This window comes from Chloroflexota bacterium (genome assembly GCA_018829775.1).
GTDB lineage: Bacteria > Chloroflexota > Dehalococcoidia > Dehalococcoidales > RBG-16-60-22 > E44-bin89.
In genome coordinates, this window is sequence record JAHJTL010000005.1 from 1 (window position 1) to 57671 (window position 57671).

Sequence of the window (57671 nt, forward strand, 5' to 3'; positions counted from 1 at the left end):
ATAACTTCATTGGATATACCATACTGGTCAAAAAGGCGCTTGAGGTACATGGCTACCTCGGTCTCTCCACCCGGGGGATTCACCGATTGTATTCGTACCAAATCCGCCAAGATTTGCTCAACTTGCAAGTCTCCGCTCCTTTCCAGTGTCTAAATCAAGATTAACGCCCATATCCAACCAGTTTACCGTAAATCATATCGTGCACCTGTCGCAGACAGTTCCTAACCCTGGGCACTAACTTCATATATTTCCCGAACAGGTGACGCTGTCAGGCAATCGTTGAATTTGGCCAATTGCTCTTGAAAGAAACCGCTCTCTTCGGTGGCAATTATATCCTCTTCATTATCCCACAAGGTAATGGCAATGCCTTTACCTGTTTTCCGGTCAGTCAGGAAATAGCCTGTACGCGAACCCTTCTTGGCTTGGCGAGCTGGTGTGACATTCTCTTTGTAAATCCTGACTGCTTCATCTATCATATTGCTCTTCCATTGGAATGTTACTATTCGTGCAAACACAGTATGTACCTCCCATTTCTTATGTTGTCATTCCATACGCTTGACATCGAATTATACACTTAATTCTTCATAAGTCAATAAGAATGGCATTAAACTATTATTACGAAACGGCTCAACAATACGTCAGATTTCTACTGCGAAGGAAGTATCACACTGTTGATGGTGCTGTCTTATGCGGTGGGGGCTTGAACTCATTTGACAAAAAGACCCCCTTCAGTGTAAAATCTATTGTTTAGTTTAAGTTTAGGTTATTACAGCATTTTAAAGCACATTCAACCACTTTAGTGATGGATGACCGGAACTCTAACTAAAAGTATAAAGAGAGGAGGTCATCCAATGGCTTTTCAAGAAAAGTCTCTCCAGTGTTCCGATTGTGGCACCACGTTCACCTTCAGCGCTGAAGAACAGGAGTTCTTCCAATCCAGGGGCTATACTAATGAGCCCAAGCGCTGCCCTTCGTGCCGCCAGGCCAGGAAACAAGAGCGCTATGGAAGTGGCGGGTCCGGTTATGACCAGCGGCGCCAGATGTTCCCTGCGGTATGTGCCGAGTGCGGTAAAGACACTGAAGTTCCCTTTGAACCGCGAGGGGATAAGCCGGTTTATTGCAGTGATTGCTACCGGAAAGTCAGACAAAGCGGGTAAGAAAGGTTTAACATCGAGTCACGTCCGGGTTGGGAAACTGACCCGGATGTGATACTAGAAAGCAGGAGCTCTATCATTGAAAGTATCAATACGTGAAGGTGAATCACAGGAAGCATTATTACGTCGCTTTCAGAGAATGATCCAGATGAGTGGTGTCCTGCGAGAAGCGAAGGCTCATCGTCATTTTGTATCCAAGCGTGACGCTATCCGTATTAAGGCTAAAAATAGCGCCAGAAGAAGGCATCGTCAGAGTTATTAGGTGGAGCAGGCAATAAAAATCAGTAAAAGAAGGGGGTAGACTATGAAAATCTATGTAGGCAATTTATCCTTTGACGTGACCGAAGAGGAGCTGCGGGGGGAATTCGCTGCTTTTGGAGAAGTGGAGTCTGTAGCCATTCCAACCGACAGATATAGCGGCAGACCCAGAGGATTCGCGTTTATTGAAATGCCTACAGTATCGGAAGGCCAGGCCGCAATTAATGGGCTCAACGGAAAAACACTAAAAGAACGGACACTTAATGTTAGCGCGGCTCGCCCTCGTACTGAGGATAGGGGCGGTGGTGGCTCGTACGGAGGCAGAAGGGGAGGTGGCTTTGGCGGAGGCGGAGGCGGAGGCGGAGGCGGAGGAAGATTTAGAAGGTATTGACCTGAAGTAACTCCTGTGCAGAATGAGGGGTGACAATGGTAGGCGTAACGAAAGCAGATTTGGCTGAGCTCAAAAGGATTTTGGATGAGCACACCGATAATGCTCAGGCAGGACTGCGTTTGACTACGGACCAATCTGGTACACTTGGTCTGACAATTGATGTGGAGACTGCTGAGGATCAGGTTTTAGAGCACGAAGGCTCCAAGCTATTGATTATTGAGCAAAATTTAACGGCGAGTCTTGAAGGAATCACAATAGACGTTGATGAGACTCCGGAAGGCAATAAACTGGTGATAACAAGCGAGCCTTCGAAGTAAATTTGTATTAGCGAGTCGCCCTCTTTTAACCCCAACCTTTAGCGGAATCAGCGAGGGGAGCAGAAATGCTCCCCTTATATTTTTCCCTTCCGCATTGGGAGCCATTACTGAATCGGAATTATAGCTTTGTGGTAAAATGTAGCTTGTGCCATAATAGAATACAATCACCGGAATGAGTGGGAAACAACAGTATCATGAATAATTCGGAAAAGCCGATTCTCGAAATAAGAGACGTGGTAAAAGCTTTCGGTGGAATCCGTGCCGTTAACCGCTGCTCCTTCAAGGTGCAGAAGGGAACTATCACCGGCCTCATAGGTCCCAACGGAGCGGGGAAAACGACCCTTTTTAATTTAATCACCGGTTTTCTGAAGTGCAACAGCGGCCAGATCTTATCCGGTGATAGGCGTATCGATGGTCTTCCTCCTCACGAAATATTTCGCCAGGGCATTGTCAGGACCTTCCAGATTCCCCGGGAACTGAAGCGCATGACGGTGCTGGAAAATCTAATGCTGGTACCTGCTGACCAGCTGGGGGAGCAATTGTGGAGTTCCTGGTTGCTGCCTTGGCGCGTTAAACGTCAGGAAAAAAGTATCGAGGAACGGGCCATGGAAGTCCTGCGATTTGTCAATCTTGTACACCTGAAAAATGAGTATGCTGGAAACCTGTCTTCCGGTCAGAAAAAGCTCCTCGAACTGGCGCGAACCCTGATGGCTGAACCTCAGTTGGTGTTGCTGGATGAGCCCGGGGCTGGAGTGAACCCTACCCTGATGAAGCAGTTGGCCGATGATATCCGTCGGTCGTGTTATGAACGAGGGCTGACATTTTTGCTCATAGAGCATGATATGGACCTGGTGATGAGCCTCTGTGACCCAATTATTGTGATGTGCAACGGGGAAAACATCATGGAAGGCCAGCCTCATGAAGTACAGAGGGACCAGCGCGTAATAGAAGCCTATCTGGGAGGTTCCGGTAATGAGCCTGCTGACGGTATCTAATATCGTAGCTGGATACGGCGAAACGGAGATACTTCACGGCGTATCCATTGCGATTGAAGAGGGCCATATTGTTACCATTATCGGCCCGAACGGTTCCGGAAAATCGACGCTGCTAAAGGCTATCTTCGGTCTGGTAAAACCCAAGGAGGGACAGGTCCTCTTTCAGGGGAAAGACATTACCGGACACGCACCGGAAACGGTCGTGCGCAGAGGCCTCTGCTATGTTCCCCAGTCCAGCAATATCTTCCCGTCTCTTTCAATCAACGAAAATCTGGAGATTGGTGCTTTCGTTCGAACCGATGACTTCCGCCCGCGTCTGGAAGAGATATACCTGCTCTTCCCTGACCTGGCAGGGAGGCGAAAAGACAGGGCAGGAACTCTATCCGGAGGCCAGAGGCAGATGCTGGCCCTGGCCAGAGCGCTCATGCTGGACCCTGCTTTACTGCTGCTGGATGAGCCGTCTGCCGGGCTTGCCCCGAACTTGGTCGGCTCTGTATTTGAAAAGATACTGGGCATCAATCGTGCCGGTGTGGCTATCCTGCTCGTGGAACAGAACGCTAGAGAGGCGCTGCAGCTATCAAGCTGGGGATACGTTCTGGCATCGGGGCAGAACCAGCTTGAGGACCGGGGCGAAAACCTTCTCAGTAATCCCGATGTTACACGTCTTTATCTCGGGGGCTAGACGTATGACGACTTCAAGTCCACAGACACAGCGATTAATACCGAAGTGGAGCGCTGGTTACTCCGTAATAGCGGGCTTTCTTATCCTGCTCGTCCTCGGTCTCTTTTCCATAGTAAAGATGGAATTGATGGTCAACGGGTTGTTTCTCGGCGCGATAATCGCCCTTGGCGCAATTGGTCTGTCACTCATATACGGGATTCTCAATTTCGCCCATCTGGCACAGGGAGACTTCATGACGCTGGGGGCTTATATTGCACTATTCCTGCTGGGGACACTTCTGCCCCGCCTGGGGCTGGAAGGTGCCGGACTGGGGCCATTCACTTTCGGCTACCCCGTTTTCATCGCTCTACCCCTCACCATTCTGGCCATGGCGGCTATCGCAGTTGGTCTGGACGTCACGATATACCGCCGTCTCAGGCGCCGGGGAGTTGGCATGGTGGTCCTGGCCATGACGTCCCTGGGCCTGGCCATCGGCCTGCGAGGCATAGTGCAGGTGATTTGGGGTGGAGATACTTACCAGTACCCTCGCCTGTCAAAGGACTTCTATCAACTGCCCATGGGAATTCGCATCCCGCCGGATAATATCTTTATCGGCGTACTGGCCATCGTTTTGGTAGTTGTTCTCTACTTATTCCTGACACGTACTAAAATCGGGAAAGCGATGAGAGCTACGTCAGATAACATGGACCTTGCCAGGGTAAGCGGCATAAATACCGAGAACATTATCAAGTGGACATGGGCATTGAGTGCCGGGCTGGCGGCTACTGCGGGCGTCCTCCTGGCTATATTTCAGGCACAGCTACTTCCCATTATGGGGTGGCGCATTCTTATTCTGCTATTTGCGTCCGTTATCCTGGGGGGTATTGGCAATCTTTACGGGGCGCTTGTCGGCGCTCTAATCATCGGGGTTGCCGCCGAAGTCTCAACGCAATGGCTTAGTCCCGCTTACAAGGTCGTAATAGTGTTTATCATCATGATAGCCACTCTCCTGATACGTCCCAAGGGAATTTTTGGGGTGAGAGACTGATGGATTTATCAGGCATAATAGGCTACATCACCGGGTTCGCCATAATGGCGGTAATCTATGCTATTTTCAGCCTGGGCCTCAATGTGCACTGGGGATATACCGGCTTATTCAACATCGGTATTGCCGGTTTCTTTGCCCTCGGGGCCTATACCTCCGCATTGCTCACAACAGCCTCACCGGACCCGCTGATGTTTGAAGATTACATTTTCGGGGGCGATTTGCCCGCGCGCCTGGGTTTCTGGAACCTCGGAATAGACCTCTGGTTTTTCGTAGCCTTAATGGGCGCAGCTTTAATATGCGGTATTGTGGCTCTGTTCATTGGATTTCTTACTCTGCGGCTCAGGGAAGATTATCTGGCCATAGCTACCCTCGGCATTGCTGAGAGCGTCCGGATTATCTTCTTAAATGAAAAGTGGCTTGCCAATGGCTCTAAAGGATTATATCGTATCCCCAAATTTCTGGGTGAGCTGGTTTCTCCTCAATATTACGATTACCTGTATCTGGGGGTGGTCGTAGCCATACTGATTGTTCTGTATATCGCGGTCAACAGGACTATTAAATCACCGTGGGGCAGGGTACTGAAGGCGATAAGAGAGGATGAATTGACCACCGAAGCAAGCGGAAAGAATGTCTTTAATTTCAAACTGCAGTCGTTTATCTTCGGTGCTGCCATAATGGGCATTGGCGGCGCTTTGTATGCCCATAACGTGAGGTTTGTAGACCCCGTTACCTTTGACCCGCTGCTGGCTACTTTCATCATATGGGCGATGCTCATGGTAGGAGGCAGCGGCAATAACAAGGGGGCCATACTTGGAGCTTTCGTCGTCTGGGGCATCTGGACAGGAACGCAGTTTTTACCAGGTTTCCTATCAGACCCCAACTTCCGCTATGTTATGATTGGCCTGTTAATCCTGGTCGTTATTCTATTAAGACCGGGAGGCATACTGGGTGAGGAGCGCGTAGTATCGCGACTCTCGGAAACGCAGCCAGGGGATGCCTCCCCGGAAATATAGCCGGGAAAAACACCCCCTGGACTGATTAGGGCTGCCTATGCGAAATTATGGGAGTTCGTATCTTCCGGTGGAAACGATTTTCCCGCCTGTGATCTTCCATATATCGATAGTGGAGATTACGTCTCCGTTATCGTCAAAGTCTTGCGAGCCACCTGCGCCCTCGTAGTTGATGTCCTTGCCGTCTCTGATAAGTTGCAGTGCTCTCGCGATTCCGTCAACACCAGGTCCCACGATTTCACCTGGCGGGTTCGCCACATCGCGAAGGGCGTCACGGATTGCCGCACTGTTGGTGGTGGTACCGGCTTTTTCAGCGGCCAGCGCAATCAGCACCACGGCATCGTAGGTTGTGTCCATATAGGGTAGTGGCGGCACAACAGCGAAGGCTGATTCAAAGTTGGCTTCGAAAACTCGGCGGGAGTCGGTCATGGCTGAGCCAGGGGCAGTACCATGCGTACCTTCCAGTTTGTCCACGCCCACGGCTTCGTTCATATCGGGGGATTTGGTGCCATCGCATAATATGAAAGTGTCTATATAGCCACCTTCAAGCGCTTCGCGCAGGTAGATCTGGGCGCTTTCCGGATAGCTGATGGCTGCCAAAACATCGGGATTACCATCTGTTGCTTTACTCAGTTCCGATGCGTAAGTGGGTTGTACCATCTCATGTGGTACCAGTTCAAGAATCTTTCCACCCGCTGCCTCAAATGCTGCCTTGAATGCTTCAGCGAGCCCCTGGCCGTAGGCATTATTGACGTACAGCGCAGAGGCTGTGCCATAGCCCAGCTCTTTGGCGAGGCGTCCCATGATGACACCCTGGATTGCATCGGAAACGGTGGTGCGGAAGAGAAAGTCGCCGTCCGCCAGTACCGTAATGGCTGGTGAAGTGGATGCGGCCGAAATCTGCAATATTTGACTTGGGCCGGTTACCGATTCCGCAACGGCTATGCTCACTCCGCTGGAAAGGGCGCCGACAACAGCCGCAACCCTATCTATATCAACCAGCGCTCTCGCCGAATCGACTCCCTGCACCGGATTGGTAGCGGTGTCTCTGGCGACAAGGGTAATAGGAGCACCCTGTATACCACCTGCCAGGTTAATGTGGTCCGCTGCTAACTGCCCTGCGTTGCGGTGTGCTGCGCCAAAATCGGAGAGGTCACCGGTGAAGCTGTTAAGCTGACCTATTTTCAGCGGTGTAATTTGCGCAGCTTCGGGGGCACATCCGCCCACTATTAGTGCGCTGATGATTGCTATTGATATAACCATTGGCAAAATCACTTTTAGTCTATGCATATTTTCACCTCCTCTATTTGAGAGTTTTCTGGATTAAACATGGTCGTCTTGAAATATTTTATCTCTAAAGGCGTCACCTCCATTTTATTAAATGTAATTATGTATAAAGGAACAATATAGCATTATCCCTAAGCTGTGTCAAGGCTAACGCACAAAAACGGCTCTATTTATCCTGTTTGTGTGCGTAATAAACCATGCTTGAACATTTTCCCGTAGGTAATAGAGGGGAAAATTATAATAAGCCGTTTTTGGGTTTGATATTTGATGTGATAGAATTTAACCACCAATTTTCGTTTCAAGCCTTTCTAAATGTTGTGAAAGTTACGCGTAACATCAATTATCGGCGGCGTGTCTTATCCAAAGCCATCTGCGCTCCCAGCATAAGAAAGGTATCATCATCATCCACAGATACAAATTTGAAACCTTTATCCAGTGCCCATTCAACGTTGTCTATTGTGGCGAACATACCGGCCGCTTTGCCGTATCGTTTGGCGGCATCCAGGACCTTATCAAAAGCTGCTGAATACTCCGGCTCATCCCATTTCGGAGGAACACCGAATCCCATTGATACGGAAAGGTCCCATGGGCCGATATAACAGGCGTCTATGCCGGCTACCGAGAAGATGTCGTCCAGGTTCTTTAATGCGGCAACGGTTTCTATCTGAACCGCAATGAGAAGTTCATCGTTGGCCGTCTTGAAATAGTCATCGTCGAACATGCCGGCACGCCTTGGCCCCCACCCCCGGATACCTTCCGGCGGGTATTTGCAGAATTTTACGGCATTCTCGGCCTCTTCCTTCGAATTGACCCAGGGAATAAGAACCCCATAAGCACCAAGGTCAAGTACACGCTTTATCACCACAGGCTCATTCCATTGGGGTCGGACAATAGGTACGCAGTCCGTTCCATTCATGCTCTGCATCATTCGTTGCAGAGATTCAAAATCTGCGGGGGAATGTTCAGCGTCAAGTAACAGCCAGTCAAACCCCAATTTTGCCAGCCATTCCGTAATATCAGGATGACCTATTTGCGCGAAAGTACCTATTACGGCTTCTCCCCGCGTTAATTTCTCTTTTAGTGGGTTTTTCATTTCTCAGAACCTCCTATCAATAAACAATGTTGAAATGTAGAATCGTGTGACAGAATTATAGAACAATTAGAGTGATTATTAAACTGATAAACAGGCGGGCTGGGGCAGGGAGATCAGAGTTGCTCAATAGTTGAACTACCAGAGAATTTTTATCTATTTTTGCTCATTCTTTTCTCTGTTCTGCGTATCATATACCAGATAAACAGTATAAGCAGGCCACCAATTACGGCTAATGTATACATCAGCCAGTCGGGCATCTCGGATACGGGAGCTATTTTAATTTCACCAGTCTCGGTCCATTCTCCAGCATTTGAAGCGCTATCCACCGCGCGTAATCTCCAGTAATATGACCTTCTTGGGTGCAACAACTGGGTTGTACTTGAATCCACCAGGTATTCGGAATCGGTCAATCCTGTCTTCTCAAGAAAGATGCCCTCTGCTGAGAAACCGACATCGTTGGCTAATTGGAAGGTGTAAGTTACCGGCATGCTCTCGTCAGTGACATCTTCCCAATCAATAAAGATTTCAGCTCCTTCTTTTACCACCAGCGAGGTACCCAACAATAGATTCGGTTTTTCTGGAGCTTCCGTTTCAACTGCAAAGGCTAATTCTTTGATATTGAGGCCATCGCTTATGGTTATGATATGTTCGCCGTGCTCGCTGATTGGGATATTGAAAGAGGTCAGGAATATTCCTCTCGTATTAATGGCAGTTGACGTTACCGACTTATTGTCATATTTAATGGTTAAAGTTCCACTCTCAACAAACCCTGTACCGCTGACAACCACTTCTACCCCAACATGACCGCTTAACCGGTTAATCTCGATAATAGCGGGTTGCTTGGGCGGTTCAGGAGACGAGGGCTTGGGAGTAGTAATTATTGTAAATTTGGCTATTTGTATATTTTCACCGTCATCGATTTCTATTTCATATAATCCCGCGTCCAGATCCGGTATGGAAAATGTAGCTACAAAGTCTCCCACGCTATCGGTCTGTTTAGTGGCTACCTCGGCTTTATCAAAATATATGGCAACGTTTTTCCTTCTGCCAAAGCCGGTGCCCAGAACTGTAACCGATGTCTCTGCCGCTCCCGACGTTGGATTGACGGTGACATCGGGTTCCACGGTGAATTCTGCAATTACTGCGTTTTCCGCCTGGATAACGGTAATACTGTGTATTCCAGCGGTGCTTTTCGGAATAGTAAGATAAGCGGTAAAATTACCCGAGCTATCGGTCTCTGTATCGCCACTGTCAATACCTAAATCGATTCCATCATAGTGGATGGATATATCTTCATCGGGAAAAAAGTCAGTTCCTATGATTTCGACAGAAGTACCTACCGTGCCTTCATCCGGCTCAATGGCAATATCGCCGAGGCCGACTTCGAATTCCGCGACTGCCCTGATTCTCGGTGCCAGGACATTGCCCATATAGTGGCAAACGTATATGTAATAAATGCCGGCATGTATCTTTTCTTCATCGGCGCCGTCATTTAATTCCTCGGGCACAACAAATTCTGTGTCAAATTCGCCATCGTAATTTAACCAGACCCCTTCCGCAACAAGCTCGTACCTGGTAACATCGCTGTCTATGTCATCATCTGTGGTCGCTTCTTCACTGGAAAAGAAGACAGCCGCAAATTTATCGGAGTCGGCCGTGCTTTTGTTAAAGCCCTCACCGGCGACTCTGATTTTATCTCCTATCCCTCCTTCAGAAGGGTATACATATATTGCCCTTTCTTCTTGAGCGAGTGCGGAAAGCTCAGGTTGTGTAAAAAGGCAGAGAAAAGATGCCAGCCATGTCAGGAAAATTATTTTGAGGATGTTCACGATTTGGCTCCTTACTGAAAATTAATTTACCCTGTGGACTTAAATTATAGCTTTATCTGGTGAGATGTCAATACCTGTAACGAACTGGAATGGAGTAGAGGATAGGTTGAAAATCATGGGTAACCGCCGGAGAAATGTTCACACAAATCTAACTGGAATTCGATAAATTGCAGATATTACTAAAGAAGCGGTGGTGACAGTACTAAAAGGTTAGGTTAAGGTGCTTGTATATGATTACAGGAGGCTTATAATAGCAGTACGCGAATAAACAGGGGGTGTTGGAGATGGTGCTCATGGGGGATGTCTTCAGATTCGCGGAAGATTCCATTGATTCTGCCCCGGAACGAGAGGGCGTTTATGCTCTATATCGAGGTAATGAGTTGATTTATATCGGAAAGGCAGAGCAGGGAGATACTATCAGAGCGAGATTGCAGAGCCATTTATCAGGTGAAAACCCGTGCACTAAAGAAGCTACTGCTTATCGTTATGAAATCTGTGATTATCCAAGACACAGGGAAGAGTTGTATCTAAAGGTGTACAAAGTGTCTTATTTGAAATTGCCTCGCTGTAACAATCAGGGCAGTTAGCGTTTAAGTAGTTGCAAACGTACATGCAAATGGACGTGCTGGTGGTTTAATAAAATATCGCTTGCTCCGATATCAGGAGCATACCCCATTTATTTACCGGTTTAAATCAAGGCAACGGATTCCCTTCCCACATTATTATCTGGTATGTGATATAAGTCATATGCTTGGTGAAATATCTATTTTATAATTAATTAATTATGTAGCTGGATTACTACGTGGAGGGCGATGTGAATGGATAGAAACTTGAAGAAAGGCTTGATAATCGGGGGGATAATATTGGCCATACTTGTTATTTCTCCGCTTATTGTAGGAACGATTACAGGATGGGAGGTTTGTAGAACAGAAATGTTTGAACATGGAATGATGGGACCTTGGATGATGGGTGGATTTGGTATAGGATGGTTGATGCCCATTTTATGGATTGTGATTATTGGGCTTATAATATGGGCAGTGATATACCTGGTCCGGGGTGTGGGTGGAACAGGAAGCCAGGACACCATAAAGCAGAGTTCTGCGTTAGAAATCCTCAAGGATAGATACGCACGAGGTGAAATAGGCAAAGAGGAATTTGAGGAAAAGCGGAAAGACTTAATATAGATAGACCAATCATCCGCAAGGAGCGCAGGATGAGTCTCAAAAAGGCTGTGTTCCTGGCAATGATACTGCTGCTCATGGGTTCACTTCTTATGCTATCGCTTGGCTGCAGCCGGGAGCCTGAGAACAAAACATTTTCAAATCACGGTTTTTCTTTTAAATATCCCGCAAAGTTCTCCGTTACCGAAAGAGGGCTGTATGACTATGTAGCCAACGATATCTCAGGCGTGGTTGAAGCCTTTCGGGAAGATGACGAAATCGAGATGTTTCAGACGATTTGGGTTCACACCAGACCGGGTGAGCTTGAATCTACCGATGATTTGCAAATAATGCTGGAAGATGCTTTTGCCGGCATAGAGAGTGTTGAAAACATTGCCGGCTTTGACACAAGCGAGTTAGTGGAAACAACCAAGTCAGGTCAGGAACTGCTTTATCAATACTATACTTTCAACTTTGTTGGTGGTGACAGGGTGAACGGAATTGTCGGCGTCTTTTATTGTGAAGGCGGTCAGAAGCTGTTTCGGTTGTCGACTATGAACTCTACCATCAGTGACAGGCAAGATGTCCTTGAGGACTTTCAGAGATATCTGGACTCTTTCGTTTGCCATCAGTCATAACCGGTCCGGTGAATTATCATAATAATACTGACTTCGGCTTTGCTTTCCGGTAAAGAACTCCCCCGGTAAGAGGGCAGATAAGTCCCGGTGGACTGGGCAAACAGCGCACTGTCCTCAAACCTCACCGGCCTATTATACCTTTGCACTGTACCCAGGCTTTCTCATCTCTTTAAATCCTGAGAACAAACCCTGTCCCGGTTGAAATATCTGGTGGTATTCCCAGATAATACTCTAGGTTATGACATTTAACTGGGTAAGTGCATCGCTGGTAAGTGCGGCCATTCTGGCTATAGTCCATGTCGTGGATAGTCATCTCATCTCAAAACGGCTGCCCAGTGTCCAGTCCTATCTGCTCGTTTTAGGTTTCATTATACTTATCGTCAGTACCGTGATAATAATATTGTTCCCCCTTCCCAGTCATCTTGATAATACGACACTGGTGGTGGCAATACTCTCCGGCGTGCTTCGTGCGACATCGGTATATCTTATGTTCTATACCCTGAAACGAGAAGAAGTATCGATGGTGATTCCCATAGTTAATTCTTATCCCATATTAGTGGCACTATTCGCCATGCCCATTGTGGGCGAATTCCTGGATACATCACAGTGGATAGCGATGATTATTGTGGTACTTGGGGTAATACTGGCTACATTCAGGGGCGCTTCGGGCGGTAAAATAACCTGGTCCGGTAGAGTCCTGTGTCTGTTACTTGCCGCCAGCGCATTCTGGGCGCTGTCAGAGGTTATGGCGAAATATGCTCTGGCAGCAATCTCGCCCTGGCAAATGTATGCGCTCTCGCATTTTTCTATGGCCTTTATTTTTCTGGTTATCTCACTACGACCGCGTATTCTCAGCGAATGGGCACGTCACAAAAAAAGAAGTTCAGCGATAATCATAATTATATTTAATGAAACAATCGCCGTTATATCGGTAGTATTATTGTACTGGGCCATGGAAAGGGGGCCGGTATCGCTGGTCTCCGCTGTTTCCAGCACACGTCCCGTTTTTGTGTTTATCTATGCACTGATTATCAGTCGCTTTTCAGAATTGTTGTTAGAGCGCCGGGCAAACAAAGGCATATTGTTATTGAGGTTTATAGCGGTTACCATGATTGCCGGTGGTGTAGCTTTAATCTATCTGACTTGAGAACGGACTTAAAATCTGTGATATATTGTAAATTCATTCCTGGACAGGGAAACCAGGACCGTAGATACGATACCTAACGGTGGTATCGACAGTATCGCAACGACTGAACCGGTAAGGGCTAAGCTCCACGCCTTTCTCTGTATTGCGTAAACTCCACCTATTAAGGGCAACGAGCTCAGAACTGCCAACAATATAGCCATAATTATCAGGACCCCGTGCACCATCCCCGACAACCATATGGGCATCATGTCGGCAATACGAATTATAGACAGAATACCACCGCCAAACGCGGTTAGAAGTCCGATTACAACAAACATCCCGAACAGGTTGATAATCCCGGTAATAATGTTGAGGATTCCGGCTACAATGGGCTTCCAGGTTGCTTCCATTGCTGTTCAGCTTCCGACGATGATAAGAAGCGGGGTGGGGCGGGGATAGATAAAATCTTTCCTATAGCAGCTCACTTATACTTGGTTTCCAGTATTGAATCCTGCAAATTTTTAAATAACTCGCAAACCTTGGCTAACATTGGAACTAAACGTGTTCGATTTAAATCAGGATTTATCAATTGTCTCCTGAACTCCTCGAGGTTTCGCATGATTTCCTCAATGAGCGATGATACCTTTGTGCCTTTTATATTTTTAGAAATCGGAATTATAGCACGGGCTTTATACGCTATATTTGTCAGGTCAAACTTGACTTCACTGATATGTTCTAAAATTAAATCCAGGTTATGACTTTCTTCTATATTGTATTTGATTAAAAGATCATGTATGCTCGTTGACCAATCTACGACATCGCGTAGTGCCTGGTTATGACGCTTGGCTCTTCCTGTCAAAGAATCGAATATATCCGAAAAGGCCTTTAGTCTTTCCATGTTGTTATTATAGCAGATTAAAATAGAAAACTTATCTGTGGAAGCGGATTATGCTAAAGCTTCTGATGTGGCAGCGATTCTGATTGCTCGCCTATTTTAGTACTAAGGTAATAGTGGGAATAGTACTATTGTAATAACCAAAAGTGGCTACTTTCGATTGATTCACCAGAGATTAAAGATTAGAATCAAGTGTATTTAAAAAGTATCAATAGGAGTTGCGCTATGCCAATAGTAATCGACGGAAAAACCTATTATAGAACGGCTGAAGTCTGCCGTATAGCAGGCGTAAGCAAAAGCACTTTTTTCCGATGGCTTCGGCAGGGGTCCTTTATAGACGTCGCCAACTTCGACCGCAGGGGATGGAGACTGTTTACTAAGGAGGATATAAAAAGACTGAAATCTGAAGTTGGTCAGATAAAACCAGTTAAAGAAAAACAGCAAGAGAAAAATAGATGACGATAAAAGCTAAGACTAGAGTATATCGTTTCCTGTATTCATAATGTGTGGCAGGTAGACAGTTAATATGTTTCGAGCTTTGAGAAAAAAACATGTCACGGTAGGTTTATTTATTTCGCTCATCATTGGAGTCGCATTTTGCATGGGTTTCTCCTTCAATTTACTTCACACCCTACAGCAGCGAAGCAGTGACTTCCTCTTTCAGGCGGCAAACCTGCATCAAGGAGCAGAAACGGATGACAAGGTTGTAATTATCAGTGTCGATGATAAAAGCCTGGGACAATTGGGACATTTGTTATCTTGGTCACGGGCTTACCATGCTCGCCTGGTAGATACGCTGGTCAAAGCACAAGCCAGAGTAATCGTTTTTGACCTTCTTTTTGCAGAATCGGCAGTCGGTGATAATGAACTGGCGACTTCTCTCAGAAACGCAACCAATGTTATTCTCCCTGTCATATCCACGCCAACAATGACCATTCCAACCGCGACGCGCCAGATACAACAGTCGGGCAGTTTTGTCAGACCATTGCCAATCTTTGAACAGGGAGCTATTGCCATCGGACACGCTAATGTGGTGCCTGATGCTGATGGGGTGGTAAGAAAATTTCCCATTGCGATCCATGACGGTAGTGATTATGAGCCAGCATTGGCACTGGCAGCGGTGGCCAAATATCTGCGGCGTCCTGAGGTGATGGAATCACCTATTAAGGACAACAGGTTACCTCTGGCTGGTCGGTTTATCCCGGTCACTGATGATGACGAAATGCTTATTAACTACTTGGCCAGTCCACAGAGTGATGGCGGTATAGTGAACTTTCACAGCGTTTCGTTTGTGGATGTACTGAATGAGGAGATTGACCTCGCCTGTTTTCAGGATAAAATTGTCATCATTGGCGCCACCGCCAGCGGTCTTGGGGACAATTTCTGGACACCGATGGGGATAGAAATGAATGGCGTTACCATACATGCCCATGCCATTCACACCATTCTGGCTGGCAATTTTCTCAGGCCCGTTTCGCCAGCAATTACGGTTACCTTAATAATAATATTAGCGCTTCTTTGTGGACTGGCGGTGTTGCACCTGCGGGTAATTACAGCGAGCTTATCAATGTTGTTCCTATGCGTAGCCTATTTTCTAATCGCCTTCTTCTTTTTTGACAATGGCATCGTGCTCAACATGCTGTATCCACCGCTGGCCATTGCTGGCACATTTGTAGGGCTAAATCTTTATAACATCATCTACGAACGTTCTGAAAAACGGGAATTAACGGAAACTTTCGGTCGTTACATATCCCCCCAAGTGGTAGATAAGATACTGACCACTATGAGAGAAGGTGAACTGGAGTTAGGTGGCAAGGAATATGAGGTGACCGTCGCTTTTGCCGATGTTCGTGGTTTCACCAGCATTGCCGAGAATATCCCACCGGAGGAGTTAGTTACGATATTGAATGTGTATCTGTCCGCCGTGATAGAAGCCGTTCTCAACTGCGGGGGCATTATCAATAAATTTGGTGGCGATAGCGTCATGGCCATTTGGAACGCACCGGTAGAGTGTGAGGGACACGCGTTGCTCGCCGTCAAGGCAGCAGTAAACGCCCAATCTGCGATTAGTGGGTTGAAGGAGAAGGAAAAAACTATTGCCAAGATGGAATTTGGCATTGGCATCAATACGGGCACGGCAGTGGCCGGCATTATGGGGTCTGAGGACCGCTTAGAATACTCGGTTGTTGGCGACACGGTGAACACCGCGGCCAGGCTGGCCAGTAGCGCGCCTGGAGGCAAGGTATGGATAGGCAACGGTACATTTGCTGAGGTTGAAGGCCAGATATTGGCAAAGCCATTGAAACCGCTTGTCGTGAGAGGAAAACGCGAACCAATTCAGGCATATGAGGTGCTAGATATAGATAGCAACAAATCCGAGGAGTGAGCGAATCGAACCAGGAATAAATCATGGAAAAAGTGTAACAAAGCATGAAGAATAAACGTAATAATAGTGTTGGGGAAAAGGCTCACGCAACCGGTAAGCCGCTTCCACCCGAGCAAGACAAAGCTATCAGGTTGGTGAAAAGAGCGATAGGAGGTGATTTCGCAGCCTTTGGTGACCTTTACGGCATTTATCTTGACCGGATTTACCGATACGTATTCTATCAGGTCAAAGATAAAATGACCGCTGAGGATATCACGGAGGAAGTGTTTCTCAAGGCGTGGAAGGCGATAAACTCCTGCAAAGGGAAAGAGCAGACCTTCTCCTCATGGCTGTACCGCATCGCCCACAACCGTGTAATCGATATCTTCCGCAGCCAGCGCAAAGCGCAGACAATTGATATGGAAACCGTAGCTGAGTTACATCACCCCACAGCGAAAATAGAAACGGAGTTAGACCATCAAGAAATACTGGATGGCGTAGCCGACTTGCCGCCAAACCAAAGGCAGGTTATTATCCTGAAATTTATTGAAGACTTGGATAACCGCGAAATCGAACGGATTATTGGAAAAAGCCAGGGAGCGATACGGGTACTGCAGACGCGAGCTTTGGCTAAGCTGCGCGAGAAATTGAGCAACGGGCGCGAAAAATGAATGGTAAGCTGTTCGGAATATTAGACGAATGTATTGAGCAGATACATAGAGGGGAGAACATAGAATCCTGTCTGTCACAATACCCGCAGCTTCGGGAGCAGCTGGAGCCATTGCTAAAGACAGCGCAGGCAGTCTCGGCTCTTCCCACGGTGTTGCCGTCAGATGAATTCAGGAAAGCAGCAAAGGCGCGTTTGATGGCGAGAATTCGTCATGAGTCTTTTAAGGGAAAAACAGCAAAGTCACGACCGAGAACAACTTTACCCAGCGAACTGGCTCTTTCTTGGCAGCGAATATGGCAGGCTTTTATTGGAGCGAAGAAGGTCGCCATTCCAGTGACACTGACTTTACTCCTCTTACTTACCGCAGGTATTTTCAGTGCGCTGAACGCTTTGTCACCAACACCCGCACTTGCTTCCCAGTGTACTCTGAGCATACTATCCGGCAGCGCTGAGGTTCAAGAACCGGGGTCAGGACACAGCCAGTCAGGCGCTGACGGTATGACCCTGGCGGCAGGTGCGCGGGTAAAGACGGCACCTGACTCCTTTGCTCTGCTCACCTTCTTTGAGGGCAGCACCTTCAAACTCGAACCTAATAGCGATGTGGAAATTCAAAAAATTGAAATTACTGAGGGACAGCCCACGGAAATCGTGTTAAAACAGTGGCTGGGTAGAACTTGGAGCCGTGTAGTACAGATGGCTGATCCCGGCTCGCATTACCGGATTGATACACCATCGGCCACCGCTATAGTACGAGGTACGTTATTCACGACTGAGGTCGATGAATCCGGTTTTACCAGGGTAATAACTACAGAAGGGTTGGTGAGTGTGCTTGCTCAAGGGGAAGAGGTGTATCTGCCAGCCAACCAGCAGACCCAGGTGGAAACCGGTTCAATGCCTGCTCAACCGGTCAGCGTACCCAGCCCCCCAGCCGAGATTGTTATTAGCGTTACTATGCCGGCGGTGGGTTCGGTAATTGACCCAACTGGCTCCAGTACGGGGATTTTACCAAGTGGTCTGTCATTTAACCAGATTCTAGGTTCTCAATCCTCCTCAATTTCAGAGGACATCCAGCTCATCACCATTACAGAACCGGTGACCGGAGAATATACTATTGCCCTGCGATATCTCACCGAGGGACAGGCCCGTTTCAATATTCAGGGTGCATCTGAGGGAAAGACGGTCTTCAATTACATTGGTAATTGGGGGGGTAAAGAGGAAGGCGGGTGGCTCATACACCTTAATATACAGGTTGAGGATGACCAGATTGTAAGCAGTGAGATAACCTCCGTGGAATCGCTTGGCGAAAAGGCACCGGAGGAAATAGTAGAAGTACCGTCAGCCATCGGGGAAGGTGAAACTATAACAACACAGGACAGCGATGCCGAAGATACCCCGGATGTTGACGAAGGCGAACCTGAAGACAAGGGCAAACCTGAGGACGAGGGTGAGCCTGGGGACAAGGGCAAGCCAGATACGCCGGATGAACCTGGGGACAAGGGCACTCCGGATAAGCCTGGGGACAAGGGGAAGCCTGAGGATAAGGGCAAACATGAGGACGAGGGTGAGCCTGGGTACGAGGGTGAGCCTAGGTACGAGGGTGAGCCTGGGTACGAGGGTGAACCTGAAGACAAGGGCAAACCTGAAGACAAGGGCAAACCTGATGACAAGGGCAAACCTGATGACAAGGGCAAGACCAAAGACAAGGGCAAGGGAAATACGGATTCTGAAGATTAAGAGAGTCGGGCAGAAATGCAGGTGGGACGGAGGAGATAACAAAGGTATTAGTATGGGAAAAGATAAAAACATGGTGGTCAACACTCAATCTGTTGCCTCATATAATGAAGCTGACCGAAACAACGGTTCCAACAACCATGCAATTCAAGAAGCCAGTACGATGCTGGACCTTCTCTATGAGGTTGGCAAGAAAGTTGGGTCAGTACCCAAACTGAATCAGCTGATGAAACAAGTTATCCGCATGACTCAACAAACATTGAATGCCGGAGCCTCTTCCATTTTGCTCTTTGACAATGATGAACGACAACTACGCTTTGAAATTGCGGAGGGCGAATCAGAAAGAATACTGAAACAGCTGAAATTGAATCCCCAATCCGGGATTGCTGGCTGGGTTGCCAAGCATAAAAAGCCATTAATTATTAACGACGTTACGACAGACCAGCGCTTTGATAAAAGCGTGGATGAAATGACTGGCTTCATCACTAAGTCTGTCATTTGTGCCCCTTTACTGGTGCGTCGCAAATTAATCGGTGTGATCGAAGTGCTCAACAAAGCAGACGGGAGCGACTTCAATGAGCAGGATTTGGGAACCTTAACTTCAGTGGCATCGACGGCGGCTATGGCGATCGAAAATACTCAATTGCATCAATCGGTACTGGATGCCTATAAGAGTACCATCAAAGCACTGGCGGCGGCTATTGATGCCAAAGACCATTATACCAGGGGGCATTCGCAGCGCGTGATGGAATATACGCTCATGGGAGCTGCGTTCCTCTCGTTTCCCAGAGAGGAGTTGGAAATTCTAGAGTATGCTGGCATTCTCCACGACATTGGTAAAATAGGCATCGATGACAGAATACTAGGTAAACCGGCACGGCTGACTGATGAAGAATGGGAAATCATGCACCAACATCCTAAAATAGGGGCTGAAATATTGAACGAAATCTCTTTTCTGAAAAAAGCGAGAGCGCTTATCCTCCACCACCACGAACGATTTGATGGCAATGGCTACCCGTATGGTCTAAAGCAGGAAGACATTCCGATGGGTGCTCGATTGTTGGCCATCGCTGATGCTTTTGATACCATGACCACAGATCGCGCCTATCGTGCTAGATTAGGCGTGGACAGAGCCATGAAAGAGCTGTATGACTGCTCGGGCACTCAGTTCTGTCCGGTAGCCGTAGACGCCTTTTTCTTCGGGTATCAGGAACATGTTAATAATCAGTGCCCGTCGACGGTGTGAGCAGATAGCTAAATCGAGATGCAGTGACGCAGTAGATTTATGAACATTCGAATTTTAGGGGCACATAATGTTGAATCAAGAACGACCAGGTGTATCTCTCTCCTCATTGACAACGCAGTGGCGATAGATGCTGGTGGACTTACTTCAGGTTTGTCCATTTCGGCCCAGCAAAGACTGAAGGCGCTTCTCCTTACACACCAGCATTATGACCATATCCGTGACATCCCCGATTTGGCTTTAAACCACTCTCTCAACGGTAATCGTGTGCAGATATATGCCACACCTGATGTGCGCAGCGCCATTGAAACTCATCTGCTGAACGGAAAACTGTATCCGAAATTCCAGGAAACACCAGCAGCCAGACCAGCTATTGATTTCAAATTGATTGAGCCCTATGTACCTCAGGTGATTGAACGATACGAGGTTTTAGCTATACCGGTAAACCATCCTGATATCACGGTTGGCTATCAAATCAGGGACAATAAAGGAAGTGCAATGTTCTATACCGCAGATACCGGCCCTGGTTTGTCACACTGCTGGCAGCAAGTGTCCCCTCATGTATTAATCGTTGATGTGACCGTATCGAACAGATACGATGAATTTGCCAAAAAGACGGGACATCTCACTCCAGCTCTTCTCTATGAGGAATTAGTTAAGTTTCGAGAGCTCAAGGGATATTTGCCCAGGATAATCGCGGTGCACATGAATCCGTCGCTGGAAAAAGAAATCAAAGAGGAAGCGGCGGCTGTCGCCGAGGTTCTAAATGCTTCTATCACCCTGGCTAGCGAAGATATGCGGCTTGCCATTTAGAGGGAGTCAAAAATCAGGAAAAAAGCGTGACGTAATATCACTAGTTAGCCTAAAAGTGAGTAATTTAGTTCCCCAGTAATGGAATCCACCCCCGCTGCCCATTATTGAACCTTATCACCCGGTTCCGTTGGACTCCTCACCGGGGTAATCGTGGAAACTGCGATTATGGCAACAACCGCAAGGCCAGCCAGCAATAACCAGATTGTTTGATAACTGCCCCATCTATCATAGGCCAACCCGGCTATGGCTGGCCCAATCATCATTCCTATTGTGCCAATGCCTTCCATTATGCCGTAGATGCTTCCGAAGTTGGTTCTACCAAAGTACTCTCTCGCCAGTGATGGCAGGAGTGCATTGCTACCTCCGTAACCGATACCCATCAGGATAATGAAAGGAACGAGTAACCAGAGACTATTACTGGAAGCATATGCGAAACAGAGTACGCCGAGACCTGTCATAATGAAGCTCGCTGTGGCCACCAGTCTCCTACTGAATTTATCCCCAAGCCAGCCAAATCCGAGGCGACCGGAAACACTCATCAGCGGGATTGCAGTGGCCACCAGGCTGGATTGCGCCCTGCTAACGCCGATGGTGCTGAGGTAGGGCATTACATGCGTGATTACCGCAGCCACCACCATCATATGATACATTCGTGAAACGGCTAAACGCCAGAAGGATCCACTCTTAAGTGCCTGCTTTACCCTCACCTCAGTTTCGACAACCGGCCGGGGACCTGCTTCGCCGGTGTGTGCTACTTCGCCCTGTTTCTGGCCATCCGGAAAGTAACCGTAATGCTCAGGCCGGTGTCGAAACAGGAGCGACAGGGGCAAAATCGTAACCACCATACCCACGGCAAGGATGTTTAACGCGGTGCGCCAATCATACACTGCAATGAGTCTCACTATAACCGGAATCAGCAGACCACTGAAGCCAAAACCGCAGATTGCTATACCGGTCGCCAGTCCTATCTTCCTGCGAAACCAGTTGGCGAGCGTCGTCAGCAATACGGTTACCGTGCAGGCACTCACCCCTATTGCAAGCAGAGCAAAGGCCCCGTAAAACATGATTAGAGACCTTGTATAACTGAGGAGAAGTAAACCGCTTACCGTGAAGAACACACCGCCGAATATAAGCCTCCTGGGGCCCCAGCGGTCGGCGAGTATACCTACGACTGGTGACAGAAGGCCTATCTCCAAACCACGTAAAGAGGCAGCCAGTGAGATTTGCGTGTAACTCCAGCCCATATCGTTTGCTATAGGCTCAAAGAAGGCGGTGAACCCGTAGAATACCGTTCCACCTACGTATAGGGCGATAAAGAAAGAGGCACCAACAATCCACCAACCGTAGAATATCTTAAATTGATTTCTGTTCCGTATCATCAGTTAATAAATTATCCACACTGTTCAGGAACGAATTCATTTCAGGAGGTTGTTGCTCCAGGGCACTCCGTATTCCGATGACAGTTTCTGTAAATCGCTTACGGTAGCTGGAGGAAGGGGGATGCCTTCCTTCTCCCTTCGCTGCTGGTTGTGTATTTCTATCTCTCCGGGGAGAAACACTTCATTCACCCCTTTGGCGGTGGGCAATGCCTTTATTTCGCGAACCATCGTGTCCATTCGATTTTTGAATTCATTGACATCGGTAAATCGCCCGATATCAATTGCTCCCATCATTTGCCCCACGTTCTGCGGGCGGTCCATGTTTTTGTACAGGTCCCCCACATAGGGTCCGTAACTGGCACCGGTCAATATGCCCACAAACACATCGATTATCAAAGAAATGCCGGACCCCTTTGGCCCGCCGAAGGGCATAAGCGCACCATGTAAAGCCTTGGCAGCGTCGGTGGTCACCTCTCCGTCTGCATCGATAGCCCAGCCCGCCGGAATGGGCTCTCCCTTCTGCGCTGCCAGGATGATTTTACCCCAGGCGGCGACGCTGGTGGCCATGTCAAGTATGACCGGCAACTCCTGCCCGGTGGGGACAGCAACGGAAAGAGGGTTGGTTCCAAAATAGGGAGTTCTGGCACCCCATGGGGCTACAGTCGCATACGAATTGGCCAGAGCAATCCCGATCATATCCTTTTCCAGAGCCATCACCGTGAAAAAGGCCGTGGCGCCGAAATGATTGGAATTGCGAATCCCTATCAGGCTGAGGCCACTTTCTCTGGCTTTGCGCATAGCTAATTCCATTGCCATTTTGGCTACTACCTGTCCGCTGCCATTATCTCCGTCCACCAGAGCCATAGCCGACGTTTCTTGCAGAACAGTGATTTCAGGTTTTGGGTTAACCAATTTTTTCTGCAGCCTCTGCATATAGACCGCCATTCTGGCAACGCCGTGCGAATCTACACCGCGTAGATTGGCCGTCACTAATGACTCGGCAATTAAGTCTGCATCCTCAGGTGGGAACTTCATTTTCTGTAATAAGGCACTGCAGAATTCCTTGAGCCCTTCCGGATTAAAAAATTGAGTGGATTTAACGTTCATTGGAATCAGAAACCTCCTTTCTGTGGTAGGCCTGTCGCCTGCTTTGTTCCATTAAAACTTTTAATTAGAAACAAGGTTCTTAATAGTAGCATCCAATCATCAAGCAATCAAGGGAGCTTTTAGATGTACCATAGTAGCCATAGGTAGTTGACAAAGCAATTAAGAAAATTTCTCTGAAACAAAAAAGCGCCGGCAACCGTCGTTATTTCGGACAGTCACCGGCGCCCCTTTTAATCGCCACATCCCTAATCTAATTTATTGAGAAGTAGGGTGGGGCGCATGTTGCGATTGTTGCACGCAACACTCGTGCTACTAATAAACTCATTAAATGCTATGAATTACCGTATACTAAATGCACTATTTATCTTTATAAAAGGGTCAAAGCTATTAGTCAATAAATAGCTTCCCTCCTTTAGCCGCGTTGTGCTTCGGTATGTCGAAGTAGGTTATAGATACGCTATCTGCACCGACCTCGTAGATTTTAACAATCGAGTCCGTAATCTCCTTGGCCAATTTTCGCTTCTGCTCAATTGTTCGGCCTTCAAATTGATTGATAGTGATAACTGGCATGTTTCTTTCACCTCCATGTACTTGATTCGTATATTCTAGCACGTTCAAACTAATAAGGTACGGGCGCTAATTTATTATGACGTGCTCCTCCACAACGTATCTTGTTATCCTGTCTCTAACCATGAATTTATCCTCGTCATCTAAAAGCGGCTTCGCTTCATCAGACTGACGCCAGGCGCGTGAGCTCTTATACGCATCAAGGTCGTCAAACCATAATTCTACGAGACCATCTGCTTCGTATTTAAGACCGGGGATTTTGACCGGATGATTTTGTACATATCTCCTCAACCCGGGGATGATTTTAGCAGCCAGAGGCCCATGTTTTTCCTTCCAATACTTGTAAAACTCTTCATCACTGAGACCGGGTTTTTTATATATCAGCGCAATCAGCTTTATCATATTATCTCCTTCTTGAATTTAGAATAACTCCAGCTATGCTCTTAACATCTGCCAGCACTCAGGTCATAAGGGATGAATCCCCGGGCGAGCGAAATATGGTTAAAGGAATTGAGGTTTAGCTAATCTATATTGTTCAATATCAGGCCCCCGCTCTCACCATCAAAACGGGTACCTTGCCCCCTCGCAGCACCTTATCGGTGACACTGCCGAAAGCCCAGCGACTAATGCCAGCCCGTCCGTGTGTTGACATGGCTACCAAGTCAGCATTGACTTCTTCCTCAATTTTAATAATCTCGTCAGCCGGGTTTTGACCTATGGCCACTTTAGATAACACGGTAGCCCCTTTGTTTCTGAGGTTTTCTCCAACCTCATTGAGATATTTCATGGCATCGGCTTTCATTTGCTCCAGTTCGCTTTCGCTGTACGGCACTGTAATAGTACCCGCCGCACCTCCACTGATTTGAACATCGTGTTTTAGTGCGGTAACCACATGGAAAAGAGTAACTTCAACCTTTTGCCCCGGTGAAATTCTGGAGACCAAATCTTCAACATAGTGCAGGGCAGCTTCACCCAATTTAGAACCATCCAACGGAATAAGTATTCTCTCAGACATTTTTTATACCTCCTATTCATGTTTTTGAATCGAATGAATTGAATTATAGTCCTATTTGGTGGGATGTCAATACTAGAAAGGGGATTTGAGCTTATAAGCGTGCGGGATTCGAACGTGGAGAACGATTAATATTGCCTTGAGGCTTTCGGCGGGCAGGTAGCCTTGCTAGCAGAGTTCGAGATTTCCCTGCCCCTTTAACTTGCCTGATACATGCTTCCTTTTGTTGCTTATTTATTCAGGAATCAAGCTGAAGGCAGGTCCTCGGTCTCGCTGACAATCGCCTTATATAGGTGGGGGCGCCTGTCTCTTAAGAAAGGCGTTGTCTGTCTGGCACTTATCAGTAACTGTCGATCCAGCTCGGCGGTGATTACCTTTTCCTCTTCTCCTGCATCGACAATGATTTCTCCTTTGGGACTGACTATCCTGCTGCCTCCATAGAAGATGGCGTCGCCTTCTTGTCCCGTGTGATTGCATGGTGCCAGGAAAACGATGTTCTCTATAGCGCGACAGGTCATCCGGGCATCCCATCTGCGCAACCACCCCGCTTTGTCTATCGAGTCTGGCCCGGCACTGCTGGGTAGACTGCTTGACTCTGGGGAGAGATAGCCGACCGGGGAAGCAAAAGGCACTATTACCAGTTCTGCTCCATTCAGCGTAACGCAGCGCGCCGACTCCGGGAAATGAAGGTCGTAACAAATGACAATACCAACCTTCCAGTCATGGATTTCAAATACCGGATACTTGGACCCGTACCGGTAATAAATTAACTCCAAAGCCCGGAAGCCGGCAGGATGTGTTTTCCGGTATTTACCGATTATCTGGCCTTGCTGGTCAATCACCATTGCCGTATCAAAATATATACCGGGCTGTTCTTGTTCATAGATTGTGGCGATGATATAAACGCCGTGTTGCTTTGCCTTTTCCTTTATGCGTGTGATAGTGAAGCCATCATCCTTCTCAGCCCATTGCACGTACTTGTAGTCACGGTATTGTGCGAAGTACAGGTTGTTGAAGAATTCGGGCAGTACTATTAAATCCGGTTTCTCCCTCGCTGCCTGGTCGATGAAATCACATGCTCGAGCAACATTGGAATCTCTATCCTTACCGCAATTCATTTGAATCAGACTCAGCTTCATTTTTATGCCTCCTTTCACTTAGAGACGGTAACGGAGAATTAAACAGTAATAGTGAGTATATTTTAAATACCTGACGGGGAAAATGCAATGAATTGAGAGGGCAGGCTAACCCGATTGGCATTTACCTGTTTCGAAGAGCTATACTGGTTGCTAGCATGAAGAGGCCGAAGTACTTCTACGGATATAATATCGTCGCCTCCGGCTTCGGCATACAGGCAGTAGGTATCGGCATCTTTGTCGCTTTCGGCGTCTTTTTCAAGCCACTGCTTGCCGACTTTGGCTGGTCAAGGGCCACCTTGTCAGGCGCTCAGTCCCTGGCACTGCTCATTGCGGGATTCCTCGGTATTCTGGTTGGCAGGTTGAATGACAGGTTTGGCCCGCGGATTGTGATGACGGTGGCCGGCTTCTTCTTCGGGCTGGGGCTCCTGCTCATGTCAGGCCTCAATAACGTCTGGCAACTGTACCTATTCTATGGCGTCGTGGTCGGCATCGGGTTGAGTTCGATTGATATTATCCCCCTCAGCACGATAGCACGGTGGTTTGTTCGGCGGAGGGGGATGATGACCGGCGTGGCGAAGGTGGGCACTGGTACCGGGCAATTCGTTATACCCCTGGTGGCCAGCATACTCATCGCAGCTTATGGCTGGCGGAATTCTTACGTTATTATCGGCGCGGTAGCGATGGTCCTGCTCATTTCCATCGGGCAGCTGTTGCGGCGTGACCCTGCTGGCAAGGGTCTCTTGCCAGATGGAGATAGGGAAAGCCAGACAGAGAGTTCGAAACCTGCCGAAACCGGGTTTTATCTACATGAGGCGCTCCGCACCCGGCAGTTCTGGACGATTTGCCTTGCCTATCTCGCCACCATGTTCTGCCTTCTCATTATCATGGTGCATATCGTCCCGCACGCCACGGACATCGGTATATCCTCGACGACCGCGGCCGGCATCCTGTCGGCTATCGGTGGCATAAGTATGGCGGGGCGGTTTGTCACCGGCATTGCTATCGACCGTATCGGCAACAGGCGCTCTATGATTATCTGTTTTGTCCTGCTAATCTTGGCTCTCCTGTGGTTGCAGCTGGCAAAAGAGCTCTGGATGCTCTCCCTGTTTGCCGTAGTCTATGGTTTTGCCCACGGTGGATTATTCACTGTGATTTCACCTATCGTTGCCGAGTACTTCGGGCTGCGTATGCACGGCGCTCTCTTTGGTATCGTTTTCTTCAGTAGCATGGTTGGGGGTGCTGCCGGACCGGTTATCGCCGGGCACATCTTTGACACCACCCAAAGTTACAGCCTAGCATTCTGGATCTGTACCGCAGTCGCGGCTATCGCACTGGGACTCATATTATTTCTGAGACAGATAAAGAATACCTGATTCTAACTCAGATTTATTTATAATAAGACCTCATCTTGACCTTTCGTTGTACACTTTGTCGAATTATTAGATAACAAAATACTACACTATTGGGTAGGCAGCAGAATCGATAAATATCCAGTCGATGCTACTACAAATGAAGCTAAGTAGATATCAGTGGAGTAGCGGTTTCCTGAACCGCGTGTCGCGCGTTCGAGTCGCCCCAGGAGTACGATTTCTAAAGCTAAAATCAGCTAAATGCCCCAGTGCCTTTCGATCTCTTGTGCGATATTGCAAACCAACCGTGTATGAATCATTGACACCTAAGCCACCAGTAGATACAATCTAGGCACATACTCCAGACGTAAATACACTTATGTGGAGGTCTATAGATGAGCGGTGAAAGAAGAGCGCGCCCGGTTAAAATTTCTCTCATACAACGTGGACCTGCAGAAGAGGATAAAGAGCTTACGTTACGTAATTTACTTGCCCAGTTCGACTACGTACTTGAAAAAGAGAGGCCTGATTTCATCATGCCCATTGAATTATGTACCACGCCTTATTTCCCGGCTGTTAGTGACGAACGTTACTTTGATTGGGCTGAACCCATACCCGGTCCGACCACAGATTTATTTGCCGAGAAAGCACGTAAGTATGAAGCGTGCATTATTTTACCGATTTTTGAAAAGGGCCCTTTAGAAGGAATTTACTACAATAGTGCGGTGGTCCTGGGTCCAGACGGGAACATAATACAAGGTAACATGTTTGATGGTACTCGAGCGTATCGTTATGTGAAGACTCATATTCCAAAATTGATGGGCTCGAAAGGATATATTGTTGATGAGACTTTCTACTTTACACCCGGTACCGGTTTCCCTGTTTTCGATACCCCAAAGGCAAGAATCGGTATCTTAATCTGCCATGATAGGCGTTTTCCCGAGGCCTGGAGAGAGGTTGTACTCCAGGGTGCTGAAATAGTGTTTGTCCCCGTGGACTCTCCTGTCTTAGGGGTAAAAAAGGGGGCAACTTTTGCGGATATGTTTGTAGCAGAGCTGCGCACTCGTGCTTTGGAAAATTGTGTCTGGGTTTGCGCTACGAATCAAGGTGGTATAGAAAAAGTTCAGGATAAGAAAAATGAATTCTTCGGCAGAAGCTGCATTATAAATCCAACAGGAAAAGTCGTAAAATTAGCGCCAGCTTCACAACCGGCGGTGATTAGTGCATCTATCAACTTAGAAGAAGTGGACATTGCACGGAGATTTCTCAATACATTCAACCGTCGCAGACCTGAACTATACAAGCTGATAAACAGGGCTCAGATATAAAATGGCATCTTCGCATAAAACTGAGCCGTTATGACCTCAGCAGCATAAAGAATCAATCATTTTCAGCTAGGTTTATATACAGCTATTACCGCCCAAGCAATTTGCTCAGGCCAAGTTCTTCAAGCTTCTTGGCACTTGGCTTAGCAGTGTTCAAATCCCAATCCATTGCTTTTAGATAGTCCTTAATCATTAAGTCATCGTCTAATGTCACCTTGGCAACTGGGCCTTTCGTTAGAGGGGGCTTTCCAAGCGCTCTCGGGTTGTAGAAGTACTTTAGTGGATTCAATTCTTCCCGAAGGTTAAAAAGATGGCGTATGTTGGCGACTCGTTCTCCGACTTTCAGACAGCTTTCCATAGTATATTCGGTTCCGGTTATTGCCGTGAGAAAATCGGGGATGAACTGGACAGGGTAGGACAGATAGGCAAAAATGCAAATACCGGAAGAATTCACGATATGCGCCATATTCATGGCCATCTTTTGAAGCTCTCCCGTATTCGTGTAATCATATTTATCTTCACGTTCATCCGTTATCCAGTCGGTTCCCATAATCCACGCGCGGCCACCCTGAGTATGGCGTGCTGGGGTGGCATCCATCCGGTATGTGACTCCCAGGGCGGGGGTAAACCTGGGGTCGTGGGCAGGGATTTCTTGCCCCTGAACGTGCACGGCAAATTGTTCCGCACCTTTGCCGAGCTTGGCTGCCGCACGCATTACGCCGTCGGCAAGCAGTGCGCCTATTCCTTCACGCCCGGCAATTTTCTTGGCGAGCTCCACAATGGCACTGCCATCTCCCCAGCGTAATTCGATACCGACGTCATCTTTCGAGAGGATACCATTCTGATAGCATTCAATAGCGAAAGCAATGGCTGAACCGACGGATATAGTGTCCAAACCATAGGCATTGCAGATGTCGTTAAAGTGGATGATTGATTCGAGGTCATCATTCAGACACAGAGTACCTGTCATGCACAGTGTCTCATACTCTGGCTTGTGGCAGACACTCGCCCGGCCTGGTTTTGCCTTCATGTGTCCCCCGCAGCGAATGGGACACTGCCAGCAGCCATATGTGCGCTCCTGCTCGGCAATTACCGCGTCATCGCTGATTTTACTTGCGGTGGGGAAATCATCCGGCCCAGAACCGGCCCAATTTTTTACCGGGGAATCTCCGCTCATGGCACTGGGCTCAGTTATACCTGCGGTACCGTAATCTTTAAAGGTTGGCCCCATATTCTTAAGCTGCCTGATATAATTACGCCGAAGTTCTTTCGCATGCATTTCATCTGCCATGGGCACCTTCATATTGCCTTTGACAACCACAGCTTTTAATTTTTTTGAACCCATAACGGCGCCCAGCCCCGAACGACCCGCAGCGCGCCCCTGGTCGTGCATTATGGCCGCGAGGAGGGACATATTTTCACCGGCAGGGCCGATACAGGCAACGCTTGCCTTCTGGCCGTGGGCTTCTTTGAGTATGTCCTCGGTTTCCAGGCTATCTTTGCCCCATAAATTCCCCGCATCTTTCAGCTCGACCTTGCCATTATCGATACTCAGGTAAACCGGTTTGGAAGCAACGCCGCTGAAGAAAATACCATCATAGCCAGCGAACTTGAGATTCGGGCCGAAGTCGCCGCCGCAGTTGGCATCGCCCCATGTCCCGGTTAGGGGTGACTTTGCTACGGCTACAAATCGACCACTGCACATAGTAGGTGTAGCCGTTAGTGGGCCGGTAAGTAAACCAAATATGTTATCCGGGCCAAGCGGGTCAACCTTGGGTTTCATTCGCTCATAGAGAATCCTGGCACCAAGGCCGTAGCCTCCCATGAAGTCCTGGCGTAGTTCCTCGCTTAATACTTCTTCTTTACATACTCCTTTTGCTAAGTCTACAAAGAGCAATTTACCCATATAACCTTTGGCCATGATAATTCTCCTTTATTATTGGTATCGTATTTTAACTATAAACTACTGTGTAATGCAATGATTAACTAATTAAATAAACCAAAATATGTCTATTTTCAATATCAAATTTAAAATCGTTCGAAGAGGTATGAAAATTTATCCTTAATTTAAATTAATTAAACAATCGTCATTTTGTCGACTCAGCTAAATAATCTCCATTCAGGTGGCCTGGCAAACCGTTAAACTATGAATTAGTATATTGACAAATAATAGCCTCCGAATATAATGGGAGAAACCTATTATGAGAAATAGCCGGGAAGAGTTCTTCTAGAAAGACTTCATAATCTTAGAATTTATAGAAAGGAGATGTAACAACGAGATGGAAAATACAGCCAGGAATATTGATAGATTAGTAACGACCGGGGCAGGGTGGGGTGGCCGCCTCGACCGCTGGATTGTTCCTGCTTTGTATGAAAGTGCTTCACAGAAAGTGAACGGAAAGCCAGTGAGCCTGGTTGCTGCTCAAGGCATTATAGAACGCGTGAAAGAAAGGGATAAGATACTGATCATCGACCAATTTGGTTACGCTCCTAATATGCCATATGGGGAGACCGATGGACCCCTTGGCGTGGCTAGTCTGGCGAGAGCAGTTAGCTTTGGAATAGGTGCCTTACCGGTACTTGTGACCGGACCGAGAGATATAGATGTTGTCCGGTATACCACCAAAGCTGCCGGGCTAAATGTTTTGCCATTCAAAGAGGCGAGCCATTATAAAAAAGCCATTGCCGGAGAGATACTGTTCCCTTGTGCCGATAAAGATGAGAGTAAGAAGACAGCGAGCAGGATAATCGACGAATCCAAACCCAAGGTGATAATAAGCGTAGAGACGGTTGGGCCGAATAGGAAAGGAGTAAAGCACTCCGGGTCTGGTTATGACGTCGAAGCAGAAGATAAGCTGTCGAGACTAGAATATCTATTCTACGAAGCATCAGAGAGAGGTATATTCACAATAGGTATTATTGATCGCGGTAATGAAATCGGAAGCGGGACGATAGAAGAGACCGTTAGAAACGTCACACCATACGCAAATGTTTGCCAGTGTCCGTGCGGTGATGGAGGGGCCTGCGCAGTAAAGACAGACATTGTCTTCCCAGCCTCAATCTCAAATTGGGGCGCATATGCTGTTAGTGCTATGCTTGGATACCTGCTCAAGAAACCAGATATTCTTCAGGATGATGATACCGAGCGCCGGATGCTCGAAGCTTCCATAATGGCTGGAGCCGTCGACGGTATCGCAGGGTTGCCTATTATGGGGGTAGATGGTATTGGTTTAAAAGGCCAGCAAGGTATTGTAAATCTGCTACATGCAATTATTGAGAATGGACTTAGGGGTACATAGGTCCGCCTATCCTTTTAAGCCTATAAGTATTGATAAAATTTAAATCAAGAGAGCTAAAGCAAAGGAGACCTGAACAGCGATGGAAGAAATATTAACTGGAAAAGAAGGGGAAAGGCATTTTCTTCTGGGAAATGAGGCCATTGTCAGAGGCGCACTCGAAGCCGGGGTGGATATTGCAGCATTATATCCCGGGACTCCAATGTCGGAAATCGGCGATGTTTTTCATGCTTTGGCCAGAAGCCTGAGAGATAAAGGCGAAGAACCGAGTTTCTACTTTGAGTGGTCTGCGAATGAGAAAGTGTCTCTCGATGAGTGTATTGCCGCTTCTCTCTCCGGTTTAAGGGCTTTATGTCCCATGAAAGCTCAGGGATTTAATGTCGCTTCCGATTCTTTCTTGGATTATTTAACCGCATGTAATCTGGTGGAAACCGACATCAAAGGAGGCCTGGTCTTCATCTGTGCCGATGACCCCGGGGGAACATCTTCGGTTAATGAGCAGGATGACCGGTATATATCCATAATAGCGGATGTCCCGATGCTGGAGCCATCGAATTGCCAGGAAATGAAGGATATGACTGCAAAGGCCTTCGATATCGCTGAAGAGATTCATTTGCCAATATTTTTAAGAACGGTCAATACGGTGAATCTTTCCCGGGGTGACCTCGTATTCGGCAAACTTGGTGTACCCCGTCGCAAGGGCGAGATAAAAGGGGTGCCTCTCTCTTTTGATAGGACAAGATGCCACGCCAATATCCTGAAGAAAATGGAGAAAGCAAAGGAGCTTTCCGAGAAATCGGAATATAACAGAGTTATTAAATTTGATGGTGCAAAAACGGGAAAGAAAATCGGTGTCGTTGCCTCCAGCATTTCCATAAGCTATGCGGAAGAAATCATTCGTGAGCTTGGAGTGGAGACCGAACTACTGGCCCTCGGTTTTACCAATCCGCTTCCCGAAAAGCTGTGCAAAGATTTCATTGGTAGATTTGATGAGCTGGTCATCGTTGAGGAGCTTTCACCTTTCCTGGAAACGCAGTTCCTCAAGATGGCCCATGAAATATCCGCCAGGGCCAGGATATGGGGAAAAGAGACCGGACACTTCCCAAGGGCCGGACAATACAGGCTGGAGACGGTGGCTGAACCACTGGCCAGGGTGTTCGGGGTGGATAACCCGATACCGAGACTGGAAGGCCCTGAAATAGCGGTTGCCGCCCGTTCTCTGACAAATTGCCCGGGGTGCCCGCACCGGAACACTTACTATGCGATTAAGCAGATAGTCCCAGAAGACGCCATATTTGCCAATGACCAGGGCTGTTACTTATTGGGAGGGCTGGAACCTTACAAAATGAGCCATGCTCAGTACTCCATGGGGGCAAGCATCGGTCTGGCTTGCGGGTTCCACCAGGCAACTGACAAACCGGCAATCGCATATATCGGGGATTCCACTTTTTTCCATAACGGAATGTCACCGCTGGCCAATGCCGTCCACCACAACTATGATATCACGGTGGTCGTCATGGACAACGGGGCGACAGCGATGTCGGGTTTTCAAATGCATCCGGGAACCGACCGTGACGCTATGTGCAGAGAAGCGATACCGATTAAGATTGAGGATGTGGCGAGAGGGCTGGGAGCCACGTTCGTTGAAGTTGTCAATCCCAACAACATAGAAGAGGCAAAGGATGTTTTCAAACGGGCGATAGCGCACAGCGGAGTGTCAGTTGTGGTCAGCAAGGCTTTGTGCAGGTTAATGGATACCAGGGAGAAGAGACGCCAGGGCCTGGAGATACCTGCCTACAAGGTAGACCAGGAAAAATGTGACCAATGCAAGATATGTATTGATGTATATGCCTGCCCGGCCTTCTATGAGGCAGCCGGTAAGATTTACATAGATGATATCCAATGTACCGGATGCGGTGTTTGTCAGGGAATATGCCCTGTCGGAGCAATAATAGAGTTAGGAGCGGAGAATGGATAGAGGAGGAACAAATATTCTGCTGGCGGGCGTTGGTGGGTTGGGTGTGATAACTGCTTCAAATATCATCGGCATAGCAGCGGTCGGAGTCGGCAAAAAGGTATCCAGCGCTGAGGTTCACGGGATAGCACAGAGAGGCGGCTCGGTTACGGGCACGGTCCGGATTGGAGATAATAGCGTTAGCCCGTTGCTGGGGGATGGTCGAGCCGATATTATTCTGGGATTTGAGCCTCTTGAAGTGCTGAGAAATATATCAAAGGCAAGTAAAAGCACCATCGTCATTACTGATATTACCCCGGTAAGGGTCATTACCCCCACCCAATTTGTCTATCCAAAGCTTGAAGACATTTTTGCTGAGATTAGAGGAAGATGCGCCAGACTTTATGAAATCGATTGCCTCGCCCTGGCTAAAAAAGCTGGCACAGCTGTCGTACGCCCTTCAGTTTTACTGGGTGCTCTATCTGAGATTGAAGAATTCCCGATCAGTTCCGAAGTCCTTTTGAAGTCCGTCGAGGAAAATGTGCCGGCAAGGTATAAGGAACAAAATATTGCCGCTTTTAAAGAAGGTGCTAACTTCATTAGAGCAAAGCTTTAATAGCTAAATGCAAGTGATTAAGTCGACAGTTCTTTTACAGTCTTCTCTATCCTCTCCAGAGCGATATTTATTTTATCCAAAGATGTGGCATAGGAAAATCTGAGATAACCGTCACCGTACCGACCAAAGTGGGTGCCAGGCAGACAGGCTACGCCGGCCTGATTAAGAAGAATGTCAGCCAGCTCATTGCAGTCAATTCCCACTTCTTTAACGTTTGGGAAAACATAGAAAGCTCCTTTAGGTAGGACACAGCTTATACCGGATATCCTATTGAGTCCGTTTACAATGAGGTCTCTCCGCTTCCTGAACTCGCTTACCATCTTCGGTACACTGTCCTGTGGCCCGGTGAGCGCTTCTATGCCAGCATGTTGGATAAAAGGCGCGGTGCAGGAGACGCTATTGACAATCAGGCGCACAACAGGCTCAACTAGTTTCGGAGGTAAGGCAGCATATCCCAGGCGCCAGCCAGTCATGGCATAGGTTTTGGAAAAGCCGCTCAGGAGAATGGTTCGCTCAAGCATACCCGGCAGGCTGGCGATGCTGAAAGGTTCATGTTCATAGACAATATGCTCATAGACCTCATCTGAGAGCACCGTAATATCGCGTTCCTTGATGATCTCGGCGATAGCGTATACATCATCTTTCTCAAGAACACCACCCGTGGGATTATGAGGTGAATTAAGGACGATGAGCTTTGTGCGTGGTGTTATCTTGGAGCGTAACTCCTCAATATCAAAACGGAAACCGAGCTCCTCTTTAAGTTGAATGGGTACTGTCTTGGCGCCGGTGAAGTTAATGACTGATTCATAAATAGGATAACTTGGGTCGGGGCATATAGCTTCGTCACCTTCCTCGAGCAGTGCCAGTATGGAGAAAAATGCTATTGGCTTCGCGCCCGGGGTCACCACTATGCGCTCAGGCTCTATAGCAACACCGCGGGTTCTCTCCAATTCCTTGGCGATTTGGTCGCGCAGCGGTACGATTCCCTGAGAATTACAGTAGTGGGTCTGGCCTCTATCGAGCGCATCTTTAGCTGCAGCACGAATATTATCGGGTGTGTCGAAATCCGGCTCCCCGATTTCAAGATGGACGACATCCATTCCCTTAGCTTCAAGAGCTTGGGCTTTTGCCAGTACACCGAATGCGGTCTCTGTTCCCAGACGTGACATTCTCTCAGCCATTTTCATTGCCTTAACCTCCTGATTATAAACGTAGAATGCTCATTATACTAAACACAATCGATTAGCCATATTTAACAAATCGAGCTGGATCGAAAGAATTAATAGAATAAGAAGTCTTACCCTTCAGTATTAGTTCGGTTATAATGAGGGCGGTTATTGGGCTCAGTAAAATACCTTTTGACCAATGGCCTGTAGCCAGGTAGGCATTACTCTGAAAAGGAAACTCTCCAATAATAGGCAAGCCATCTGCTGTAAGAGGTCTAAGACAAGCAGTCTGCGTTACTACTTGAGCTTCGATTGACGATGGTAAGATATTAAGGAGCCCGGTGATAATGGTATCTCGGCCTTCAATGGTTGTACTATCATCGAACCCTACCTGTTCATGTGTAGTCCCGGTGTAAATAAGTCCCTCATGCGCTTTATAAGTTACATAGTGATTGCCACTGAATATAGTTGAAGTGAGAGATGGGCTTGATGCTTGTATTTTCACAATTTGTCCTCTCTCAGGTCCTACAGGAATCGGGAAATCCAGCCAGGAAGAAGCCATGCTCGTCCATGGCCCCATAGCTAATACCGTGCTTTGGGAGATGATTTCACGCGATGACATCTTAACACCGGTTACCTTATTCCTGGTTTTCCTGAGTCCGACCACGTTTCCGTAGTGAATCTCGGCGCCCATTTTTTCCGCAGCTTGGGCTAGAGCTAGAACATATCTGTAGCTTTCAATATTTGCTCCGTCTTCGCAATATATGGCACCTTTTAATTTGTGGGAAATCCTGTCCTCTATATTGAGAACGGACTGTTTATCCAGCCAGGATACTTTAATCCCTATTTCCTGGTTTAATTTAACAAGAGACCTTAATTCATCTGCCTCACGCTCGGAAAAAGCAAGTATCAACTGAGTTGATTTGCGGAAATGACAATCAATACCGGTTGTTTCTTTTAACTCCTTAGACAGCGCTTCATGCATTTGAAAGCTTTTCCAGGTTAGGGGTAGCAGGGACTCTGTCTTTGTCTCGTCCAATACCATCGGGTTGAGAATTCCTGTTGCAGTTCCAGACGCACGTTCACCGATGCTATCTTTCTCAACAACGGCAACCTTAACCCCTTTTCGACTGAGGAAATATGCAGTGGCACAACCGATAGCACCCGCCCCAACAATAACAACATCGGCTGAAGTAGTTTTCATACTATTCTTATTTCTAATATTCGAAGTAACAAGAAGTCTTTCGTTAAAGCTGGCTATAAGTTACAAAGGGCAAGCACCATTTGTCAAGATTAATCAAGTAATAATAAACCAAATATTTATTTATATCATGGACCTGTGGCCATGCGGAATGTGGGACTGGCTATGAGAAGGTGAGACGAGTTATAAAGCAAGTATTAAGTTAGGTTTAACTAAATATCTTCCTCATAATAATTTATAGTCTTTACCGGTATTTCACTTTTTTGTGTTGTTAAGTCTTCAGAACACCAGCCGTTTCCAGTATTCTCCAAAATGCGTAATCTGCATTATGGACAATCATTCCTACAAGGCTTCTCCTGACATTTTCACCTTCCATTGAGTGAGCACCAGCTATATGCGCAATCTTTTCTGGTAAACCTACAGATAGCGCGATATGAACTCCGTATACAGGATGCCGAATTGAAGGCCAACCGGTAACACGAGGGTCAGATTTCCATCTCTCTTGATTGGCTGCGTCAAACTCAAAAGGTTTACCGAGATCGTGGCAAAGTCCACCCGCGATCACTTCATCCATATCTACGTTAAATTGCGGGAAAGTGTCTGTTAATTCCTTCGCAATAGCTGCAGATAAACGAGCTACAGACCTGAGATGATCTGCCTGGGTACCGGTTCTCATCGCAGGGGTACCGGGATTTCCCGACGCAGGGATATCTTCAATTTTCTTATATTCACTTGTGGCTAATGACACCGCCCAGGCATCGTAAACCTTTTCCCTAATTTCCTGGTTCTTAATCTGCTTTGCTTCAGGAAGAGCTTTGATTACTCCATCTCGTATCTTTTTATCGATCTCCATTTCTATTACCTCCTACACTAGTTATTCTATAGGCAATTTTACATTGAGTAAATTGAATTATAATCCTATATAATGAGATGTCAATACTAAGACAGCGAAATCGGCTGGAGCACGTAAAAGAATAAAATATTATAAGAGAATATATTAAAATGGCGATATAATGAAACTAAATACTTTAGAAAGAGGAGAACAAAATGACAAACGAACAAATGAGGGAAGTAATTAACCTGGATGTATACTTTGACTATATTTGACCCTACGTCTACAATGCAGCAGTTTGGTTGCAAAGAGTGCAAGAGGATATCAAAGATAAGTTAATCGTCAACTGGAAGTATTCCAGCCTTGAGCAGATTAACAGCCAGCAGGGACCCCAATGGAAAATCTGGGAACAGCCTGAAGACTACCAATCTCGCGGTTTGCGCGCTTTCCAGGCTGCGGAAGCTGCCCGGCAGCAGGGTGAAAGTGTCTTTCATTCATTTCATATTGCCTTACTTAAAGCCAAGCACGAACAAAAGCGTGATATTGCCGACGTAAACACCCTCATTGAAGTGGCCAATAATAATGGCCTGGAGATGAAACGATTTAAAAATGACCTGAGCAACCGTCAGCTACTGACAAAGCTTGCTAACGAGCATACTTTCGCCGTGGAAGAGCTGGGTGTTTTCGGTACTCCTACTTTAGTCTTCCCGGAAAACCAGGCAATTTTCCTGAAAATGTCACCTCCTCCACCACAGGAGGAATGCCTCCCGCTCTTTAATGAACTATTTAATCTGGCATACCGCAGGCGAATTATCCATGAAATAAAAAGACCGTAACATCTAAGCGTGTGGGATGTGGTTGCGGTAGCTTATAAGCATTCAGCTATTATCAGTTGAAGATTCCACGCTATCCGCGGCCAAAATATGGATTCTTACCAGTTACCGACAGCGGGATGCCAATAATAATATCTGACTTTAACAATCCCAGTGACTTGGCGGCGGCTCCAACAGTGTACATCATCCGGTTATCAATGCCGAGTTCAGCAGCCAGCTTGGCCGATGAACACAAGGCAATGCCCAGGTCCATTGCTTGAAATATGCAAACCGGGCCGACAAAATCCCTTGCCTTTGCCTTCTTTCTCGCTTTGGACAGGTGTTCACAGCTGGCAAAGCCACATGCACCGCAGTCCAATGGCTGCTCTATCTTTTTTGGTTCACCGGTAACGCCGAGCAACAGGACACAGCCTGAATTTCTAACATTATTCGCGTCCCTTCTATAAACGGAGGAAAGGTAGTCCGGCTTCTCTGCCGCCTTCCGTTCCATAGCTAATGCCAGCTTTTCCAAATCATCGTCCACCAGAACGAGGCTTGCTGTGGAGTCAACCGCCCTCCCCTTGGGCGCTGTTCTGGCACTTGCTGCCATCAATGCCGCCGCCATAGTTACCGCGCTTTTCTCGACCTCTATGCTTTTCAATTGAGCCATTTATTCTTCCTTCCCTTCAGACTGTTGAACACATAATCACCATTGCACGAACATTGGGATGTCTGCCTTTTCATGCGTACTGCCCAGGAATTGAATCGAAGCCATTTTCGTGTTAAAAGGTTAGTGAGTCGCTGCGCTGGGCGAATCCAGGTCATGATCCGTCCATCCACAAGCTTCGCACAAACTCACATAAGTGTCCAACTCAGCTCGGAAGTCGGCGACTACTCTATAAGAAGAGCATTTCGGGCATCTATCGGGGGTCCCTTTTTCATGTCGAACCAGGGCAATACCAAATGTTGACAATAGCGTTTGGACAGCGTCAACGGCCATCCATCCGTCGAACCGAACAGCGTTCGAGGAGTGTGTGAGCCAGTTGACAAGTTGCCACGTTGATTTAGACATTGCCTTAAGGTAACCGCGGACCTCTTCCGCACTGTTTCCTCGCGCTATTGTGTCCGCGATTAATCCTGACCATTGCACAAAGTCACCCGCCTTAGGTGCCTTTTGTCCCTCGGGGACCATATCAGTCGAAGAGACCGACCGTACGAATGCGATTAGGCACTCTCTACACATCATACCCACCGCCTGAAATCCTTCAGCTTCGTCGGCCTCCTCGAGTGCTTCCGCAGCTTGTTCCCAACGTCTCCACACGGATTGGCTTAGACGGTGTTCATGCTCAGGGGCTTTGCGAGCTTGCCTTGCCATCACCCTCATGGTCACGCCGATGTGGAATGAAACGGTATAGTCCAGGCTTGGAAAAAGCTTTTGAGAATACAAGTTGGTCGGGTTAGTGATGACCCAATATCTGTCTTTGTTAGTCCTGACATCCCATGCGTCGAGCCTTCTATCGAAGAGGTTTTCAATAGCCAACTTCTCGAGGTGCGTTACCTTTTCTCCTCCGGCTTCCAACTCAACATATTCTCGGATGTAACGCTCCTCATGTTCAGGCTGTTTCAGTACAGTCTTCTTCAGCGCAGAGTCGGACACAGGACCGGGAATCGCGTGGGAGGATTTGCCAGTCTTCCGTGGAGACATAACATGCTCCTGCGTTAGTACTTTATGAGTATTATAACATAAAGACAATTTACTGCTTAAGGTTTCAATAAGACCGCCAGGTTTTGTCCACTCCGTATCGAGTCGAATCCTCTTTTGGCTTCTTCAAGCGGCATTATCTCGGAAATCAGCGGTTTGATATTGACGAGCTTGTTGGCCATCAGATTAAGGGCAGCCAATATTGACCCACCGATGTGTCCTCGAATAGTCAACTTATTGGCTACCCAGTGGGCAGGGTCTACCTCCATAGGCCTGATGAATCCTGTCAAGGCTATTGTACCACCGTGTCTGACCATGCGAACTGCCTGATTTAACACCTTCCCTTCACGCACACAAACTAAGACCGCATCAGGGCCCGCATCAGTTAACTCTGTAACTGCATCCACAATGTCCACTTCTCTGGCATTGAGCGCTGCATCGGCTCCCATTTCCAGCGCCTTATCCAAGCGCGATTTCACTATGTCGGCAACAATGACAGGGGCTACACCCATAGCTCTTGCGCATAGCATCGCACACAGGCCGATTCTGCCGGCGCCAATGATTACGGCGGACTGCCCTATTTTCAAATCTGCGGCGTTGATTGAGCCTATTCCTGTAGCCAGAGGTTCTGTTAGGCAAGCTTCTTCTGACGGTACATTTTCAGGCACCAATTGAAGTGAATGTTGAGGCTTCAAGAAATATTCGGCCATGGCACCGCCCCTTTTCCAGAATGCCTGACTTCCTACATAGGAACCTCTTGATGGTCCACCAAGACACAGGTGATACATCAGGTGCTTACAGAAGTAGCACTCCCCGCAGGGCTGTTTTATCTGAGAGCTCGTCACCCTGTCGCCGACTGACCATCCCTGAACATCTTTACCGATTTCGACAACTTCAGCTACCCATTCATGCCCCAGTATGGTCCCAGCATGCAACTCAAAACCGGGGATATCTTGAAGTGCACCATCAAGATATTCAATGTCAGTGCCGCAAATCGAACAGTATATGGTTCTGAGGAGGACGGTCCCGGGTTCCGCCCGTGGCGTTGGAATTTCCTGTACCTTGATGCTTTTCAGATCTTCCTGGATTACTACTGCTCTCATACCAAACACCTCATCATGATACTGATATGAATTATTATCTCATATCGGCCTTAAGTACTCCTATTTAACTTACAATGTGCATCGTCAGCATTTATGGCACAGCCGCTTTTTACAGGATAGGGCCTGTGGTGTACATAACTAAGAGCTCCCGGTAGTCGGAGCGCATCTCTTGATTGGTCAGCTTACCAGAGGCTACCGCGATGACCTCCTGAAATAGTCGTTCTGCCACCTGTTCAACGGTTTCCTTACCCTCAATAATGGTATCAGCGTAGATATCATAGCACTCTTTTTCCTGGCTATCCCGCGGCTTGCTTGGATTACTGACTACAACTATCTCAGGGAGTGTCGGAAGTCCGCCTGCCCAACCGGGTAAGCAGCGGAAGCTGGAAGTAAGTCCGCCGCCCAGGTTGTAAATGTGAATCTGAACTCCCGCCGCTGCCTCCCCGGCAATCAGTTCGCCGGTCATTGCTGTGCCGTCCATGAAGAACAACCCTTTTCCTTGGGGCTTTTCCGCATATTCAAGAACGCCTTGTAAGGGGGCAGTACCTGTTTTCTGGAAGGCACCTAGAGATTTCTCCTCAATAGTCGTCAAACCACCTTCGATATTACCACGAGTTGGCTGTGAACCCCTCATGTCCTCTCCGGTAGCCTTAATCCTGGCTTCCATTCGGTCTACCGCTGCCTCAAGCCGCCTCGCTACTTCCTTACTGACCGCCCTCTTGGCCAGCAGGTGAGTAGCGCCGATGACCTCCGTGGTCTCCGAAAATATGGCGCCGCCCCCTTCCGCAATTAATCGGTCAAAGACCCGTCCGGTAACGGGATTACCAAGAATACCCGAAGTGGCATTGGAAGCGCCGCACTTCACTCCCAGTGTGAGGTGGCTCAGGGCAAAGGGCTTTCTCTCCATCCGGGAGGCCTGAGACGCCATACGCCGGGCTACCGACAACCCTCTGTCCAGCACGTCCTGAAATCCACTGCTCCCCTTAACGGTCAGGACCTCAACCGGCTTTTTGGATTTGGCTATACCCTCGCCAATCTCCAGCGGAGGCGGGTTCTCGCAGCCGACACCGACCACAATGGCGGCAGCAACATTGGGATTACTGCCCAGTCCGATCAGGGTTCGTAACGCCCGTTCGTTGTCTTCTCTGAGACGGACACAGGGATAGGTATGAAGTATAGGCACCGCGCCCTTGACCGCATCGGCAATGGTAGCGGCCATTTCATTGGCGCACCTCCCCCCAGAAATTACTGCCACATGGTTACGCACTCCTACAGAGCCGTCGGGCCTCCCGTATCCCAGAAATTCCATTATTTTCCTCCTTCGTGGGCTGAATAGGGATTTTATACTTAAAAAGGAATCTTTTACTAACGTTTATGCGAAATATTTTTATCAGTTGTGGAAAACTATGTGGCATTATGGGTGTATTTTATTCTATCATAAATAAACGTAATGTGAGCATTAAATACAAAGGAGGGGCTAATGAGACTATCTGGTAAAGTTGCCATAATTACCGGGGGAAACCGCGGCATAGGAAAAGCGATTTCTCTGGCTTTTGCCAGAGAGGGTGCTAAAGTCGTTGTGGTCGGTCGGAATAAATCTCGTTGCAATGAAGTGGTTGACCAGGTTATCAAAGAAGGTGGGGAAGCAATCAGCATCCAGGTTGATGTCGCCAGCGAAGCCGACGTTGCCAGAATGGCGAAGCAGACCAAAGACAAGTACCAGCGGATTGACATTTTGGTGAACAATGCGGCGGTGAACTTGCCCTACAGAACGGTCAGTGAATTGACATTGGAGGAATGGAACTGGATACTCAATGTTAACCTGACCGGTCCGTTTCTCTGTATCCGGTCAGTCCTTCCCGAAATGATTACACAGCGCTCGGGGAAAATAATTAACCTTTCTTCAATCGGTGGCCGGCATGGAGCAGCCGGTAGAACTCCCTACCGGGCGACCAAAGCAGCTATTATCAATTTAACAGAGTGTATCGCGGCTGAAGTCAAAGAATTCGGCATTGATGTCAATGCTATTTGCCCTGGAGCGGTGGACACGGATATGCTTCGCGAAATCACCGGTGGGGAAATTCCAACGCACACTATGCCTCCGGAAGATATCGCGGCCGTGGCAGTATTCCTTGCATCTGATGAGAGTAAAGCTGTTACCGGAACGGCGATTGATGCCTTTGGAAAAACTAATCCGATATTCGGTGTGCCACCGTCGGTTCGCCCAATCAAATGAGGTCCGGTTTTTTATTAGGATTTGAGTTTAGTTTTCTTTTTAGAAATTGTCAATACAGGATTTGCTATGTGGCGGCATAAACGGAGTTAGCGTGGCCCGAGTGCTGCGGAAACTGATAAGGGTCATAAAGAACAAGAACCAGATGACGGGTAATACTGGAAGCATCGAACGTAGATATGGCTGTTGTTTGGCCTGCGTTTCCCCTGTGACACTGAAACCAATCTAAACGCTCGGATTAACAACGCGTCCAATAAACAGTATCGTGCCGGTCTCAATGTCTCTAATCAGAAAGATGAAGGGTCGATCAACCGTAACCTCGACCGGAGGAGCGGGCACCGCTGTGAGCGTCATTATCACCGCTGTGGCTGCTGCTGCTTCGGTGCCGGCCTCATCGACGGAGACAAAAGCCTTGTGCAGGACGTCATCTATGGCGAGGTCCCGGTTGCCCGTCATGCCAGAAAAATCCGCGTCCGCAGAGAAAGCCACCGGCATGCCCATCGTTGTCAGGGCCTTCTTCAGGCTGAATTCGGATTCGAACTCAAATTTTGGTATCGTCAGGTTAACCTGCTGGCCTGCAAGGCTTGAAATAATCCCGGTAACCCGCTGGTAACCCATTGAGCTTTCGAAAGTCTCAAACCGGCCTTCCCTGGGGAGTAAAATAACCATCGAGAGTTCATGGCCATCGTAGGGAAGTTCCACTGCCTGGTAATCGTCTCCCTCGGCATAGCCGAACGATTCCGTTTGTGTCATCATCGGCACGATGACCTCTCCGCCATCCAGCAGGTAGAAGGGACCATCGGTAGTCGCGTCCTCGTTGAACGGAAATTGCCATGCCGCGTTAAAGTAAATGGCATTGGTTAAGACAAGACGTGTTAGTGCATCAATCGCACCCTCTGGAATCAGGTCTTCAATCCTGCCCTCGGTCTGTTCACTTATCCAGTCATTGATGGTGATTCGAGATGCCTCGGGGGCATTGACGAAATCAAGGGCCCTTAACCCGGCACCGTAGTTTTCAGCCAGGACATCAAGGAATTCGGAGAGGAATCTGTAGTCTTCCTGACCCCATATGGCGTTCACGATATTCAGGCGAAAGCCCTCTTCATCCTTCCCCTGGGCACCCTCACCGCGTTTGCTGAGCTCGATATCAAGGCCGTTAAATGCCGGATGCAGGCGATCCTGGGATAGGACAAAGCGCAGGGTGTCGGACATCTGCTTCTCGGTCTCGCCGCGGGCACTGGAGTAGGTCATCGCCAGTGCCTGGGAGATACTGTATGGAGAAAAGAAGACATTGTTATTCTCCTGTCTAAGTAACTGATAAAGGTCGAAAGCGAAAGCGCTGTTCTCTTCGACCAGCATGGTGAAATCGGATTCATTTACTTCAGGCGAAGTTATTCGCGGCTTCTCTGACTGGAGTATATTGACTGATATGGGTGCAGGAGTTGGAGATGGTGGAGGCGATGGAGCAGGAGCCGGGGCCGGGGCTGGAGAAGGAATCGGCTGAGGTGTGGCACATCCTGACATGATAAGAGTAACCAGACTTAAAAGAACGATTCCGGCAGATAATCTCGTTTTACTCATGTTGACCTCTTTCTCAGCTGCTTTCTGCATTATATAACGAAAAAGGTAACGGAAGGTTAGTAAAATCGTGGATACTTATTGACATTACGGGAGAGATAATCTATTATCCAAGCAATTGACTTAACATTAAGGAGGATATTAAATATGGTACAGGCATACTGTATGAAATGCCGCTCCAAGAAGGAGATGAAGGATCCCAAATCGATCACCATGAAGAATGGTAAGCCGGCGACTCAAGGAACATGCCCGAGCTGCGGGACCAAGATGTTCCGGATAGGGAAGGCTTAAGCGCGTAGTTTAATACTTCATAATTTTATTCGCTGATGAGGATGTCCTCTGAACTGCGTTTTGGTACATGATGCGTACTATCCTTCTCGCGCCAGTACTTAGTATCATCACCCGGCTTCATTGTATCAATTACTACCCTTTCTTTTGGTTTCCCTAAAGCTATTGTCAGTAATATCTCGTATCGGGATGGTACGTTCAATAGCTTTTGTGCCTCATCTTTTCTGATTGAACCTAACATGCATCCGCCAAAACCCACCTCGGTTGCTCCGAGCAATATGGTTTGTGCGGCGATGCCGTGGTCTATGCCGAACGATTTACTTACTTCAGTGTCTCCCAAGATGATTATATAGGCTGATGGCCGTTCTCCTTCACTTGGCCCAGGCCAATCAGGTAGGGCTCCAGCCCAAGTCAGGAGAGGAAATATCTTGCTATTTCTATCTGGATCACAACTGAGATAGAACTTAAGTGGCTGTTTGTTCCCCCCCGTTGCGGATAATCGTGCTAGATCGACCAGTTCCTTCAATGTATCAATGCTTATCTCGACATCTTCATAGAAACGCCGGTAGCATCTATTTCTTCGAACAAGGTCGTTAAACATGTATTACCTCCTGTCCGTTATCATTGAATCGCTCTATATCTAACGAGAATGATAATACGCTGTTGGTAAAATGGGTACCGCTAGGCAACACTTAGGGCGGATTGAATCTCCGTCCTGGCAAATTCGTCGGTCTCGCCTGACAAGTTTGACTCTAAAATTTGGCGAGCACGGCTACCCCCTATCCTCCCGAGACCCCAGGCCGCATAGCCCCGAACCATTCCCTCTGTATCCTGCATTGCCTGGGCCAGGTCGGGGATGAACGAGGGGTCACCCGTATTCCCAAGGGCTATGGCTGCATTTCTCTGGAAATACTTCTTCTTATAAATGTAGTTATACATTAGCGGTTGTACTCTTTTAGTGAAAAACTCATCGGACAGATTTAACAGCTTCGTCAGCTCAAAGTCTTCGGCTACCCTGGCCAGGAACTCGTTTTGTGGTAGCTGCGCCTTTAGTCTTTTCCGGTTTCTGGGGCATACTTCCTGGCAGATGTCACAGCCGTGAATCCAGGCCCCCATCTTCTCCCTGATTTCAGGCGGGATGTAGCTTCCCACTTCTCCTACTTTGCCGTCCCCCTTTTCCTGAGTAACCACGTGATTGAACATGATGCAGCGGCGCGGGTCCATCTTCATCGGCTCGTAGAGTGAACCTGTGGGACAGGCGTCAATACAGAGGGTGCATTTAGGAGGGCATTTTACTTCGTACGTCGGTGCGTCGTACTCAAGCTCCTTATCAATGACGAAACCGCTGACAGTAATGAACGACCCGATTCCATCAGCGAAGGCGAAGCCGTTCTTTCCGTAGGTGACTGTACCTGCCCGGCACGCCGCCAGGCGCTCCGGGACTCTTATTTCATGGTCTACCTGGCATCCGCTGCTCTCCAGAAAGTCCCGCATAAGTCGGTATCGGGCCCCGTTAATGCGATGGGAAGGGGTCAGGTAACACCTGGCCTGGTAGATACGGCCTATCTTGCCCACCAGTTTCTCTGGGAAGGACTCCTTAAATGCGTCGTAAACTACCATAACGATTGATTTGGCTGACGGCATCACGCTTCTGGGCTCCGCGCCTTTGAGTGGCTGGGTGGGGCGGTCAATGTAAAAGGAATACATCTCGTGCCTGGCCTTGAGGTTGGCTATATATTCGGGAAAAGGCTCGGCGGTGGTGATACCCACCCGGCTGTAGCCCAGGTCAAGGGCAAAATCTTTGATATCTTCAGTAAGCGACATAAATTCAGTCTGTCCTCCCACCTTTTCTGCTTGAATGGCTCTTACCAGAAGGCCATGTAGTTACAGTGTAGCATATATAGACTGATTATGGGTCGTCAGTTCTGTCCAAGGTATTCTTTATATCCGTCCCTACCAACTAAGAGAAGTTTATTGCTATTCAGGTGGTCGGATACAATAGAACAGGAGTAGGGGACTCATAAACCCCTGGTCGGCTTTCGAATCCGCCTGCTGCCAGTGTCAGTTTCTATCAATAGATTAGCTAATTGCTATCTTTGTTCTCTTTTTATTTTCTCCACCTCTTTTTCTATAGCTGCTCTATCCGATTTTATTCCAAAGACGAAAACCCCAAGAAGTGTAAAAGTAGGCCGATCCCCCAGCCGCCTAAGACCCACAGGAACCAAGGATACCCTCCACCGGCAGCAAACGCCCATACCAATACTAGCATGGGGTTCACCACTACATAAGCAGTTAGGTTCCAATAGAAACCTCTCTTTTCCTCTACTCTTTTCTTTGCCTGTTCATAGATTTGCTCTTCTGACATCTGCTTGGACATTCTCTTACCTCTTTATTCTTGGTGATGATTTATTTCTGACTTATCGTTGAACCTTCATTCGCGCTGATGCTACCCAGTGTAGGGTTGCCCATATAGATAAGTCTGGAGCCGCCACTCAGGTTACCATCCAGTCTGCCGCTGGCATTAATGGTAACATCACTGGCACCACTGAGATTTATATCTGCATCCACAACAGGGAAATCGGACAATTCCACATGACTGGCTCCCGATGCCTCAATATCAACATCATTAGCCGAGCCTTCCAGGTCAAGAGAGCTAGCTCCTGATAGGTCGAATCTACCGTCAGCCATTTCAATACTGCCGGAAGCTTTACTCGCACCGGAAAGTTTAAAATTCGTGTTACCAGCCTTCATATTCTTGATATCGACCTGACTTGCACCCGACAGGTCAAAATCCACGGCGTGTGAGGAACTGAACCCGTCGACTTTCGCCTTCGAGGCTCCAGATAACCCTACTCTTTCCAAATCCGGCATATTAATAATAGCTTTTTGCGTTATATTCATATGGATATAGCCAGGTTTAAGCCCTATATAAAGGGTATCACCGCTTTTGCTGATATCAAGATACTCATACAGATTATCGTCGATGGTAATGCGGACCAGGTAAGAATCTGCTTTGGCAATCTCAACATCAAACGCATATCCAGCTTCAACCTTGGTGAAGTCACGGTAATCGAAATCCCAGGCCGCCAGTTTGCCTGAGCCGGTTACAGTTGGGCCAACACCGGGAATACATCCGGTGACGCCTGTGAGAACACCCATGATTAGTGTGAGTGCAACATAAAGCATGACCTTTCGCATCGTCATTTTGACACCTCCTTATTTTTGATTTTTGATAGTCTAACTTGAAATCAAGTTTAGGGCTGCAGTAGAGGAGCTAAGTTTTCTCCACTGTACATAGAATCAAAAGCTCTCTGTACCTCCTTCAGAGGGATAATCTCAGAAATAAGTGGCCTGATATTGATTTGCCTATTAGCTATCATACGCATAGATGTATATATTAACCCACTGGGCCCACCGAAGCCGCCAGCGACAGTGGTAAATCTTACTTGCTTCTTCCACCAAACCATAGGGTCAATCTCCGTTGGTAACCCGTATCCAGCCAAGCCTATTATACCAGCGCGTCTGACCATGTCGACAGCTTGATTTAAGACGTCGCCACTTCGGACACAAATGATGACCGCATCCGGGCCCGCCCCCGTGAGCTTTACCACCTCGGAGACAACATCAACTTCATTGGGATTTAGAACCGCGTCGGCACCCATTTCCAGGGCCTTATCCAGACGGGACCTAATCGGGTCGATGACAATAACAGGGGATGCTCCAGCCGCTTTAGCACATAGCATTGTTCCCATGCCTATTTTCCCGACTCCAATGACGACTGCTGACTCCCCGGACTTAAGCCCGGTAGTTTTGACTGCGCTTACTCCGGTGCGGAGCGGTTCCACCAGTGCTGCTTCCTCATCGGATACATTGTCGGGTATTTTCTGGGCTGCGTGTGATGGCCTGACGAAATACTCGGCCATTGCCCCCAATCTGTGTGCGTAATCTCTTACTATTATAGGTAATGCTCGCGGGGATACATCCTTGCCCTGGCAGAGGTGATGTAACTGACGCCGGCAGAAATAGCATTGACCACAGGGCAACAGGTAGTCACCCGTGGTAACTCGGTCACCGACTGACCACCCATCGACTCCTTCACCTACGGCTGCTACCTCTGCCGCGAACTCATGACCAAGTATAGCCCCTGCCTTGATAGGGTTACCATGCATTTGGTTGTCAACATATTCAAGGTCAGTACCACAAATAGAGCAGTATATGGTCTTCAGTAACAGTGTTCCCGGTTGTACCGATGGAGTTGGCACTTCCTCATATGCTATAAGTCTTTTGCCTTTGACAACGGCTGCTTTCATCAATGCTACTCCTTCCTAAATCTCTGGGTGTCATTCTCGGCGCTGCAAGCTACGTTATCATATTTATCACAATGCAGCAGTAGGATTCACTAGGCATTGTAATTACGGAGTTATGGACATGTCAAATACGCGTAGCTAGATATCTGCCCTGGGACCAGAGCAAGTCATATGCAGGCCGCTGCCGGTTGTTTGTAGCTTCAATTATTTACGGACTAATTTTCAATCCTTTATAATACTCTCTAGAAAACTTTCCTTTATTGAACGATCTTAAGGCCTGTTAAGTATTTCAAAAAGGAGTGAAGATGATGGATACGGTTTTGGATGCAGGACATATTTTCCACCACTACTTAGAAATCTCGATACCAGAAGAAGAGTGGCAACGCATGTCGGTTGAGGAAGCACTGGGAATTGCCAGAGATGTTGCGGCTCTATTCGACGGTAAAATGTCAGCGAGTGAATTTGGTGAAAAATACAGATTACCCAGAATTCATTAGATCCACCCGCTGCCATGTTTTATTTGGCTACCGAAGTGAAGATAACCTAACTCTTTAACTTTCAACCCCACACCTCATTGAGTTTTCCCCCGGTAGTTTTTAAAAATATGCTCACATTTATCCATTAATAAATCAGCGAAACTAAATGGATAAAACTGGTTGCGGGTGCATTCGAACCGCCGACCAAGGGTTTATGAGTCTTTGCCATAAACCAGAGTGAATCGATGGAGCGCACTGGATAAATTATGTCTACAAAAAAGGTTGCTTTTTATAATTCACAGATTTAACAAAAGAAGCCTGGGCGGGTGGCATGTATGACATTGAAGAAGGATTCATGGGGCATATATATTGTGTTATTTACATAGGAAAGCTATCTTTTCAGTTCAAAGTATTTCCGTGTTTTTACTCTCCCAGCTACGATTCTTACTTGACGTGGGGCTGCTAACCATACTGCGATGCAACCTGCGATAAACATAATGGCTGCAATGGTGAAAGCTACTATATAGCTACCATTGATCTCGAAAATTACACCCCCGAGCCATGGTCCTATTCCACCGCCTATTGCAAAGGCAAACCAAACAAATCCAATGGCGGCCCCCGCGTTTTTCCCTTGGAATAAGTCTGTGACTGTGGCAGCTAAGACGGGGATACTCATGCCGATGCCCAACCCAAAAAATACTGAATAGGCGTAAAGTATCCAGGGCTGAGAGGTGTCCGTCATTTGCATAATAATAACTATCCCAGAGACACCCAGCACGGTACTTATACTAAAGGCAACCTCTCTACCAAGACGGTCCGAGATGGTGCCTCCTATTGCACCTATGGCCATCATTACACCAAAGAGTGTCAACACTGAGGAGGCATAAAGTTTACTATAACCGACATCCTCAGCAAAAGCAATATGATGAGCCAAAAGTAAGTGTTCAGTAATCCCCCATACGGAAAATGCAGAGAAACAGAGAAGCCAGAATCGGTAGGTTTTCATAGCTTTAGTTAGTGTCCAGTCAGTAGCGGCCCAGGCTTTATCCAAAACATCACTTTCAAGTTGCTGGCTTGTTTGGGATGGAGTATCATTTTTGGCATTGCCATCTGGGGAGAGACCCATTTCCAGTGGATGATAGCGTACGAAGAGAATGATGCAAGGAAGAAGAAAACCTGCAACTATAACCGATTCCGCAAGGAAAGTCCCACGCAACCCCAACTTTTCTATCAGTACTGCAACTAATGGGTAAATGAGATGCTGGCCACCCACACCAAAGAAGAAAAGACTAAGGGCTAGGCCACGCTTATTCACGAACCAGTTAGTTATTACTCTAATAAAAGGTACTGTACCTATCAAACCTAGGCCAATACCACCTAAAAGCCCAAAGGAAACATAATAGTGCCAGAGAGCATTTCCTAAACTCGAAGCGGCCACTCCTGATGCAAGTAGAATGGCACCGATACTCATTGTTTTTCTTGGCCCTATTCTATCGACTAGAATGCCTGCAATCGGAGCCGAGACACCATAGGCTAGTATGTGAAAAGATAATATAGCTGCCGTGGCATCTCTTGACCAATGGAATTGCTCCAGGAGAGTGGAGAATATAACAGAAAAGGAATAGCGAACGCCATAAGCCAAGGACATAGTTAATATGCCAACAATTACAATAACCCAGCCGTAATAGAATCGTGACTGTTTGGACATTCGCGAAACCTTCAAAGGAATTAAGCAAGTCAGCAATCGACGCGCTAGCCCGAGTCTACTGTAACCTACTATATGAGTCAACCTTGATATGGCAAAGTACCAAGAGTTAGTATAAGTTCAGACGCCGATTATCAATTAGGATTTCGTTTTACTTCGACAGATTAGTTATCGATACTTTGGGTATTGACATGTACACAGATAGGACTATAATTAGCTCGCCTGATATAAAATACTTTTAAAACAGCATACAGGATTAGGAAATGCGATGTTGAAACGGAGCGCTTAGTATCATTTCTTGTTTCATTATTTAAACGATGGACGATTTGCAGCAACGTCCGTTTGGGTAGATATAAAGGAAAAGTCTGGTGATGTTACGATGTTAAAAAAACAACCGGTCGAAGTCTCTAGAGGTGATATATCCAATCCTTTTATGGAAGTACAAGAGCAAATTGACGCAATTTGCGAAAAGGCAAACGTCAGTGATACATGCCGTCTAAGGCTTAGGGAATGTGAGCGAGAACTCATTGTCCACTTTCCTGTGAAGATGGACAATGGGAAGATATACGTGTTCACAGGCTACCGGATTCAGCATAACGACACCCGAGGGCCATCCAAAGGAGGTATTCGCTATCATCCGGACATCACTTTGGATGAAACGAGAGCTTTAGCCGTTTTAATGACGTTGAAGGCAGCCGTTGTCAATATACCATACGGTGGAGCCAAGGGTGCTGTCGCATGCAACCCAAAGCTCATGTCCCAGGATGAGCTGGAAAGATTAACCCGGCGCTATACCAGCGAGATATCAATGTTAATCGGTCCGGAAAGGGATATCCCTGCCCCGGACCTGGGCACCAATCCCCAAGTAATGGCCTGGATTATGGATACCTACAGTATGAATAAGGGCTATTCCGTGTTGGGTGTGGTTACCGGCAAACCCATCGAGTTAGGTGGTAGTCTGGGCAGGTTCGAAGCAACAGGTCGAGGTTGCATGATTAGCACTCAACTGGCGAGCAAACATCTGGGCATCCCTCTAAATGCTGCCAGTGTGGCAGTTCAAGGTTTCGGGAATGTTGGGGCGACAGCAGCTAAACTGCTATCCAAAGACGGTAGTCGAATCACAGGAATAAGCGATTCAAAGGGTGGTATCTACAACCCAAACGGCCTCGATGTGCAAAAAGTCGCTCGGCACAAAAAAGAGACAGGTTCAGTAATCAATTTCAAAGATGCCGAAAACATAACCAATACCGAGCTCTTAGAACTCGAATGCGACATACTGATACCTGCGGCTATTGAAAATCAAATTCATAAAATGAACGCGAGTTCTGTTAAAGCAAAGATGATTGTAGAAGGCGCTAATGGACCGACTACCTATGAAGCCGCGAAGGTTCTTCGCGATAAGGGGATATTTGTTGTCCCCGACATATTAGCAAACGCCGGGGGACTGGTGGTATCTTACTTTGAATGGGTACAGGACTTGCAATCTTTCTTCTGGAGTGAAGAGGAAGTAAATAATCAACTGCGAAGAGTGATGGATAACGCCTTTCACGAAGTTCTGGAAATTAGCCAGCGTCATAAAGTAGATATGAGAGATGCTGCCTATATTCTTGCCATAAAACGAATAGCAGATACAATGCGCGTCAGGGGAATATTCCCGTAGTCAATTGAAGGTCGTTTTTAGAATTCCATTGTTATTCTTAGACAGGTAACAATAGTTTGTTCAATTGAGGACACTATCGCTTGTTTTATTACCGAAAGAAGAAACGTTCCTTTTTATATATTTACCAATCCCGTGAATAGAGCTATAATTGTCTCATCTGAGCGGTCAGAGGGTGTGGTCATGTTATTTAATAAGAAGTGCCCGAATTGTGGAGCCAGGAACCCTAAAGATGCCATAAGCTGTGCTACCTGCGGTGTACCATTTGAACTGAAGCAGACAGAGACTCGAAAAGCCATTAAGAATTACGAGAAAACTATCCAGGAGAAAGCTGCCCGCCCCAACCTCATGGATGCCGATGCCTACAACACGCAGGGCAACCGCCACCTGGAGCAGCGTCAACTCAAGAGAGCCATCGCGGACTTTAACGAAGCCGTCCGCCTCGACCCCAAGTATACCGTCGCCTACGGCAACCGGGCTATAGCTTACAAACTACAGGGCAATAAAACCAAGGCTATTTCTGATTTTGAAAGGTTCATCGCCCTTGCTTCCGACCCCAGGATGATACAGGTTGCCAAGCAGCAGATTAAAGAACTCTCCATGCAATGATACGATATAGACTCCACCGGGGCCTTACCACTATGTTGTTAAGGGTATTGACTATTAAGACGATATATGATAAAAAAGAGCTGGAAGAAATGAGCCATGCCCATGTGGTAGTAGCAAAAATACAAAAATGTGGAGGGAGATAAAATGGCATTAGATATATTTTTGGGAATTGTAATGGTTACTGTGCCAGCCTTTGCGTTTGTAGCATTTGTTGCCCACGTTGTTAGCAGATTATAAAAGAAGATAATGGCGTAGCCCAGGGGTTCCGGGTCGTTTCTAACGGTATCGGAAACTGCTGATTAATAGCCGTGGCCAGCTGAACAATGACCTGTTCTGCTAGTCAAAGCGTGAAATAGCGTTAAAAAGAAAAGGGGAGCTGACGCAATATCAGCTCCGCGAAAACCCTCTGCCTTGATTTCAATTTGTGTCTGATTCCTGCATTTTACCGGGTAATCCGGGTGCCGGTCTTTCCCTCCAGCGCTTTTAGCGCAGTCTCAGGAAAGGTTATAATCACCTCTCGCTCCCGCGACGGGTCTGTCTCTTCCAGGAATATTATGGCCGCCCGGATCTTGGGTTCCATGCTTCCCCTGCCGAAGTGTCCGTCCTCCAGAAGCTTCCTGGCTTCTGCCAGGCTCAGGTTCTCCAATGCCTTCTGGTGAGGCGAGGCAAAGTCTCGATATACGTGCTCCACAGCCGTAAGAATAAAGAGGACGTCAGCATCGATCTCTATAGCCAGGCGGGCTGAGGCGTAGTCCTTGTCGATTACCGCTTCAACGCCGCGCAAATTGCGATTGTCCTCCCTCACCATCGGGATTCCGCCCCCGCCGACAGCGATTACTATCTCACCGGCATCCAGCATGCTCTTGATAATCCTGGCTTGCTGGATGTTGATCGGTATCGGCGAAGGAACGACGCGACGGTAGCCACGGGCGCTGTCTTCGATGATATCCCAGCCCTTCTCCTGCCGCAGCTGTTCCGCCGTGTTTACGTCGTAGAAGGGACCGATGGGTTTGGAGGGGTCTTTGAAGGCGGGGTCATTCTTGTCCACTATCACCTGAGTCACCACGGTGGTGATATTATGCGGTGCCCCCGCCTGTCTCAGATGGTTGGCCAGAGTATTCTGAATCATGTAGCCCATGTACCCTTCTGTCTGTGCTCCCAAGACATCTAGGGGCATGGGGGGCACCACGTTTTTTGCCGCCTCATCGGCGAGGAGTAAGTTGCCAACCTGCGGCCCGTTCCCATGAGTGATTACGACACGGTTCCCACTGCTGAGCAAATCCAGCAGCTGTTCAGCCGTGCGGTCCAAATTCTCATATTGTTCGTCGGCGGTTCCCTTCTCCTTTGCCCTGAGGATAGAGTTGCCACCAAGAGCAATCACGAATGTCTTGGTTTTGTTTTTATTCGAAACCATTTCTCTACTCACCTATTGCACTGCGATGAGGGTGCTCTCTTCCTGTTTCACAGGAAGAGAGCACCCTGCTTCAGCAGATGACTCGTAGAATAAGGCCTAACTTTTTAGTAACGTATGGCTCGGGCCACCTCTTCCTCAGAGGGGGCTTCGAAAATCGCCTCATGCTTTGGCGGGTCTTGCTTCTGGGTTAGCAGGCACACTGGTACCATCACAAGGAGCGAGACAACCGGCGGAATCAATGTTTCCAAACCGGCCAAATGCTCCGGAATATAAAAGATGCCAAATGCTGGATTGCCTACTGAAAAGAACAAGATCAATCGAAGGATGGAACCAACAACAACGGCTGACAAAGCCCCGTACGCATTTGCCTTTTTCCAGTATATGCCCAGCGTCAGAGGAACCAGGCATCCGGCAAAAACCACGTCGAAAGCGAGAACCAGCATCATCCCCGGCTCAGGTTTTACGTAGGCCAGCCAGACCGAAAATGCCATTACCGGTATAAGCCAGAGCCGAGCCCACCATAGAAGCCTGTTGTCCAGAACGTGCCAGTCAACAGCTAGCTCTTCAACGCTCACTCCTAATTTTTTGGCTTTTCTTCTATGTAACGGCAGTAATATGTTTCTGTGCAGTATATTCCGGCCAAATACGGCGGATACGGCCAGTGCCCCCCCGTTGGCAGTGGACAGGCCAGCACCGATAACGCCAGCCATAACGAATAGTCCGATGCCCAGAGGCATGGCAGTTGCCGCCAGCACTATAACTGACCTGGGGTCATCGATTTCTGGAAGGAACTGGAAGGCCATCAAACCAATGAATGAAGCGGCCAGTCCCAGTATGAGCGTGAACCCGGCGCCCCACAAACAGCCCCTTCGAGCTGTTTCCGGGTTCTTAGAGGCAAAGACTCTTTCCATGAAATCAAGGGCAACCACGTCACCAATGCCGAGCGCCAGGATACCCGCCCAATTCAAAAGCGCCCCATTTTCTATTGAGTATAAACCACTTAGGTCGGCGTAGCCAGGTGGAATTGCCGCGGCAAAGAAGCCCCAATCACCGCCACCGATGCTGAAAAATATCCAGAGAGCTCCACCAACGAATGCCAGCAAAGCGGGATATAGCTGCACTATGTCTGTGGCCGCACATGAGAAAAGCCCGCCGCTAAATGTATAGGCAAGGAGAAGGACACTCATTATGAGCAGTGCCGGGAAATACTCTACGCCAAAAATCATGTGGATTATCCAGGCGGCACCGGCCAGGTTGCCCGCAACCAGGATGCAAAAACTGAAAGACATGAGCAGTCCAACGGGGACTTCTACTAGGCGGCTAAACCTCCTGAAGTAGAAATCGGCCAGTGTTATCAGGTTCATCCGGTTCAGGGGCTTGGCGTACCATATCGCGACGACAACAAGGCACAAAGCCAGCCCCAGCGGGAACATGAATCCAGCCCAGAACCCGAAGGTATACACGCCGCCTGCATTACCCAGCGTGGCGTTGGCATCCAGTGCCTGGGCGAACAACATGGTGCCTATCAGGAAAAGGGGCAGTCGCTTTCCAGCAATGATGAAGCGCCTTCCACTCCCCCGTACCAAGAAATACATGGATATACCAACGAGGACGTAAAACGCCACAAGGATAATCAAACCAATCTGATAACCGTCCATGCGCACTCTCCTTTACTTTTTTTAGTTTAAGGAAGATTCATCCATTATAATAATTTTCAAGAAGCACCCCGGCACGGGGCGCCGCATTTTACCTGGTCTCAGAGCACTCATCAATAACCCTCAATCTGTTTGGGGAAGTAATCCTCGCATTTGCCCTCGCGATAGACGTCCAGCGTGGTGCAATGCAGAGCTCCACCAAACGGGATCACCTTTTCATACGGGATGGGGACCACCTCAAAACCGAGCTTATCCAGCTGCTCACAGTACGCTGTCTCGTGCGCCTCCACACAGACCGTCTTCGGGTCGATGGAGAAGGTGTTCATTGATATCCACGACTTACCCTCATACAGCCCGGTCAGGTATACCTTGTTCTTATGCACGTGGACCGGCCTCGCTGCGGGAATCAGTTCCCAGTCGTTTATCTTGAATAATTCCCACATCTCCGGAGTACGCGGCGCCCAGTCTGGATTGTATACTGCCAGCCCCGGCCGCAGCGGTACCA

General features: G+C 47.8%; 57 protein-coding genes and 2 pseudogenes (1 of these 59 running past the window's edge). 29 read left to right on the plus strand and 30 right to left on the minus strand.

Annotated features, from left to right (window positions below):
• Window positions 1–221: 221 nt before the first annotated feature.
• Complete coding sequence (locus KKD83_00185; protein MBU2534571.1) at window positions 222–476, minus strand: hypothetical protein; 255 nt, start codon at window positions 474–476, stop codon at window positions 222–224.
• Between the two features lie 375 nt (window positions 477–851).
• Between KKD83_00185 and KKD83_00190 the strand changes: the two genes are divergently transcribed.
• The 8 genes from KKD83_00190 to KKD83_00225 all read left to right on the plus strand — a co-directional run bounded on the left by KKD83_00190 (window position 852) and on the right by KKD83_00225 (window position 5837).
• On the plus strand, window positions 852–1157 hold the full coding sequence (locus KKD83_00190) for a zinc-ribbon domain containing protein (GenBank protein MBU2534572.1): 306 nt from the start codon (window positions 852–854) through the stop codon (window positions 1155–1157).
• Between the two features lie 76 nt (window positions 1158–1233).
• Window positions 1234–1416: a 30S ribosomal protein S21 gene (gene rpsU / locus KKD83_00195; GenBank protein MBU2534573.1), complete on the plus strand. Its 183-nt coding sequence runs from the start codon at window positions 1234–1236 to the stop codon at window positions 1414–1416.
• A 42-nt stretch (window positions 1417–1458) separates the two neighbouring features.
• Entirely contained in the window at window positions 1459–1803 is a 345-nt protein-coding gene (locus KKD83_00200) for an RNA-binding protein (GenBank protein ID MBU2534574.1), read from the plus strand.
• Between the two features lie 35 nt (window positions 1804–1838).
• Window positions 1839–2120: a hypothetical protein gene (locus KKD83_00205; GenBank protein ID MBU2534575.1), complete on the plus strand. Its 282-nt coding sequence runs from the start codon at window positions 1839–1841 to the stop codon at window positions 2118–2120.
• Window positions 2121–2335: 215 nt separating this feature from the next.
• Window positions 2336–3115 carry an ABC transporter ATP-binding protein gene (locus tag KKD83_00210; protein MBU2534576.1) on the plus strand — a complete coding sequence of 260 codons (780 nt, stop codon included), beginning with the start codon at window positions 2336–2338 and terminating at the stop codon, window positions 3113–3115.
• Window positions 3093–3797 (plus strand): ABC transporter ATP-binding protein, encoded by a 705-nt coding sequence (locus KKD83_00215; protein MBU2534577.1) that lies wholly within the window; start codon window positions 3093–3095, stop codon window positions 3795–3797. Before KKD83_00210 ends, KKD83_00215 begins: the two co-directional genes overlap by 23 nt.
• Before the next feature lie 118 nt (window positions 3798–3915).
• Entirely contained in the window at window positions 3916–4824 is a 909-nt protein-coding gene (locus KKD83_00220) for a branched-chain amino acid ABC transporter permease (GenBank protein ID MBU2534578.1), read from the plus strand.
• The gene (locus tag KKD83_00225; protein ID MBU2534579.1) at window positions 4824–5837 is read left to right on the plus strand and encodes a branched-chain amino acid ABC transporter permease; all 1014 of its coding nucleotides are present in this window, start codon (window positions 4824–4826) and stop codon (window positions 5835–5837) included. Before KKD83_00220 ends, KKD83_00225 begins: the two co-directional genes overlap by 1 nt.
• Window positions 5838–5882: 45 nt before the next feature.
• On the opposite strand, the gene KKD83_00230 is transcribed toward KKD83_00225, so the two are convergent.
• From KKD83_00230 to KKD83_00240, 3 genes are all read right to left on the minus strand, one after another.
• Window positions 5883–7124: an ABC transporter substrate-binding protein gene (locus tag KKD83_00230; protein ID MBU2534580.1), complete on the minus strand. Its 1242-nt coding sequence runs from the start codon at window positions 7122–7124 to the stop codon at window positions 5883–5885.
• Window positions 7125–7461: 337 nt separating this feature from the next.
• Complete coding sequence (locus KKD83_00235; protein MBU2534581.1) at window positions 7462–8214, minus strand: hypothetical protein; 753 nt, start codon at window positions 8212–8214, stop codon at window positions 7462–7464.
• A 149-nt stretch (window positions 8215–8363) separates the two neighbouring features.
• Window positions 8364–10043 (minus strand): hypothetical protein, encoded by a 1680-nt coding sequence (locus tag KKD83_00240; GenBank protein ID MBU2534582.1) that lies wholly within the window; start codon window positions 10041–10043, stop codon window positions 8364–8366.
• 962 nt (window positions 10044–11005) lie between these two features.
• On the opposite strand from KKD83_00240, the gene KKD83_00245 reads away from it, so the two are divergent.
• The 3 genes from KKD83_00245 (at window position 11006) to KKD83_00255 (ending at window position 12988) form a co-directional block, all read left to right on the plus strand.
• Window positions 11006–11227 (plus strand): SHOCT domain-containing protein, encoded by a 222-nt coding sequence (locus tag KKD83_00245; GenBank protein ID MBU2534583.1) that lies wholly within the window; start codon window positions 11006–11008, stop codon window positions 11225–11227.
• Window positions 11228–11256: 29 nt separating this feature from the next.
• Window positions 11257–11841 (plus strand): hypothetical protein, encoded by a 585-nt coding sequence (locus KKD83_00250; protein ID MBU2534584.1) that lies wholly within the window; start codon window positions 11257–11259, stop codon window positions 11839–11841.
• A gap of 238 nt (window positions 11842–12079) precedes the next feature.
• A complete protein-coding gene (locus tag KKD83_00255; GenBank protein MBU2534585.1) occupies window positions 12080–12988 on the plus strand; it encodes a DMT family transporter in 909 nt (302 codons plus the stop codon).
• Window positions 12989–12996: 8 nt separating this feature from the next.
• On the opposite strand, the gene KKD83_00260 is transcribed toward KKD83_00255, so the two are convergent.
• Window positions 12997–13377 carry a hypothetical protein gene (locus KKD83_00260; protein ID MBU2534586.1) on the minus strand — a complete coding sequence of 127 codons (381 nt, stop codon included), beginning with the start codon at window positions 13375–13377 and terminating at the stop codon, window positions 12997–12999.
• A gap of 71 nt (window positions 13378–13448) precedes the next feature.
• Window positions 13449–13865, minus strand: a complete 417-nt coding sequence (locus KKD83_00265) for a hypothetical protein (GenBank protein ID MBU2534587.1) — start codon at window positions 13863–13865, stop codon at window positions 13449–13451.
• 222 nt (window positions 13866–14087) lie between these two features.
• On the opposite strand from KKD83_00265, the gene KKD83_00270 reads away from it, so the two are divergent.
• The 6 genes from KKD83_00270 (at window position 14088) to KKD83_00295 (ending at window position 20684) form a co-directional block, all read left to right on the plus strand.
• The gene (locus KKD83_00270; GenBank protein MBU2534588.1) at window positions 14088–14321 is read left to right on the plus strand and encodes a helix-turn-helix domain-containing protein; all 234 of its coding nucleotides are present in this window, start codon (window positions 14088–14090) and stop codon (window positions 14319–14321) included.
• 142 nt (window positions 14322–14463) lie between these two features.
• Complete coding sequence (locus tag KKD83_00275; protein MBU2534589.1) at window positions 14464–16248, plus strand: adenylate/guanylate cyclase domain-containing protein; 1785 nt, start codon at window positions 14464–14466, stop codon at window positions 16246–16248.
• 44 nt (window positions 16249–16292) lie between these two features.
• Window positions 16293–16898, plus strand: a complete 606-nt coding sequence (locus KKD83_00280) for an RNA polymerase sigma factor (GenBank protein ID MBU2534590.1) — start codon at window positions 16293–16295, stop codon at window positions 16896–16898.
• Entirely contained in the window at window positions 16895–18631 is a 1737-nt protein-coding gene (locus KKD83_00285) for a FecR domain-containing protein (GenBank protein ID MBU2534591.1), read from the plus strand. The genes KKD83_00280 and KKD83_00285 overlap by 4 nt, the downstream gene beginning before the upstream one ends.
• 52 nt (window positions 18632–18683) lie before the next feature.
• Window positions 18684–19874 (plus strand): HD-GYP domain-containing protein, encoded by a 1191-nt coding sequence (locus KKD83_00290; GenBank protein MBU2534592.1) that lies wholly within the window; start codon window positions 18684–18686, stop codon window positions 19872–19874.
• Window positions 19875–19913: 39 nt separating this feature from the next.
• Window positions 19914–20684, plus strand: coding sequence for a lactamase (locus KKD83_00295; protein MBU2534593.1), 771 nt, complete (start codon window positions 19914–19916; stop codon window positions 20682–20684).
• Window positions 20685–20785: 101 nt separating this feature from the next.
• Here KKD83_00295 and KKD83_00300 read toward each other — a convergent pair whose 3' ends face one another.
• The 6 genes from KKD83_00300 to KKD83_00325 form a co-directional block, all read right to left on the minus strand.
• The gene (locus KKD83_00300; GenBank protein MBU2534594.1) at window positions 20786–22063 is read right to left on the minus strand and encodes an MFS transporter; all 1278 of its coding nucleotides are present in this window, start codon (window positions 22061–22063) and stop codon (window positions 20786–20788) included.
• Window positions 22064–22099: 36 nt separating this feature from the next.
• Window positions 22100–23170, minus strand: coding sequence for an Ldh family oxidoreductase (locus KKD83_00305; protein MBU2534595.1), 1071 nt, complete (start codon window positions 23168–23170; stop codon window positions 22100–22102).
• A 387-nt stretch (window positions 23171–23557) separates the two neighbouring features.
• Window positions 23558–23740, minus strand: a complete 183-nt coding sequence (locus tag KKD83_00310) for a tautomerase family protein (protein ID MBU2534596.1) — start codon at window positions 23738–23740, stop codon at window positions 23558–23560.
• Window positions 23741–23806: 66 nt separating this feature from the next.
• A complete protein-coding gene (locus tag KKD83_00315) occupies window positions 23807–24139 on the minus strand; it encodes an EthD family reductase (protein MBU2534597.1) in 333 nt (110 codons plus the stop codon).
• Between the two features lie 139 nt (window positions 24140–24278).
• Entirely contained in the window at window positions 24279–24752 is a 474-nt protein-coding gene (locus KKD83_00320; protein ID MBU2534598.1) for a universal stress protein, read from the minus strand.
• A 242-nt stretch (window positions 24753–24994) separates the two neighbouring features.
• Complete coding sequence (locus KKD83_00325) at window positions 24995–25888, minus strand: carbon-nitrogen hydrolase family protein (GenBank protein ID MBU2534599.1); 894 nt, start codon at window positions 25886–25888, stop codon at window positions 24995–24997.
• A gap of 155 nt (window positions 25889–26043) precedes the next feature.
• Here KKD83_00325 and KKD83_00330 point away from each other — a divergent pair, with 155 nt between their 5' ends.
• Both KKD83_00330 and KKD83_00335 read left to right on the plus strand, forming a co-directional pair.
• Window positions 26044–27261 (plus strand): MFS transporter, encoded by a 1218-nt coding sequence (locus tag KKD83_00330; GenBank protein MBU2534600.1) that lies wholly within the window; start codon window positions 26044–26046, stop codon window positions 27259–27261.
• 371 nt (window positions 27262–27632) lie between these two features.
• Window positions 27633–28565 carry a hypothetical protein gene (locus KKD83_00335; GenBank protein ID MBU2534601.1) on the plus strand — a complete coding sequence of 311 codons (933 nt, stop codon included), beginning with the start codon at window positions 27633–27635 and terminating at the stop codon, window positions 28563–28565.
• 85 nt (window positions 28566–28650) lie between these two features.
• Here the strand turns inward: KKD83_00335 and KKD83_00340 are convergent, their stop codons facing one another.
• Window positions 28651–30483, minus strand: coding sequence for an aldehyde ferredoxin oxidoreductase family protein (locus tag KKD83_00340; GenBank protein MBU2534602.1), 1833 nt, complete (start codon window positions 30481–30483; stop codon window positions 28651–28653).
• A gap of 358 nt (window positions 30484–30841) precedes the next feature.
• On the opposite strand from KKD83_00340, the gene KKD83_00345 reads away from it, so the two are divergent.
• The 3 genes from KKD83_00345 (at window position 30842) to KKD83_00355 (ending at window position 34428) form a co-directional block, all read left to right on the plus strand.
• Window positions 30842–31861 (plus strand): DUF4392 domain-containing protein, encoded by a 1020-nt coding sequence (locus KKD83_00345; protein ID MBU2534603.1) that lies wholly within the window; start codon window positions 30842–30844, stop codon window positions 31859–31861.
• A gap of 79 nt (window positions 31862–31940) precedes the next feature.
• Window positions 31941–33836: a 4Fe-4S binding protein gene (locus tag KKD83_00350; GenBank protein MBU2534604.1), complete on the plus strand. Its 1896-nt coding sequence runs from the start codon at window positions 31941–31943 to the stop codon at window positions 33834–33836.
• Window positions 33829–34428 carry an indolepyruvate oxidoreductase subunit beta gene (locus KKD83_00355; GenBank protein MBU2534605.1) on the plus strand — a complete coding sequence of 200 codons (600 nt, stop codon included), beginning with the start codon at window positions 33829–33831 and terminating at the stop codon, window positions 34426–34428. Before KKD83_00350 ends, KKD83_00355 begins: the two co-directional genes overlap by 8 nt.
• A 17-nt stretch (window positions 34429–34445) precedes the next feature.
• Here the strand turns inward: KKD83_00355 and KKD83_00360 are convergent, their stop codons facing one another.
• The 3 genes from KKD83_00360 to KKD83_00370 form a co-directional block, all read right to left on the minus strand.
• Entirely contained in the window at window positions 34446–35615 is a 1170-nt protein-coding gene (locus tag KKD83_00360) for a pyridoxal phosphate-dependent aminotransferase (GenBank protein MBU2534606.1), read from the minus strand.
• 55 nt (window positions 35616–35670) lie between these two features.
• Window positions 35671–36798 (minus strand): FAD-binding oxidoreductase, encoded by a 1128-nt coding sequence (locus KKD83_00365; protein ID MBU2534607.1) that lies wholly within the window; start codon window positions 36796–36798, stop codon window positions 35671–35673.
• Between the two features lie 268 nt (window positions 36799–37066).
• On the minus strand, window positions 37067–37648 hold the full coding sequence (locus KKD83_00370) for an HD domain-containing protein (GenBank protein MBU2534608.1): 582 nt from the start codon (window positions 37646–37648) through the stop codon (window positions 37067–37069).
• Between the two features lie 281 nt (window positions 37649–37929).
• Between KKD83_00370 and KKD83_00375 the strand changes: the two genes are divergently transcribed.
• Entirely contained in the window at window positions 37930–38463 is a 534-nt protein-coding gene (locus KKD83_00375) for a DsbA family protein (GenBank protein MBU2534609.1), read from the plus strand.
• A 70-nt stretch (window positions 38464–38533) separates the two neighbouring features.
• Here KKD83_00375 and KKD83_00380 read toward each other — a convergent pair whose 3' ends face one another.
• The 4 genes from KKD83_00380 to KKD83_00395 form a co-directional block, all read right to left on the minus strand.
• Entirely contained in the window at window positions 38534–39064 is a 531-nt protein-coding gene (locus KKD83_00380; GenBank protein ID MBU2534610.1) for a hypothetical protein, read from the minus strand.
• A gap of 165 nt (window positions 39065–39229) precedes the next feature.
• Window positions 39230–40144, minus strand: coding sequence for a hypothetical protein (locus KKD83_00385; protein ID MBU2534611.1), 915 nt, complete (start codon window positions 40142–40144; stop codon window positions 39230–39232).
• A 56-nt stretch (window positions 40145–40200) separates the two neighbouring features.
• Complete coding sequence (locus KKD83_00390) at window positions 40201–41244, minus strand: zinc-binding dehydrogenase (protein ID MBU2534612.1); 1044 nt, start codon at window positions 41242–41244, stop codon at window positions 40201–40203.
• Window positions 41245–41353: 109 nt separating this feature from the next.
• Window positions 41354–42553 carry a UxaA family hydrolase gene (locus tag KKD83_00395; GenBank protein ID MBU2534613.1) on the minus strand — a complete coding sequence of 400 codons (1200 nt, stop codon included), beginning with the start codon at window positions 42551–42553 and terminating at the stop codon, window positions 41354–41356.
• A 171-nt stretch (window positions 42554–42724) separates the two neighbouring features.
• Here KKD83_00395 and KKD83_00400 point away from each other — a divergent pair, with 171 nt between their 5' ends.
• A complete protein-coding gene (locus tag KKD83_00400; GenBank protein MBU2534614.1) occupies window positions 42725–43480 on the plus strand; it encodes an SDR family oxidoreductase in 756 nt (251 codons plus the stop codon).
• 222 nt (window positions 43481–43702) lie between these two features.
• On the opposite strand, the gene KKD83_00405 is transcribed toward KKD83_00400, so the two are convergent.
• Window positions 43703–45058 (minus strand): serpin family protein, encoded by a 1356-nt coding sequence (locus tag KKD83_00405; GenBank protein MBU2534615.1) that lies wholly within the window; start codon window positions 45056–45058, stop codon window positions 43703–43705.
• Between the two features lie 144 nt (window positions 45059–45202).
• Here KKD83_00405 and KKD83_00410 point away from each other — a divergent pair, with 144 nt between their 5' ends.
• Window positions 45203–45346: a hypothetical protein gene (locus KKD83_00410; GenBank protein MBU2534616.1), complete on the plus strand. Its 144-nt coding sequence runs from the start codon at window positions 45203–45205 to the stop codon at window positions 45344–45346.
• A gap of 25 nt (window positions 45347–45371) precedes the next feature.
• Here KKD83_00410 and KKD83_00415 read toward each other — a convergent pair whose 3' ends face one another.
• The 5 genes and pseudogenes from KKD83_00415 to KKD83_00435 form a co-directional block, all read right to left on the minus strand.
• Entirely contained in the window at window positions 45372–45944 is a 573-nt protein-coding gene (locus tag KKD83_00415; protein MBU2534617.1) for a nitroreductase family protein, read from the minus strand.
• 80 nt (window positions 45945–46024) lie between these two features.
• Window positions 46025–47167 carry a HEAT repeat domain-containing protein gene (locus KKD83_00420; protein ID MBU2534618.1) on the minus strand — a complete coding sequence of 381 codons (1143 nt, stop codon included), beginning with the start codon at window positions 47165–47167 and terminating at the stop codon, window positions 46025–46027.
• 266 nt (window positions 47168–47433) lie between these two features.
• Window positions 47434–47720, minus strand: a pseudogene (locus KKD83_00425) (2TM domain-containing protein).
• Window positions 47721–47749: 29 nt separating this feature from the next.
• A complete protein-coding gene (locus KKD83_00430) occupies window positions 47750–48547 on the minus strand; it encodes a DUF2807 domain-containing protein (protein ID MBU2534619.1) in 798 nt (265 codons plus the stop codon).
• Between the two features lie 50 nt (window positions 48548–48597).
• A complete protein-coding gene (locus KKD83_00435; GenBank protein ID MBU2534620.1) occupies window positions 48598–49653 on the minus strand; it encodes an alcohol dehydrogenase catalytic domain-containing protein in 1056 nt (351 codons plus the stop codon).
• Between the two features lie 302 nt (window positions 49654–49955).
• Between KKD83_00435 and KKD83_00440 the strand changes: the two genes are divergently transcribed.
• Window positions 49956–50147, plus strand: coding sequence for a hypothetical protein (locus KKD83_00440; protein ID MBU2534621.1), 192 nt, complete (start codon window positions 49956–49958; stop codon window positions 50145–50147).
• A gap of 370 nt (window positions 50148–50517) precedes the next feature.
• Here KKD83_00440 and KKD83_00445 read toward each other — a convergent pair whose 3' ends face one another.
• Window positions 50518–51834 (minus strand): MFS transporter, encoded by a 1317-nt coding sequence (locus tag KKD83_00445; protein MBU2534622.1) that lies wholly within the window; start codon window positions 51832–51834, stop codon window positions 50518–50520.
• 430 nt (window positions 51835–52264) lie between these two features.
• Between KKD83_00445 and KKD83_00450 the strand changes: the two genes are divergently transcribed.
• The 3 genes and pseudogenes from KKD83_00450 (at window position 52265) to KKD83_00460 (ending at window position 54251) form a co-directional block, all read left to right on the plus strand.
• Complete coding sequence (locus tag KKD83_00450; protein MBU2534623.1) at window positions 52265–53491, plus strand: Glu/Leu/Phe/Val dehydrogenase; 1227 nt, start codon at window positions 52265–52267, stop codon at window positions 53489–53491.
• 180 nt (window positions 53492–53671) lie between these two features.
• Window positions 53672–54097, plus strand: coding sequence for a tetratricopeptide repeat protein (locus tag KKD83_00455; GenBank protein MBU2534624.1), 426 nt, complete (start codon window positions 53672–53674; stop codon window positions 54095–54097).
• 85 nt (window positions 54098–54182) lie between these two features.
• A pseudogene (locus KKD83_00460) lies at window positions 54183–54251 on the plus strand (SEC-C domain-containing protein).
• A gap of 288 nt (window positions 54252–54539) precedes the next feature.
• Here KKD83_00460 and arcC read toward each other — a convergent pair.
• The 3 genes from arcC to KKD83_00475 all read right to left on the minus strand — a co-directional run.
• Window positions 54540–55511: a carbamate kinase gene (gene arcC / locus KKD83_00465; GenBank protein MBU2534625.1), complete on the minus strand. Its 972-nt coding sequence runs from the start codon at window positions 55509–55511 to the stop codon at window positions 54540–54542.
• Window positions 55512–55615: 104 nt separating this feature from the next.
• Window positions 55616–57169 carry a hypothetical protein gene (locus KKD83_00470; protein MBU2534626.1) on the minus strand — a complete coding sequence of 518 codons (1554 nt, stop codon included), beginning with the start codon at window positions 57167–57169 and terminating at the stop codon, window positions 55616–55618.
• A gap of 110 nt (window positions 57170–57279) precedes the next feature.
• Window positions 57280–57671, minus strand: partial view of a serine/threonine protein kinase gene (locus KKD83_00475; GenBank protein ID MBU2534627.1) — the 3' portion only. The gene runs 796 nt beyond the window's last position; the window shows 392 of its 1188 coding nt (coding positions 797–1188); its start codon lies beyond the right edge, outside the window — the gene reads right to left on this strand; its stop codon occupies window positions 57280–57282.

What these genes read in the sequence shown, in the direction of transcription:
- KKD83_00275 (MBU2534589.1), top strand. Translation starts at nt 14,464, where the DNA reads ATGGGTTTCTCCTTCAATTTACTTCACACCCTACAGCAGCGAAGCAGT.
- KKD83_00450 (MBU2534623.1), top strand. Translation starts at nt 52,265, where the DNA reads ATGGAAGTACAAGAGCAAATTGACGCAATTTGCGAAAAGGCAAACGTC.
- KKD83_00285 (MBU2534591.1), top strand. Translation starts at nt 16,895, where the DNA reads ATGAATGGTAAGCTGTTCGGAATATTAGACGAATGTATTGAGCAGATA.
- KKD83_00470 (MBU2534626.1), bottom strand. Translation starts at nt 57,169, where the DNA reads ATGGACGGTTATCAGATTGGTTTGATTATCCTTGTGGCGTTTTACGTC.
- KKD83_00185 (MBU2534571.1), bottom strand. Translation starts at nt 476, where the DNA reads ATGATAGATGAAGCAGTCAGGATTTACAAAGAGAATGTCACACCAGCT.
- KKD83_00250 (MBU2534584.1), top strand. Translation starts at nt 11,257, where the DNA reads ATGAGTCTCAAAAAGGCTGTGTTCCTGGCAATGATACTGCTGCTCATG.
- KKD83_00330 (MBU2534600.1), top strand. Translation starts at nt 26,044, where the DNA reads ATGAAGAGGCCGAAGTACTTCTACGGATATAATATCGTCGCCTCCGGC.
- KKD83_00355 (MBU2534605.1), top strand. Translation starts at nt 33,829, where the DNA reads ATGGATAGAGGAGGAACAAATATTCTGCTGGCGGGCGTTGGTGGGTTG.
- KKD83_00405 (MBU2534615.1), bottom strand. Translation starts at nt 45,058, where the DNA reads ATGAGTAAAACGAGATTATCTGCCGGAATCGTTCTTTTAAGTCTGGTT.
- KKD83_00440 (MBU2534621.1), top strand. Translation starts at nt 49,956, where the DNA reads ATGATGGATACGGTTTTGGATGCAGGACATATTTTCCACCACTACTTA.
- KKD83_00445 (MBU2534622.1), bottom strand. Translation starts at nt 51,834, where the DNA reads ATGTCCAAACAGTCACGATTCTATTACGGCTGGGTTATTGTAATTGTT.
- KKD83_00225 (MBU2534579.1), top strand. Translation starts at nt 4,824, where the DNA reads ATGGATTTATCAGGCATAATAGGCTACATCACCGGGTTCGCCATAATG.
- KKD83_00290 (MBU2534592.1), top strand. Translation starts at nt 18,684, where the DNA reads ATGGGAAAAGATAAAAACATGGTGGTCAACACTCAATCTGTTGCCTCA.
- KKD83_00400 (MBU2534614.1), top strand. Translation starts at nt 42,725, where the DNA reads ATGAGACTATCTGGTAAAGTTGCCATAATTACCGGGGGAAACCGCGGC.
- KKD83_00435 (MBU2534620.1), bottom strand. Translation starts at nt 49,653, where the DNA reads ATGAAAGCAGCCGTTGTCAAAGGCAAAAGACTTATAGCATATGAGGAA.
- KKD83_00305 (MBU2534595.1), bottom strand. Translation starts at nt 23,170, where the DNA reads ATGAACGTTAAATCCACTCAATTTTTTAATCCGGAAGGGCTCAAGGAA.
- KKD83_00215 (MBU2534577.1), top strand. Translation starts at nt 3,093, where the DNA reads ATGAGCCTGCTGACGGTATCTAATATCGTAGCTGGATACGGCGAAACG.
- KKD83_00390 (MBU2534612.1), bottom strand. Translation starts at nt 41,244, where the DNA reads ATGAGAGCAGTAGTAATCCAGGAAGATCTGAAAAGCATCAAGGTACAG.
- KKD83_00415 (MBU2534617.1), bottom strand. Translation starts at nt 45,944, where the DNA reads ATGTTTAACGACCTTGTTCGAAGAAATAGATGCTACCGGCGTTTCTAT.
- KKD83_00340 (MBU2534602.1), bottom strand. Translation starts at nt 30,483, where the DNA reads ATGGCCAAAGGTTATATGGGTAAATTGCTCTTTGTAGACTTAGCAAAA.
- KKD83_00230 (MBU2534580.1), bottom strand. Translation starts at nt 7,124, where the DNA reads ATGCATAGACTAAAAGTGATTTTGCCAATGGTTATATCAATAGCAATC.
- KKD83_00420 (MBU2534618.1), bottom strand. Translation starts at nt 47,167, where the DNA reads ATGTCGCTTACTGAAGATATCAAAGATTTTGCCCTTGACCTGGGCTAC.
- KKD83_00395 (MBU2534613.1), bottom strand. Translation starts at nt 42,553, where the DNA reads ATGGAATTTCTGGGATACGGGAGGCCCGACGGCTCTGTAGGAGTGCGT.
- KKD83_00310 (MBU2534596.1), bottom strand. Translation starts at nt 23,740, where the DNA reads ATGCCAGTTATCACTATCAATCAATTTGAAGGCCGAACAATTGAGCAG.
- KKD83_00200 (MBU2534574.1), top strand. Translation starts at nt 1,459, where the DNA reads ATGAAAATCTATGTAGGCAATTTATCCTTTGACGTGACCGAAGAGGAG.
- arcC (MBU2534625.1), bottom strand. Translation starts at nt 55,511, where the DNA reads ATGGTTTCGAATAAAAACAAAACCAAGACATTCGTGATTGCTCTTGGT.
- KKD83_00365 (MBU2534607.1), bottom strand. Translation starts at nt 36,798, where the DNA reads ATGAAAACTACTTCAGCCGATGTTGTTATTGTTGGGGCGGGTGCTATC.
- KKD83_00350 (MBU2534604.1), top strand. Translation starts at nt 31,941, where the DNA reads ATGGAAGAAATATTAACTGGAAAAGAAGGGGAAAGGCATTTTCTTCTG.
- KKD83_00410 (MBU2534616.1), top strand. Translation starts at nt 45,203, where the DNA reads ATGGTACAGGCATACTGTATGAAATGCCGCTCCAAGAAGGAGATGAAG.
- KKD83_00320 (MBU2534598.1), bottom strand. Translation starts at nt 24,752, where the DNA reads ATGTCTGAGAGAATACTTATTCCGTTGGATGGTTCTAAATTGGGTGAA.
- KKD83_00280 (MBU2534590.1), top strand. Translation starts at nt 16,293, where the DNA reads ATGAAGAATAAACGTAATAATAGTGTTGGGGAAAAGGCTCACGCAACC.
- KKD83_00300 (MBU2534594.1), bottom strand. Translation starts at nt 22,063, where the DNA reads ATGATACGGAACAGAAATCAATTTAAGATATTCTACGGTTGGTGGATT.
- KKD83_00270 (MBU2534588.1), top strand. Translation starts at nt 14,088, where the DNA reads ATGCCAATAGTAATCGACGGAAAAACCTATTATAGAACGGCTGAAGTC.
- KKD83_00370 (MBU2534608.1), bottom strand. Translation starts at nt 37,648, where the DNA reads ATGGAGATCGATAAAAAGATACGAGATGGAGTAATCAAAGCTCTTCCT.
- KKD83_00430 (MBU2534619.1), bottom strand. Translation starts at nt 48,547, where the DNA reads ATGACGATGCGAAAGGTCATGCTTTATGTTGCACTCACACTAATCATG.
- KKD83_00335 (MBU2534601.1), top strand. Translation starts at nt 27,633, where the DNA reads ATGAGCGGTGAAAGAAGAGCGCGCCCGGTTAAAATTTCTCTCATACAA.
- KKD83_00360 (MBU2534606.1), bottom strand. Translation starts at nt 35,615, where the DNA reads ATGAAAATGGCTGAGAGAATGTCACGTCTGGGAACAGAGACCGCATTC.
- KKD83_00380 (MBU2534610.1), bottom strand. Translation starts at nt 39,064, where the DNA reads ATGGCGGCGGCATTGATGGCAGCAAGTGCCAGAACAGCGCCCAAGGGG.
- KKD83_00345 (MBU2534603.1), top strand. Translation starts at nt 30,842, where the DNA reads ATGGAAAATACAGCCAGGAATATTGATAGATTAGTAACGACCGGGGCA.
- KKD83_00455 (MBU2534624.1), top strand. Translation starts at nt 53,672, where the DNA reads ATGTTATTTAATAAGAAGTGCCCGAATTGTGGAGCCAGGAACCCTAAA.
- KKD83_00255 (MBU2534585.1), top strand. Translation starts at nt 12,080, where the DNA reads ATGACATTTAACTGGGTAAGTGCATCGCTGGTAAGTGCGGCCATTCTG.
- KKD83_00260 (MBU2534586.1), bottom strand. Translation starts at nt 13,377, where the DNA reads ATGGAAGCAACCTGGAAGCCCATTGTAGCCGGAATCCTCAACATTATT.
- KKD83_00385 (MBU2534611.1), bottom strand. Translation starts at nt 40,144, where the DNA reads ATGTCTCCACGGAAGACTGGCAAATCCTCCCACGCGATTCCCGGTCCT.
- KKD83_00235 (MBU2534581.1), bottom strand. Translation starts at nt 8,214, where the DNA reads ATGAAAAACCCACTAAAAGAGAAATTAACGCGGGGAGAAGCCGTAATA.
- KKD83_00265 (MBU2534587.1), bottom strand. Translation starts at nt 13,865, where the DNA reads ATGGAAAGACTAAAGGCCTTTTCGGATATATTCGATTCTTTGACAGGA.
- KKD83_00190 (MBU2534572.1), top strand. Translation starts at nt 852, where the DNA reads ATGGCTTTTCAAGAAAAGTCTCTCCAGTGTTCCGATTGTGGCACCACG.
- KKD83_00315 (MBU2534597.1), bottom strand. Translation starts at nt 24,139, where the DNA reads ATGATAAAGCTGATTGCGCTGATATATAAAAAACCCGGTCTCAGTGAT.
- KKD83_00205 (MBU2534575.1), top strand. Translation starts at nt 1,839, where the DNA reads ATGGTAGGCGTAACGAAAGCAGATTTGGCTGAGCTCAAAAGGATTTTG.
- KKD83_00295 (MBU2534593.1), top strand. Translation starts at nt 19,914, where the DNA reads ATGAACATTCGAATTTTAGGGGCACATAATGTTGAATCAAGAACGACC.
- KKD83_00220 (MBU2534578.1), top strand. Translation starts at nt 3,916, where the DNA reads ATGGAATTGATGGTCAACGGGTTGTTTCTCGGCGCGATAATCGCCCTT.
- KKD83_00325 (MBU2534599.1), bottom strand. Translation starts at nt 25,888, where the DNA reads ATGAAGCTGAGTCTGATTCAAATGAATTGCGGTAAGGATAGAGATTCC.
- KKD83_00245 (MBU2534583.1), top strand. Translation starts at nt 11,006, where the DNA reads ATGATGGGTGGATTTGGTATAGGATGGTTGATGCCCATTTTATGGATT.